Source organism: Aeromonas bestiarum (genome assembly GCF_028751155.1).
GTDB classification, from domain to species: Bacteria; Pseudomonadota; Gammaproteobacteria; order Enterobacterales; family Aeromonadaceae; genus Aeromonas; species Aeromonas bestiarum.
Genome location: NZ_CP064746.1, coordinates 90001 through 137500, shown reverse-complemented (window position 1 = coordinate 137500; position 47500 = coordinate 90001). Strand labels below are relative to the sequence as shown.

Genomic DNA, 47500 nt, shown 5'->3' with positions numbered 1-47500 from the left:
CGGCTACCCGCTGTTGATCGGGGAAGATGTCACCGTCGGCCACAAGGCCATGCTGCACGGCTGCACCATAGGCAATCGGGTGCTGGTCGGCATGGGGGCCATCATTCTGGATGGAGTGGTAGTAGAAGATGACGTGATGATAGGTGCCGGCAGTCTGGTGCCGCCGGGCAAGCGACTCGAAGCCGGCTTCCTCTATATGGGCAACCCGGTCAAACAGGCCCGGGCGCTCAAGCCTGCCGAGATCGCGTTTCTCAAGACCTCGGCCGACAACTATGTCCTGCTCAAGGACGAGTATCTGCAAGAGGCCTGATACACACTCTGTAAACAAGAAGCCCGGCGTGATGCCGGGCTTCTCTTCTTATTATAGCTATCCATACAGCAACTGAGTGCGGAGCGTTAGTGGGCCTGATCCCAGTTATCGCCGGTTCCCGCCTCGACCAGCAGGGGCACATGCAGCTCGGCCGCCGCCGACATCTTCTCCTTGATGATGGCGACGTACTCCTCCAGCTTCTCTTCGCGGATCTCGAACACCAGTTCATCGTGTACCTGCATCAGCATGCGGATCGACTCATCCTCGATGCCGCGGATCCAGCCATCCACGTTGATCATGGCGCGCTTGATGATGTCGGCGGCCGTCCCCTGCATGGGGGCGTTGATCGCGGCCCGCTCGGCGGCCTTGCGCAGACCGGCGTTACGGGATTTGATATCCGGCAGATAGAGACGACGGCCAAACAGGGTCTCGACATAGCCCTGCGCTTCCGCCTGCTGACGGGTGCGCTCCATGTATTCCAGCACGCCCGGGTAGCGTTCGAAGTAGAGATCCATGTACTTCTGCGCCTCGGCGCGACCTATCCCCAGCTGTTTGGCCAGACCGAAGGCGCTCATGCCATAGATGAGGCCGAAGTTGATCGCCTTGGCGCTGCGGCGCATGTCGGTGGTGACCGCATCGAGCGCCACCCCGAATACCTCGGCAGCGGTTGCCTTGTGGATGTCCTTGCCCTCGGCAAACGCGGTCAGCAGCCCCTTGTCACCGGAGAGGTGCGCCATGATGCGCAGCTCGATCTGGGAGTAGTCAGCCGCCACCAGCTTGTAACCAGCGCTCGGAATGAAGGCCTGGCGGATCCGGCGCCCCTGCTCGTTGCGCACCGGGATGTTCTGCAAGTTGGGATCTGACGAAGACAAACGGCCGGTGGCCGCCACCGCCTGATGATAGGAGGTGTGTACCCGCCCGGTCTGGGGCTTGATCATCAGCGGCAGCTTGTCGGTATAGGTGGACTTGAGCTTGGCCAGCGTGCGGTGCTCCATCAGCAGGCGCGGCAGCTCGTAGGTCTCGGCCAGTTCGGCCAGCACCTCTTCCGCGGTGGACGGCGCTCCCTTGGGGGTCTTCTTGATGATCGGCAGCCCCAGCTTGGTGAAGAGGATCTCCCCCAGCTGCTTGGGTGAGGAGAGGTTGAACTCCTGCCCGGCCAGCTCGTGGGCCTGACGCTCCAGTTCGGCCAGGCGCAGCTCTATCTCCTGGCTCTGCTGATGCAGCAACTTGGGATCTATGGTGGTCCCGAGCAGCTCCATCCGCGCCAGTACCGGCAGCAACGGCAGCTCGATGTCGCTGAATACCTGGCACAGGCCAGGCACGGCTTCCAGCTGTCCCCATAGAGTCTGGTGCAGACGCAGGGTGATATCGGCATCTTCCGCCGCATAGGGGGCGGCCTGCTCCAGCTCGATCTGGTTGAAGGTGAGCTGCTTGACCCCTTTGCCCGCGATATCTTCAAACGAGGTGGTCTCGACCCCGAGATAGCGTTTGGCCAGCGAATCCATGTCGTGACGGCTGGCGGTGGAGTTGAGCACATAGGACTCGAGCATGGTGTCGTAGGCGATGCCCTGCAGGTCGATGTCGTGGTTGAGCAGCACGTTGCGATCGTACTTGAGATTCTGCCCCACCTTGAGACGGGTCGGATCTTCCAGCAGCGGTTTGAGCTTGCCCAGCACCACGGCTTCGGTCAACTGCACCGGTGCCCCCAGATAGTCGTGACCAAAGGGCACATAGGCGGCCCTGCCCGCTTCGACGGCGAAGGAGACCCCGACGATGCGTGCCTCCATATAGTCGAGGCTGGTAGTTTCGGTATCGAAGGCGAACAGCGGCGCCGCCTGCAACTGCGCCAGCCAGTCGTCAAACTCGGCCTCGTCCAGGATGCAGCGGTAGTCGGTTTCGATGGCGACAACGGGGGCAGCAGTGTCATCGCTCCCCTCTTCCGGACCGGCACCCTCTTCACCACCTGACTCCAGCTCCTTGATCAGGTTGCGCAGCTCATATTCGCGATAGACGGCCAGCAGGGACTCCCTGTCGACCGGCTTGAGCAACAGCTGTTCCAGACTCTGTTCCAGCTCGACATCGGTTTTGATGGTCGCCAGGAGATAAGAGAGGCGCACCTGCTCCTCCTGCTCGCGGAACTTGTCGGCGAACGCCTTGGAACCGCGGAAGCCGAGGGCCGCCACCTTGTCCAGATTGGCGGCGATCTCGTCTATGCTGCCGATCCCCTGCAACAGGGCCAGCGCCGTCTTCTCGCCGACGCCTGTCATGCCGGGAATGTTGTCTACCTTGTCACCCATCAGGGCCAGATAGTCGATGATGAGCTCCGGCGGCACGCCAAACTTCTCGATCACCCCTTCCCTGTCTGTCTTAACATCTTTCATGGTGTCGATCAGGGTGACGTGGTCTGAGACCAGCTGCGCCATGTCCTTGTCACCCGTACTGATCAGTACGGGCAGCTGCTTCTCGGTTGCCTGGCGGGCGAGCGTGCCGATCACGTCGTCGGCCTCGACGCCTTCGACCATCAAGAAGGGGAAGCCCATCGCCTTGATCATCTGGTGGATGGGGGCGACCTGGCTGCGCAGATCGTCCGGCATGCTGGCACGGGTCGCCTTGTACTCGGGATAGATGTCGTCGCGGAAGGTCTTGCCCTTGGCGTCAAACACCACGGCCACATGGCAGTCAGGGTATTGCTTACGCAGGCTGCGCATCATGTTGGCCATGACACGGACGGCGCCGCTCGGCAAACCGGTCGAAGTGCGCAGATCGGCCTGCTGGGAGGCGAAGAAGGCGCGGTAAAGATAAGAAGAGCCGTCGACCAGAATAAGGGGGTTGCTAGGGGCCATGAAATCGTCCTGCCAGAGATAAACAGCCGCTAGGATGCCACAGGGCCCCCCTCACACCAAGGGGTGCAGCAGCACCCTAAGCGGGCAGCCAAAGGGACTCAAGCTGTGGATAAGTCTGTGTTCAAAAATGGGGCGCAGTATGAGCCACAGTGATAAAACTGTGCACAAAAAATATAAAATCCATATAAAACAATGCATTGAGATCGTAAAAACCGATCGCGAGACTGTTAGAATGATCTCGATCAATGTGGAAAAAGATTTAAGGGAGTAGGTACGGCAGGATCCAAAACGAAACAATCCTAGCACAGCGAGATGACTTGACCAGCGGATGGCGAGCGATAACCATACAAAAGTACAACAATCTATCCTGGCTCACATTTTCAACAACGAGGAGTTTGCCATGAAAAAAGTGGCCGTGATTTTGAGTGGCTGTGGCGTCTTCGACGGCGCCGAAATACATGAAGCCGTCATCAGCCTGCTGGCGCTGGCCCGCCATGGCGCCACCACCCAATGCTTCGCCCCGAACGTGGCGCAGCTCCATGTGGTCAACCACCTGACGGGTGACGTCAGCGAGGGGGAGAGCCGCAACGTGCTGGTCGAGGCGGCGCGCATCTGCCGCGGCCAGATCCGGGATGTGGCCGAACTGGATGCGGCCGATTATGACGCCCTGCTGGTGCCAGGTGGCTTTGGGGCGGCCAAGAACCTGTGCGACTTCGCCACCAAGGGCGCCGGGTGCCAGATCCAGCCGGATGTGCTGAAAGCGTGTCAAAGCTTTGCCAATGCCCGCAAGCCGGCAGCCTACATCTGCATCGCGCCGGCCATGATCCCGCTCATCTACGGCGCCGGCACCCTGGCCACCATAGGCCATGACGAAGGCACAGCCAACGCCATAGAGGCCATGGGCGGCAGCCACCTCAACTGCCCGGTCAACGAGTTCGTGGTGGATCAGGAGCGCAAGGTGATCTCCACCCCCGCCTACATGCTGGCCAACAACATAGTCGAAGCGGCAGACGGCATCGAGAAGACGGTCAAACAGCTGCTGACCCTCTGATCCCCGACCCGCCACAAACAAACGGGCCGCTCATGGAGCGGCCCGTTTTCAATGTTGCCAACCGGCAGCGGACTAGATGGTTTCGCCCATCTGATCCATCTTGCCCAGCAGGGCGCGCAGACGTTCCTGCCAGGCAACGTGTTCGTTGCGCAGTTGATGGTTTTCGTCTTGCAGCTTGCCGTTTTGCTCTTTCAGCTCGTCCAGCTCCATCTTCAGCAGAGAGATGTTGTCGACGGCGGATTGTACTTTGGATTCGAGTTGCTCAAGGACTTCTAGTGACATATGCATACCTGTATGTTCAATTGCGATGCCCCACAGAGGGCGATTCAAGCGCGTGGAGCCAGCATACCCTGAGGGCATCGGCACAAACAAGCCAGTGCGCTGTAAAATGCGCCTTCCATAGATGTATTGCCTAAATATGCGTCTGTTTTTCTCGCATCCTGCGCCCGGACCGCGACAAGACCCTGACAACCGACAGACAACCCTTCGTCGAGGCAGTGACCACGGGCATGTCATCGAACCCGGTTTCCAGATTATCCCGTCAGCCGCACAGCATGATTCAAGCCCCCGGCAACAGGCATCCAATCTCGAATCCATACCGCGCCGCCAGATTACCCCGTCAGCTGTGCAGCGTGATATAAGCCCCCAGCAACAGGCAGGCGACCCCGTACATCAACAGGCCATAGAGCAGGTTCCAGCGCAGGATCAAGCCGGCACTCAGGTTGTAGCGGGACGCCAGCGCCAGGTTGGAGCCGGAGAGCGGACTGGTGCCGGTCGCCAGCCCCCACCCCAGCAGGAAACACATGCCGAGCAGGCTGGGATCCGGCGCCAGCGGCCAGAGCAGCGGCGCCAGCCCGGAGATGCTGATGAGCGGATGCACGCCGACGATGGCCACCAGCAGGATCAGCAGCAGGGTCAGGGATGACTCCAGCCAGCCGAAATGGTTGAACAGCGGCAGCCCATGTTCGCCCCCGAGTTCGAGCACCGACAGCGCACTGTTGATGCCGGCGGCCAGCAAACCGGCTCCCAGAAACAGCACCAGCTGACCGCCGATGGCGGGGAAACGCTCCACCACCTGCCGCTTGAGGGCGGCGCCTCGCCCGGCTCTGGGCATGAACAGCAGCGCCAGCAGCGGTGCCACCAGGGCGATCACCGCCAGAATGCCGAGCGCTGGCCAGATCTGCTTGATCAGCAGCACCAGCAGCGCCAAGGCCACCGGCAGCCCCAGGGTCTGCAACCGCAGCGGGTAGCCGGCAAAGTCCTCTACCCCGAGTCGCTCCACCTGCCAGGCGGTCAGTCCCATCGCCAGCAGCGCGGCGACCACGCCAAACGGCAAGATGCTCGACAGTTGCAGACCTGGGGCATAGGTGAGCGCCACCGCCATGGCGACGAAGAAGGGGGACCAGAAGGCCGCGGCACAGAAGATCCGGCTCAGCACCATCACCTGACGCCGCTCCAGGGTGCCGCCCCGCTCCAGCCGATCGCCGATGATGAACAGCACGGAGAGGTTGATGACGGCACCCAGCAGGTTGAGGCTGGCCATGGTGCTCCACAGCCCCTTGCGGCCGGACCAGGAGGCAGTCCCGGTCAGCAGGCCTGACGTCGCCAGGTTGAGGGTGCTCACGGCAGCAAACATGGTGAGCATGTTGATGTTGGGCAGCAGCCAGTCGCCCGGGTTGAGGCTGGCGCCCCGCCACCAGGAGAAGATCAGCAGCGCAAGCGCGGCCCCGTACAGGGCCAGTGCCTGCCGTTTGGCCGCCCCCACCAGCCAGGGCCAGGTGAGCAGGGAGGCGGCCCAGGCGGCGATGGCCGCAGGCCAGGGGGAGAATCCCAGATAGAGGTGCAGCAGGTTGAGCAGCCACATCCCCAGGATCAAATAACCTGACCAGCGCTTGGCCATCGAATCGTCTCGGTCAGGGGATCAGAGGCACTGATCCATATCCAGCGAAGGCTTGTCGCACTCCGGGCGGCCCACTATCTTGGCCGGTACGCCAGCCACTGTGGTGTGCGGCGGCACCGGGTTGATCACCACGCTGCCGGCACCTATCTTGGCGCCCATCCCCACTTCGATATTGCCGAGCACCTTGGCGCCCGCCCCTATCATGACCCCTTCGCGGATCTTGGGGTGGCGATCGCCGCTCTCCTTGCCGGTACCGCCCAGGGTCACGCTCTGCAGTATGGAGACATCGTCCTCGATCACCGCCGTCTCGCCGACCACTATGCCGGTGGCATGGTCAAACATGATGCCCTTGCCGATCCGCGCCGCCGGGTGCACATCGACCCCGAACACCACCGAAATCTGGTTTTGCAGGTAGAGCGCCAGCGAGCGACGCCCCTGGCGCCACAGCCAGTTGGCGACCCGATAGCCTTGCAGGGCATGAAAGCCCTTGAGGTAGAGCAGCGGGGTGGAGAAGAGATCGACCGCAGGGTCACGCTCCTGCACGGCGCAGATGTCGGCCGCCACTGCCGCCAGCAACTCGGGCTCGCTGCGCAGGGCCAGCTCGATCACCTCGCGCAGGGCGATGGCAGGCATGGTGGCGCTGTCGAGCTTGTTGGCCAGCTGGAAGCTGAGGGCCGAGCGCAGGTTCTTGTGATTGAGAATGGTGGAATGAAAGAAGCTGGCCAGCATGGGCTCTTCGGTCACCATGCATGCCGCTTCTCGCTCAATTTTTTGCCAGGTTTTGGCAACCAGATCATCCATGTTGCAGCCTACTGTTGTTCTGATGGAGTGCCTTGCTGTTCCTTGTGCACCACAGAGATGGGGTCCATATGAATGATGACATCCATGCGCTCAAATTCCTGACGCACCGCCAGTTCGGCTTCATCGGCGATCTGATGGGCCTTGACCAGAGGGAGCTGATCATCCAGCTCCAGATGCAACTGCACGAAGCGGGTCGGACCGGATTGACGGGTACGCAGATCATGCACCCCGTGGACACCTTCGACGTCACAGCAGAGAGCCATTATTCTCGCTTGTTCTTCGGCTGGCAACTGACGATCGAGCAGCGCCTGCACCGACTCATAGCCGATATGGATGGCGCCCCACAGCAGGAACAGGCCGATCAGGATGGCAAACAGGCCATCGGCCCAGAACCAGCCCCGCCCCGCCAGCACCAGCGCCAGCAGGACGCCGCCGTTGAGCAGCAGGTCAGAACGGTAGTGCAGCATGTCGGCCTTGATGGCCACGCTGTTGGTCTTGCGGATGACAAAGCCCTGGAAACTGACCAGCAGCAGGGTCAGCACTATGGAGCCGCCGCTGACCCAGAGACCCGCTTCGAGCCGCAGTATTGGCGCCTGGTTGAGCAGGGAGGAGATGCCGTGCATCACCAGCAGCAGGGCCGAGCCCGAAATAAACGCGGACTGGATGAGGCCCGCCAGCGACTCCGCCTTGCCGTGGCCGAAGCGGTGCTCGTCATCGGCCGGCGCCAGCGCATAGCGAATGGCCAGCAGGTTGATGATGGAGGCGCTGACATCCATGAAGGAGTCGGTGAGCGACGCCAGCAGACTCGATGAATCCGTCATGAGCCAGGCGATCAGCTTGCCGGTGATCAGCAGGGTAGCCGTGGTGACGGCGGCCATGCTGGCCAGCGTCACCCAGCGGGAATATTGTTGATGGCTCAAAACCGGCTTTCCTCTTGCGGTTAAAAATCTATTATACCCTGACCCCTGCGCCGGCTTGGCGCGAAAAATCAGCGGAATGACTTCAGATGCACAAAATACTCCTGGTCGACGACGATCTCGAGCTGACCCAGCTGCTCACCGAAATTCTGACTCTGGAAGGCTTCCAGGTCACAGTCGCCGAGGATGGCGAAGAGGGGTTGCTGCGACTGGCCGAGCAAGACTTCAACCTGGTGCTGCTGGACGTGATGATGCCCAGGCTCAACGGCTTCGCCATGCTGACCCGACTGCGCAAGACCCATGACACCCCGGTGCTGATGCTGACTGCCCGTGGCGACAGCCAGGACAGGGTCAACGGGCTGGAAGCCGGTGCCGACGACTATCTCGCCAAACCATTTGATGACAGGGAGCTGCTGGCCCGGGTGCGCGCCATACTGCGCCGGACCCAGAGTGCCCAGCCCCAGCGCGGCGGTACCTCCGAAGAGCTTCGCTTCATGGATCTGGTGCTGCAACCCGGCCTGCAACAGGCCAGCAGCGGCGATCAGCTGCTGGAGCTCACCGCCACCGAATTCGGGCTGCTGGAGTGCCTGCTGCGCAACCCAGGCCAGATCATCAGCAAGAGCCATCTCTCCGAGCAGGTGCTCGGCAAGAAGCTGGAACCCTTCGATCGCGCCATCGACATGCACCTGAGCAACCTGCGCAAGAAGCTGCCGGAGCGCACCGATGGCCAGCCCCGTTTCAAGACGGTGCGCGGCCGCGGCTATCTGTGGCTGGAACAGGCATGAGCACGGCCCGCACCTTCAATGGCCTCTCCACCCAGATCTTCCTCTGGTTCTGGCTCATGCTGCTGGTGGTGCTGGCGGCCGTGGTGATACTGCCGACCCTGGATCCCCGCAACATCATCCCCTTGCCGGCGCACGAGATGACCCGGATGAACAACAACCTGAAGGCGTTGCAGAAGGGGGCGAATCCCGATCATGACTTCGATCTGGTGCAGGCCATAGATGCGGCGGGCCTGCTGCCGGTGGACAACATCTATCTGCGCGATGAGAAAGGCCAGATGCAGTCCACCACTCGCCTGAGCAAGTTCGTGGTCCGCTTCATGCTCGATTCGGACAACCCGGCCAAGCCCATGCTGGGCAGCGAGCACAAGCGGGCCATCGCCGGCCCCTTCCAGATGGAGCATCGCGGCCAGATCTATCACGTCTACTTCGGCCTCAATGTCGAAAACTCCTATCTGTTCCTGTTCATCCAGATCCTGGATCACCCGATCCAGATCCTGGGCATCGCCATGCTGGTCAGCACCCCGCTCTGCCTGCTGCTGGCCTGGCGCCTGACCCGCCCCATACTGCAGTTGCAGCGGTCTGTCTCCCAGCTGGCGGAGGGCAACCTGGAGATGCAGATCCCCAACCTGGGGCGGCGCGACGAGATCGGCCAGCTGGCGGATCACGTCAGCCACATGGTCGATACCCTCAAGAACATGATCCAGAAGCAGAAGCAGCTGTTGTCCGACATCTCCCACGAGCTGCGCAGCCCGCTTACCCGCATCCAGCTGGCGCAGGCGCTGATCCGGCGCAAGCAGGGGGACAGCAGCGAGCTGGCACGGATAGAGTCAGAGATAGGCCGGCTCGACAAGCTGATCGGCGACCTGCTCGACCTGTCACGGGTGCAGCAACACGTGGAGGCGCCCGTGGTGATGCCGCTGGCGGATCTGCTGGAGCCCATGCTGGACGACGCCATGTTCGAGGCAAACCAGAGCGGCAAGCAGTTGCGGCTGCCGCCCCTGCCGACCGAGTCGATCCGGATGTGGCCCGAGCTGCTGGCGCGGGCGCTGGAGAATCCGCTGCGCAACGCGCTCAAGTACGCCCGCGAGTTCATCAAGGTGGACTGGTATCGGGAGGGACGGGAGTGGGTGATGACCATACGCGACGATGGCCCCGGCGTGCCTGTGGAGCAGCAGGCCCAGCTGTTCCTGCCCTTCTTCCGGGTGGATGATGCCCGCAACGCCAAGACAGGCGGCACCGGGCTGGGGCTGGCCATCGCCTCGGAGGCGATCCAGCGCCACGGTGGCACCATACGCGCCAGCAGCAACCAGCCAGCCGGGCTGACCATAACCATCCGCCTGCCCATCGGCTGAGTCGCCTCTTTTCATCCACCCGGGCGCTGGGTATGCTGGCGCCCCTTTCGCCCCAATCTCGGCCCCCATCAGGATCCCGCCATGCTCGACATAGTGCTCTACCAACCGGAAATCCCGCCCAATACCGGCAACATCATCCGTCTCTGCGCCAACACCGGCTACCGGCTGCACCTGATAGAGCCGCTGGGTTTCGAGTGGGATGACAAGCGAGTAAAGCGGGCCGGGCTCGATTATCACGAGTTTGCCGAGGTGAAGCGCTGGCCTGACTATGACGCCTTTCTGGCCGAGGTGGCGCCCAGGCGGGTATTCGCCTGCACCACCAAGGGAAGAACCGCCCATTCGGCCGTGCAGTTTGCCGTAGGCGACGCCATGCTGTTCGGCCCCGAGAGCCGTGGCCTGCCTGCGGATCTCATCGAGAGTCTGCCGTTCGAGCAGCGGCTGCGCATCCCCATGCTGCCCCAGAGCCGCAGCATGAACCTCGCCAATGCGGTGGCGGTATTCGTGTATGAGAGCTGGCGCCAGCTGGGCTATGAGGGATCCCTCTAGGCTCTTGGCCGCCACCGGGTGATGCCGTCCCTGTGATGGGCCAGCCCTCACAACAGGATCATGCCAGCCAGGCTATGACGGCTCGCCCTCGGCCTGTTCCATGCCGTGGGGTGAGTGCAGCAGGCGACCATCGCGCTCCAGTTGCCAGCACAGCCACCCCAGCGTCAGACCCCGCCCCGCCATCAGCGCCCCCATGGCGGCCCACAAGGCGGCCACACCCCAGCCCTGACAGAGCCACCAGATGGGGAAGAAGCCGCACAGTACCGCCACCAGCATGCTGTTGCGCATCTCGCGGGCCCGGGTCGCGCCTATAAAGACCCCATCCAGCAGGAAACACCAGACCGCCAGCAAGGGCATGACGATCAGCCAGGGCAGCTGGCGATTCGCCTCGGCGATCACCGCCGGAATGTCGGTGATATGGGCGATGAGCCGACTGCCACCTGCCGCAAACAGCAGACTGAAACCCATTGCTATGAATAACGCCCACCCCAGGTTCAGCACTATGGCCTCGCGCAGCCCCTGCCGATCCCGCCGGCCTATGGCGCGGCCCACCATGGCCTCCACCGCGTAGGCAAAGCCATCCAGCCCGTAGGAGATGAGCATCAGGAAGTTGAGCAGCACCGCATTGGCGGCCACCGCCACGTCGCCCAGCCGCGCCCCCTGCAAGGTCATGAAGGCGAAACAGAGCTGCAGACAGAGGGAGCGGACGAAGATGTCCCGGTTCAGACTGAGCAGTCTCAGCAAGGCCGGCCACTGGCGCCAGCGCTGCCAGGCCCCCTGCCACACCGCGGGCGACAGGCGGCGCAGATGGCGGCTCACCAGCCAGAGTCCGACCCCCAGGGCACTGTAATCTGCCAGCAGCGAGGCGGCGGCCACTCCTTTCACCTGCCAGCCCAGCCCCAGCACGAACCAGGTATCCAGCGCCATGTTGACCAGGTTGGTGAAGATCAACAGCAGCATGGGGCTGCGGGCATCCTGCATGCCCAGCAGCCAGCCCATGATCACCAGATTGCAGAGTGCCGCCGGCGCGCTCCAGATCCGTACCGACACATATTCACCGGCATAGCCCTGCACCTCGGCAGAGCCGCCACCGAGTGCAATGAGCGAAGGCAGGAAGGGCAGCAACAGCAGTAGCAGGGCCAGCCCCAGTCCGACGGCGAGGCCGAGCGCCCGTGCCAGGGTGTCGAGCTGGCTGTGCGGGCTGCCGGCGCCATGGGCCTGGGCGGTCAACCCTGTGGTGGACATGCGCAGGAAACCCAGCAGCCAGAAGATGAGATTGATGAGGGTAGCCCCGACCGAGACGCCGCCGAGGAACCAGGCCTGGCCGAGATGACCGATCACCCAGGTATCCACCAGCCCCAGCAAGGGGGTGGTGATATTGGAGAGCACCATGGGCAAGGCCAGGGCAAATACGGCGCCATGGCGCCGGCCATCTTTCAACCAGGGCGGGATCAGCATGGCAACCGACGCTCGTCCGGCATCACTCGCCTTCCAGTCGCACGATTCTGGCGAAATCGGAGACCAGGGTCGCCATGACCACGTGGGGCACCTGCCCCTCGCTCATCTGGGGACGGAATACGGCCTCCAGCTTGCCTTCCGGGTTGATCAGCACTATGGAGGCGGAATGGTCTATCAGGTACTCCTTCTCCCCCTGATCGGCGATGGAGTAGATGAGGCCCAGATTGCGTACAAACGGGAACAGCTTGTCATGGGAGCCGGTTGCCGCCTTGAACTCGGGGTGAAAGAAGGCGGTATAGGTCTTGAGGCGGGCCACGTCATCCCGCTGCGGATCCGCCGAGATGAACACCACCTGGCTCTCGGGTGCGATCTTCTTCAGCGCCGGGTAGACGGAGCGCAGATCCGCCAGCGTGGTCGGGCAGATATCCGGGCAGAAGGTATAACCGACAAACAGGAAGGTCCAGTGCCCCACCAGACTGGCCGGGACGAAGGGCTGACCGTCCTCGTCGGTGAAGGCAAACGGGTTGATGTCCCGCCCCGCCGGGTAGTAGTCGGCCTGCTCGGGCAGGGAGGGCTGGTTCCAGTAGAATGCGGCCATCATGCCCCCGACCAGCAGCAGAAACAGCAAGGGGTAACGCGGTTTAACCATAACAACAGACCCTTTCACTTCGACATGCCCGCAGACCGGGCCCGAATGGATGACCCATTGTAACCCAGCCAATCCCGGACCGGACCATCCCATCTACCGGATGCCGATTCGGCATCCAACTTCGGTCAGGGGATGACGCTATGGGCAGGCCGCCGGGCGAACAAGGCCAGAAAACAGCAGCCCCACCGTCAGGGTGGGGCTGTCAGCAGCACGCGGGGCTATCAGGGTTGCAGCCTGCGCCGCTCATGGGGGCGACGGGTCAGGGCGCGGAGTGGTATGACGGGGGCCGTCCAGGGAGCCTCCGCCTGTCCCCTGTCGTGATGGCTGTGAAACAGACGAACCAGACGGACTATCTTGTCCTTGGGACAGCCCAGCCAGATGGTCCAGCAGGCGCCCTTGTGATGCACCCAGAGCGCATAGAAACGGGTCATCCGGTTGCCCTTGATGAAACGTGTGATGGAAGAAACGGGCGATGCCAGACCCGGATCCCATGGCGAGCTTGAAGCCATACCTGTCCTCCTTGACCAAGAGGTCACGCCGACCGGCATCGTCTGCTACCGCTAGGTGGCCAGATCCTGTGACTGCCGCATGTCGACTGCGCGAGTGTGCCCTCATTACCCGGACGGTCGTTGCCGTCGGCGCCATGCTGGCCACTCTCCCTTCTTATCCCGCGATATCGCCTCTCTCTGTGGTGAGCCGGCCAAATGCCATTGCTGTCCAGCTCACATGAGGCTGTTGTCATGCATCCCTGCTGCCCCTGGGTTCCTGCGACGTGGGTAAAGAGCGTCTTGTCGAGCATCGGGGGACAGTGCAACGAGTCCACTGCCTTACCAAATGATATATCTGAAATGAGTCACCTGCGGCCGTTCGCCACAGACAAAATGGCGGGTATCAGGATCTGATTGAAATCATGGGGAAAGGAACACAGAAACGACACGGCCTCCCGCAGGAGGCCGTGTCATGGCGAGGGTGATTACATCCAGTCGGCGTTGCGGATCACGCCGACGGCCAGCCCTTCTATGGTGAGCTGCTGGCTGGAGAGATCCACCGCTATGGGCTCCAGATCCTCGTTTTCCGGCAGCAGCCACACCTGGCTGCCCTTGCGCTGGAAGCGCTTGACGGTGACATCCTCATCGAGGCGCGCCACCACCACCTGGCCGTTGCGCACCTCCTGGGTCTTGTGGACCGCCAGCAGGTCGCCATCCAGGATGCCGATGTTCTTCATGCTCATACCCTGCACCCGCAGCAAAAAATCCGCCCGGGGGTGGAACAGGGCAGGATCCACCTGGTAGTGGCTCTCGATGTGCTCCTGCGCCAGGATAGGTTCACCGGCCGCGACCTTGCCGATCAGGGGCAGGCCTGTCTCTTCCAGCACCTCTTCCTCTTCGATCAGCAGACGGATGCCGCGGGAAGTCCCCGGCATGATCTCGATGACCCCTTTCTTGGCCAGGGCCTTCAGATGTTCCTCGGCCGCATTGGCCGACTTGAAACCAAGCTTCTGGGCAATCTCGGCGCGAGTCGGCGGCATGCCGGTCTCACTCATGTTCACCTTGATCAGCTCCAGCACTTCGGCCTGGCGGGGGGTAAGGGGTTTCATAACATTGGCACCTGTCTTTTTATACAGCACACTGGCAGTATATACAGTGCTGTGGCCAAGGCAAGGCGCAGCTAACATTTGTCATGGCCTGGCGCTCATTTACTCTTGTTTTGATCCTGCGCAGCCGACTCATCGTACCTCTCGGCGACAAGGCGCCGGTGATTTGCTATGCTCACGCCGCATTTTTTCGGAGAGCAGACGCACATGTCCCTTGGACAGAAGATTTCCAGAGCCATCTTGCAATGGCCGGTCAGTGGCTTGGTCAATCACAAGAGCCTGCCGGAAAATCCCATCACAGAGCTCAAGCTGGATCCGGCCAGACCCATAGTCTATGCCCTGAAAACCAGCTCGATCACCGACCTGATGACGCTGCAACAGTGCTGCGAGGATCTCGGCCTGCCCGGCCCCTTCACGCCGCTGGAGCTGAACGGCCAGTTGCTGCCGCGCTACGTCTGTCTGGACCGTCCGCCTCCCCTGTTTGGCAAGCGCAGCAAGCCGCTGCCCTTCCTGCAGGAGTTCCACCAGCTGCTGGATCTGCACAAACAGGATCCGGCGCTGGATATCCAGGTGGTGCCCGTCACCCTGTTCTGGGGCCGCGCCCCCGGCCGGGAAGGCGAGGAAGCCTCCGGCTGGAACATCATCAGCAGCCTGGCACCGAACCGCCTCAAGAAGGCGCTGATCGTGATCCTTAAGGGTCGCGAGAATCTGGTGCGCTTCTCCCCGCCGCTCTCCCTGCGTCACATGGCCGACAAGCACGGCACCGACGAGGCGATCGCCCACAAGCTGGCGCGGGTGGCACGCACCCACTTCAGTCGCCAGCAGCTGGCTGCCACCGGCCCCAAACTGCCGAACCGCAACCTGCTGTTCAGGCAGCTGCTGGATTCGAGCGTGATCCAGCAGGCGATCGAGAAAGAGGCGCAGCGCGACGGCATCAGCCTGGAAAAAGCGCAAAAGCGCGCCCACGGCTACATGGACGAGATTGCCTCCGACTTCTCCTACCGGCTGATCCGGCTCGGCGAGAGCTTCCTCGGCTGGCTGTGGAACAAGCTCTACCGTGGCCTCTCGGTCAACGGCGCCGAGAAGGTGCGTCAGCTGGCCCAGGAAGGGCACGAGATCGTCTATGTACCCTGCCATCGCAGCCACATGGACTACCTGCTGCTCTCCTACGTCATCTACCACCAGGGCATGGTGCCGCCCCATATAGCGGCGGGCATCAACCTCAACTTCTGGCCAGCGGGCCCGCTCTTTCGTCACGGCGGCGCCTTCTTCATCCGCCGCACCTTCAAGGGCAATCCGCTCTACAGCACCGTCTTTCGTGAATACCTGAACCTGCTGTTTGCCAAGGGCTACTCGGTGGAGTTCTTCACCGAAGGGGGCCGCTCCCGTACCGGCCGCCTGCTGCCACCCAAGACCGGCATGCTGGCCATGACACTGCAGGCTATGATGCGCGGGCTGGACAGACCGGTGACCCTGGTGCCCGTCTATCTGGGTTACGAGCACGTGATGGAGGTGAACACCTACCACAACGAGCTCAAGGGCAGCCGCAAGGAGAAGGAGAGCTTCCTGCAGGTGCTCGGCATACTGCGCAAGCTGCGCAACTATGGCCGGGGCTTCGTCAACTTCGGCGAGCCGCTGACCCTCAACAGCTACCTCAATGAACATGTGCCGGCCTGGAAGGCCGACATAGGCCAGGAGGAGCGCCCCGAGTGGATGGCGCCCACCGTCAACCAGCTGGCCGAGCTGCTGATGACCCGCATCAACGGGGCCGCCGCCGTCAACGGTCTGACCCTGAGCGCCCTGGCGCTGCTGGCCGCCGAGCGCCACGCCCTGACCCGGGACGAGCTGCAGGCCCAGCTCAACACCTATCTGGATCTGCTCAAGCAGGTGCCCTACAGCCCGCAGAGCACAATCCCGGATGAGGATGCCAAGACACTGCTGGATCAGGCGATGGAGCTCAACAAGTTCGAGGTGAGCGAGGACAAGCTGGGCCAGATCATCAGCCTGGACCGCTATCAGGCGATCCTGCTGACCTACTACCGCAACAACATACTCCATCTGTTCGCCCTGCCCTCCCTGGTGGCGGCGCTGATCGAGCGTTGCGAGGGGATCTCCCGCGGCGAGATAGTCGCCCGTTGCGTCGACATCTACCCGCTGCTCAAGACGGAACTGTTCCTGCGCTACGAAGAGGATGAGCTGCCGGAGCTGGTCGATGCCCTGCTGGCCGAGCTGCAACGCCAGCAACTGGTCGAGGCGCGCGATGGCGGCCATTGGGTCAATCCGGGCAACCAGATGCGCCTGCTGCTGCTGGCCGAGAGCATTCAGGAGACGCTGCAACGCTACGCCATAGTGCTGACCCGGGTGCTGGCCCAGCCCCATGTCGAGGCGGAACAGCTGGAGGCGGACGGCCTGATGATGGCGGAGCGCCTCGGCACCCTGCACGGCATCAACGCCCCCGAGTTCTTCGACCAGAAGCTGTTCAGCACACTGATCCACACCCTGCGCAAGGAGGGCTACCTCTCCCCCGAGTGCAAACCGGATCTGGGCCGCTTCCAGGCGCTGGCCGACAACATAGTGCCGCTGCTGAGCAACAAGATCCGGCGCACCATACAGGCGGGCAACCGGCTCTGACCTCAAGAAGAGCCAGATACAGAGCAATAAAAAGGCCGCAGCATGCGGCCTTTTTCATGGAAGCAGGGTGACCCCCGCCTCTCGAATAGTGAGCGTCCCGGACAGCCCGCGTCAGCGCGGCTGGCTCACAGGTAGTTGAGCGCGACCCCGGCAAACACCAGGGCCCCCACATAGTTGTTGTTGAGGAAGGCCTGGAAGCAGGCCTCCCGCTGCCGCTCCCGGATCAGCCGCTGCTGGTAGACAAACAGCGCCGCCGCCGCCAGCAGCGACCAGTAATAGCTGGAGCCCAGCCCGCTCAGTTGACCCACAGCCAGCAGGATCAGCAGGGTGGCCAGTTGCAGCATACCGATGATCCGCTTGTCGTGGCGACCGAACAGGATGGCGCTGGACTTGAGGCCGAGCCTGAGGTCATCGTCCCTGTCTACCATGGCGTACTGGGTGTCATAGGCGATGGTCCACAGCAGGTTGGCGAGAAATACCAGCCAGGCCACCAGTGGCAAGGCGTTGGCCTGGGCCGCATAGGCCATGGGAATGGACCAGGAGAAGGCCATGCCGAGCACCAGCTGCGGGATCGGAATGTAGCGCTTCATGAAGGGGTAGCAGACCGCCAGCAGCAGGGCCGCAAACGACAGGCCTATGGTGAGCGGGTTCATGGTCAGCACCAGACCGAACGAGATGAGCGCCAGCACGGCGAACAGCGTCAGCACCTCACGCGGCCTGACCTTGCCCATGGGCAGGGGTCGACCGGCGGTGCGCTTCACATGGCCATCGAAGTTGCGATCCGCGTAGTCGTTGATGACACAGCCGGCGGAGCGCATCAGAAATACCCCCACCACGAACACCAGCAGGGTCCAGAGATCCGGCAGGCCATCGGCCGCCAGCCAGAGTGCCCACAGGGTCGGCCACAGCAGCAGCAGGGTGCCGATGGGCTTGTCGATGCGGGCCAACTGCACATAGGCCAGTCCCCGCTCCTTGGTTAACAGCTTCACTCCGGCTCCTTATTCGATGACAGCGAGGGCAAGAAGAGTTCATGGACCAGCAGTGGCCATTGCCCCAGAAACAGACGGGAACGGCGTCCCCAGACGGTGGCGGCCGGGCACCAGGGATTGCTCGCAATCTCGAAACAGGCCAGTTGCAGGTGATCGCGCCGGGCGGGCTCGTCACCGAAGATACGCTCGCCCAAAGGCTGTTCACCCAGCTCGCGCAGCCCGCTCTCTTGCAGGGCGGCTTCGGCAAACAGGGTCCAGCCCAGCACAGCCGGCCCCCCATCGCCGTGCAGTATCACCTCGCGGCACAGGCCCTGGGGCTGCTCGGCGGCCACCAGCCGCTGCTCGTCGGCGCCAAGGGCAACGCTGCGATTGCCGAGCAGTTGCAGCGAGAAGTGGCGATTGTGGCGACGCAGGCGCTGGGTCATGGAGTCGGCCTCCAGCAACCAGGGCCGCAGTGCCTCTGGCGGCTCGCACTCTGCGGGAGCCCGCCACGGGACGAGCTGGACGAGGGGAACAGTCAACTCGGACTTCACAGCTTCACCATCCGGAGATTTCCGTTATCAGGTTAAAATCCGGTTTATTATCCGTAAATCAATCGAGAATTGTAAGAACATCCGTGCTTGACGGCCCCGATGGCAACATCAAAAATGGGGTATCTGCCGCTGATGAGCCATCTATATGAAGATCTTCAAAATTCTGCTGGTGTTGTTACTGAGCTGTGGCGCCCTGCACGCGCAGGCTTCGTCCGGGGAGGAGCCGCCCGCCGAAGGGGCCGAAGCCGCCAAGCCGGGTTTCCTCTATCACCTGCTGGATCCCGACATCATCACCAACTACCTGAGCGATGGCAAAACCCTCGGCTATATCCGGGTCACTGTGGAGCTGATGGCCGAGAACGAGGCCGATCTCAAGCTGCTGGAGCAGCACGACGCGCTGATCCGCGACGCCATCATACGCCTGATGGGCAGCAAGACCGGCGAACAGATCAAGTCGCTGGTGAACCGTGAGGAGCTGCGCAAGGAGTGCCAGACCCGGGCCAACGAGCTGCTGGTGAAGGAAACCGGCAAGAAGGCGGTGCGCGAGCTTATCTTCACCAAGTTCCTCTACCAGTAACCGACACAGGCAAGCAATACGGCCACCCAGGGGTGGCCGTATTGCTGTGTTCGAAATGAAAATTGATTACACTAGGCCCCACTGAGCTGTCGAGGTAGTCGGTATGGGCAACAAGACCCTGTGTGAATGGCGTCGCAGCGAGATCCCGGCCGATCTCAAGACCCTGCGCAAGATAGTGCGCAAACCCAAGTTCGTCTGCGGCAAGTGTGCCCGCAGCGCCAATGACAAGAGCTATCTGTGTCAGCCGCTGCGGTTGAAAGAAGAGTAAGGCAGGTCATCCGCGCGGCTGGCTATTGATCGGTCCAGCCCTGGCGCCCCTGTTCGAACAGTCTGCGCGCCTGCGTGTCGTTGGGACAGACGCCGCGATATTCGCCGCCGGATCGGCCCGCCAGATAGAGGTGCTCCGGCCGGCAATACCAGGCCAGCCCTTTCTGGTGCCCCTGCTTCCACAACTCGGCATCCACCTTCTTGCCGCACTGGGTCTGGTGAAATTCGACCCGCTCAGTGGTGAAGCCCAGCTTGCCATCCGCCTCCCCCACCTCGCTCCACACCTTCTCGCACGGATCATCCGAGTGGGAGGCACAGCCCCCCAGCAGGGCGGCAAACACTATGACAGAGAGTCGCATAATCATCCTTGAGTGTCGTTTGGGCAGTTCATTCTAGCCAGCCTGATGCCGCCGACCAAGCGCTCGTCCCCATTCCTGTGAGCCGCACAAAAAAACAGGCGGGCCCCAAGGCCCGCCTGTGTGCTCAATGTGTGGACTACTGGTCGTCGAGAGGGTCATCGTCCTGCCAGCTCTCGTCTTCCCATTCATCCAGCTCTTCTTCCCAGGATTCCGGTTCCCATTCATCATCGAGATCGTAATCCGGCTTGTGTCCACCCATGCTCATTCTCCTTGGATAGTGCACCCGCACTCAAAGTCTATCCAGAAAAATGGGGCTCGCCAGTCAAGGCAGGATCAAAGTTTGACCAGGGTGCGCCCCGCGATCCGGCCTTGCGTGATGGCTTCGGCGGCTTCCACCACCTGCTCCAGCCCTATCTCGGTCACCGCCTGTGCGAAGAAACTGGCGGGCAGATCCCGCGCCAGCCGCTGCCACGCCAATTGACGGCGCGCCAGCGGGCACATCACCGAATCGACCCCCTGCAACCGCACGTTGCGCAGTATGAAGGGCATCACGCTGGTCGGCAGATCGAAGCCGCTCGCCAGCCCGCAGGCGGCCACGGTGCCGCCGTAGTTCATCTGGGCCAGCAACTTGGCCAGCACCTGGCTGCCGACTGTGTCGATCGCCCCGGCCCACAGCTGCTTCTCCAGCGGCTTGGCGGGCTCCAGCAGCTCGCTGCGCGGTACTATGCGCCTGGCCCCGAGGGCGGTCAGCATGGCTCCCTGCTCCTCGGGACGGCCGGTCAGGGCCGCGACCTGATAACCCAGCGCGGCCAGCAGGGCCACGGCGGTGGAGCCCACCCCGCCCGCGGCGCCCGTCACCAGGATCTCGCCGCTCTGCGGGGTGACGCCCGCTTCTTCCAGCGCCAGCACGCAGAGCATGGCGGTGAGGCCGGCGGTGCCGATGCACATGGCCTGACGTTCATCCAGCCCGGCCGGCAGCGGCACCAGCCAGTCGGCCTTGACCCGCGCCTGCTCGGCCATGCCGCCCCAGTGGCCTTCCCCCACACCCCAGCCGGTCAGCAACACCTTGTCGCCGATCTGATAGCGGCTATCGGTCGATTCCAGCACGGTGCCGGCGAAGTCGATGCCGGGCACCAGCGGCCACTGACGCACTATCTTGCCCTTGCCGGTGATGGCCAGCCCGTCCTTGTAGTTGATGGAGCTGTGGCTCACCGCCACTCGCACTTCCCCTGCCGGCAGCTGACTCTCGGCCAGCTGGGTCAGGGTCGCAGTGGTCTTGCCGTCTTGGTTTTCCAGTAACAGAGCCTTGAACATGGTTGCCTCTTTGATGAGTGTGAAACGGGATCAGCTGCTTTGACGCTTCTGCAGTTGAAAATCCAGGGTCAGGGCCGTGCCCATGACAGGGTCGCCAGCCAGCTGGCGCAAGACAAGCTCGGCCGCCTCCTGCCCCATTTGGCGATAGGGGATCCGGACCGAGGTGAGCGCCGGATAGCAGGCGCGCGCCACGTCCAGATCGTCGAAGCCGGCGATGGCGAGCTTGCCAGGCACGCTCAGGTGGCGACGCTGACATTCGAACAACACCCCGGCCGCCAGCTCGTCGTTGACGCACACCAGCGCATCCAGCTCGGGCCAGCGCAGCAAAAACTCCCCCAGCATGGCCGCGCCCGTGCTGAAACTCGGCAGCTCAGAGGTGTTGATGATGGCATCGGGGGAGAGGTAGTTGTCCAGCAGCGCCTTCTGCCAGCCCTGCATGCGCTGTTGCAGCATCCACTGCTCCTGACGGGCGCAGAGAAAACCTATGTTGCGGTAGCCGCGCTCTATGAGGTGACGGGTCAGCTGATAGCCGGCATCGAAGTTGGAGACGCCGACATTCATATCGATGGGCTGGCGCGCCATGGCCCCCACCTCCACCACCGGCAGGCGGGCCGCCTGCAGCCGGGTGCGAATGGTCTCGCCGGGATCGCCGCCAAACAGCACCACGGCAGCCGGGTTGTGCTGCAAGAAGCTGGTCAGCAGGCTCTCCTCCTGCAGCTTCAGATGCTGGGCATCCCCCAGCATTATCTGGTAGCCCTCATCGAGCAGGGTCTGCTGCAGCCCGGCGATCATGTCGCCGCAACCGCGCTCGGTCAGGCTGGGCACTATCACCACTATGGTCTGGGAGGTGGCGGAGGCGAGCGCACCCGCGGCCCGGTTGGGAATGTAGCCGAGTTCATCCACGGCGGCGTCGATGCGTTCGCGCATCTTGTCTGACACCAGCTCGGGGGTGCGCAGAGCACGGGACACCGTCATGGCCCCCACTCCGGCCAGCTGGGCCACATCGTTGAGGGTCACCCGACCCGTGCTACGGCGCTTCTTCGCTTCTGACATCCCTTCCCTTCCTCGACATACGGGTGCTCACTTTAAGGCAAAAGTGCGGCACTGACTATTTGCTCAAGCCGGATTTTACCCCCTTTGAGCGAGTGACGGGGCAAGATGAATCCCTCCCATGATAGAAATGATAGCGCTATCACAGTTCGATGTTAGCGCTATCTGGTAGCGCTAACTTTCGAGATCGCGCTCACAGTTATCGCGGGACAAGATCGCTAGATTGGCGCCATCTCATCCAGCCGGATCATTGCCATGCTGACTCAATTGCTGACCGAAGAGGTCATTTCCATCGAAGCGGGTGCCCGCGACTGGCGTCATGCCATCGAGCTCGCCACCGCCCCCCTGCTGGCCAACGGCACCATAGAGCCCTCCTATGTGGCGGCGCTGTTTCGCTCACACGAAGAGCTCGGCCCCTACTACGTGCTGGGCCCGGGCCTGGCCATGCCCCACGCTCGCCCGGAAGACGGGGTCAACCGCCTCGGCCTGGGGCTGACAGTGCTGAAAACCGGGGTCAACTTCGGCTCCGAGGGCAATGATCCGGTCCGGCTGCTGGTAACCCTTGCCGCCAGCGACAGCAACTCCCACGTGGAGACAATCGCCCAGCTGGCCGAGCTGTTCATGAACGAAGAGGACGTGGCGGCCATCATGGCGGCCGACACCAAAAACGATATTTTGCGCATCCTGGCGCGTTACTGAGCGGCGCCCTGCGCCCGACAGAGGAAGAGACAATGAAAATTCTGGTTGTATGCGGACACGGCCTGGGCACCAGCCTGATGATGGAGATGAGCATCAAGAGCATCCTCAAGGAGCTGAATGTAACCGCCGAGGTGGATCACAGGGATCTCGCCTCCGCCGGCAGTGAAACCGCCGAGATGTTCGTGGCCACCCGCGACATCGCCGAGCAGCTCGTCAGCATGGGGGTCAACGGCCGCTTGGTGTCGCTGGACAACATGGTCGACAAGGCCGCCATGAAAGAGAAGCTCTCCGCCGCCCTGCGCGAACTGGGCGCACTCTAAGGATCCACCATGCGGCCTGCGGGCCGCCTCTTCCATCTGCTTGGAGCTGACCATGGAATTTTTCAATTTTCTGATGTTTGACGTGCTGTCGGAGCCGGCCGTGCTGGTCGGCCTGATCGCCCTTATCGGTTTGATCGCCCAGAAGAAACCCGTGACCGAGTGCATCAAGGGCACGGTCAAGACTATCATGGGCTTCGTCATCCTGGGGGCCGGTGCCACCCTGGTGGTGAACTCGCTGGGCGACTTCGCCACCATCTTCCAGCACGCCTTCGGCATCAAGGGGGTGGTTCCCAACAACGAGGCCATCGTCTCCATCGCCCAGCAGTCGTTCGGCAAGGAGATGGCGATGATCATGTTCTTCGCCATGCTGGTGAACATATTGATTGCCCGCCTCACCCCGTGGAAATTCATCTTCCTGACCGGTCATCACACCCTCTTCATGTCCATGATGGTGGCGGCCATCCTCTCCGCCGGCGGCATGAGCGGCATTCCCCTGATCGCGGTCGGCAGCCTGGTGGTCGGCGTGACCATGGTGCTGTTCCCGGCCCTCGCTCACCCCTACATGAAGCAGATCACCGGCTCCGACGAGGTGGCACTCGGCCACTTCTCCACCATCTCCTACGTGCTGGCCGGCTGGATCGGCGCCAAGTTCGGCAACAAGGCCCACAGCAGTGAAGAGGTGCAGGTGCCCAAGAGCCTGCTGTTCCTGCGCGATACCCCGGTGGCCATCTCCTTCACCATGGGCATCATCTTCCTCATCACCTCCGCCTTCGCCGGCCCCGAGTTCGTCACCAGCGTCGCCAAGGGCAAGCACTGGTTCATGTTCTCCCTGATGCAATCCATCACCTTCGCCGCCGGGGTCTACGTGATCTTGCAGGGGGTGCGCATGGTCATCGCCGAGATAGTACCGGCCTTCAAGGGGATCTCCGACAAGCTGGTGCCGAACGCCAAGCCGGCGCTCGACTGCCCCATCGTCTTCCCCTACGCCCCCAATGCGGTGCTGATCGGCTTCCTGTCGAGCTTCACCGCCGGTCTGGCTGGCATGGTGCTGCTCTACCTGCTGGGACTGACCGTCATCATCCCGGGCGTGGTGCCGCACTTCTTCGTCGGTGCGGCGGCCGGGGTGTTCGGCAACGCCACCGGCGGTCGTCGCGGTGCCCTGCTCGGCGCCTTCGCCAACGGCCTGCTGATCACCTTCCTGCCGGTGTTCCTGTTGCCGGTGCTGGGGGATCTCGGCTTTGCCAACACCACCTTCAGCGATGCCGACTTCGGCGTGGTGGGCATACTGCTTGGCCTGATAGTGCGCTGACCCGAAACCCCGCCAAAACAAAAACGGAGCGCCATGCGCTCCGTTTTTTTATGTCCATCCGCCCGGATTCAGTCGTTTTCCAGGCTGGCGAGGCAGTGGGACAGGGTGCGTGCCAGCGCCCCCTGATTGCGCAGCACCACGGCGCGCGCCTGTTCGCCCATCTGGCGGCGCTCGCCCTCGTCGGCCAGCAGCTCGCTCACCTTCTCCCCCAGCGCGGCGGCATCGGCCACCAGGGCAGCACCACCCTGAGCCACCAGCTGGCGGGTGATGTCGCTGAAGTTGAAGTAGGCAGGGCCAGTCAGGCAGGGCTTGCCCAGCGCCGCCGGTTCCAGCAGGTTGTGACCACCCACCTTCACCAGACTACCGCCGACGAAGGCCACATCGGCCGCCGCCAGCATCAGCGGCAGCTCGCCCATGGTATCGCCGAGATAGACCTTGTCCGTCTCGCGGATCGGGGCGTCGCCAGTGCGGCGCACACAGCCATAAGGGGCGCACAGCTCGGCCACCCGATCGAAGCGCTCGGGGTGGCGCGGCACCAGGATCAGCAGGGCCTGCGGGTGGCTGTGCAGCACCCGGTCAAACGCCGCCAATACCTGCTCGTCCTCCCCCTGATGGGTGCTGGCGGCGATCCAGACAGGCCTGTCCTGTCCCAGCTGCTGGCGCAGGGCACGGCCTCTGGCCTGCACCTCGTCCCCCAGCTGGATGTCGAACTTGATGGAACCGGTCACCGCCAGTCGCTCGCGACCTATGCCAAGTCGATGGAACCGGTCGGCGTCGTCCTGATGCTGGCAGAGCAGATGGGTCAGTGGCCGGCTCAAGGCATCGAACGCCCCCTGGAAGCGGGCATAGCGCTGGCAGGATCGCTCCGAGAGGCGGGCATTGATGATGGCCACCGGCAGGTGGCGCGCCTCGCAGGCCGCCAGCCAGTTCGGCCACAGCTCTGTCTCCATCACCCAGAGGGCACGCGGCTTGATGCGCTTGAGGAAGGTGGCCACCGCCCAGGGGTAGTCGAGCGGCGCGTAGCGATGTACCACCAGATCGCCGAGTCTGGCCGCCTGTTCGGCGCCGGTGCGGGTGGTGGTGGTGAGCAGGATCGGCAGGTCCGGCCGCTCGGCCTTGAGGGCGCGAATGAAGGGACTGATGGCCAGTGTCTCGCCGACACTCACCGCATGGATCCAGAGCGGCGCCTCCTGCCCGCTGGCGGGCGTCCGTCCCAGATGCTCGGCCCAGCGTGCACCGAAGCCGGGCTTGCCCTTCTTCGGCTTGTAGAGCGCCAGCAGTGCCAGCGGCAAGCCCAGGTGGATCAGCAGGTTGTAGAGCAGCCGATAGCCCATGCTATTTTGGCTCCGATCGCTTGCCCGGGTCGGAGACGAAGCGCGGTGGCTCGCCCACTTGCGGCACGATCGGCTGAGCCGGCGACTCGCCGCACTCCAGTCGCCTGCCCGCCTCTATCACCTGCTCCGGCATCAGCTCGATCAGGCACTTGAGGTGACCGAACTTGCAGGTGCGCTTGAAGCAGGGGCGGCACTCTATGTCGGTGTGGACGATCTCGACCCTGTCCGCCAGCGGCGGCGTGTAGAGCGGCGAAGTGGAGCCATAGACCCCGATCAGCGGCCGGTTGAGGGCGGCGGCTATGTGCATCAGGCCGGAATCGTTGGAGATGACCCGCCCGGCCAGCGCCATCAGGTCGATCGCCTCATACAGGCTGGTCTTGCCCGCCAGTACGTGGCAATTGGGGCGCGACAGGGGATTGATCCGGTCGCGAATGGTGTTGGCCACGGGCACATCCTTGCCGGAGCCGAAGATCCACACCTGCCAGCCCTCATCCAGGTGCTTCTGCGCCACCACGGCGTAGTGCCCTTCCGGCCAGCGCTTGGCCGGGCCGAACTCGGCCCCCGGGCAGAGCACCAGCACGGGGCGGGCGCGATCCAGACCGAGCCGGTCCAGCGCCTTGCCCTGATTGATGAGATCGACATTGAGCGACGGATGGGGAATGACGGGAATGTCGGCCCGGCTCTTCATCTGCGCCTTGGGATAGGCCAGCGCCAGGTAGGCTTCCACCATCAGCGGGAAAGCGGACTTGTTGCTGCGCATGTCGTTGAGCAGGCCGAAGCGGTGCTCCCCCTTCCAGCCGGTGCGTACCGGGATCCTGGCAAACCAGGGGATCAGCGCCGACTTCATGGAGTTCGGCTGTATGATGGCCTGATCGTACTTCTCCGCCGCCAGCTGCTTGCCGAGCCGACGACGGGCGCTCAGCTTGAAGTCGCCGTGGCCAAGCGGCATGGGGATGGCTTTGTCCACCTCGGGCATCCGCTCCAGCAGGGCGCCACACCAGGCGGGCGCCATCACATGCAGCTCGCTGTCGGGGTGATTGGCCTTGATCGCCTTGTAGAGGCTCTGGGACATCACCATGTCGCCGACCCAGGAGGGGCCGATCACCAATATCTTCATCTCACGCGTCTCTTGGGGCCAAGCCCTGCGGTTAATCGTTGCTGGCCGAGATTATGCCCCAAGAATGGCCCGAGAAATAACAGAAGATCCCCGCACCACCCGCTCTCATGCCAAAAAAGAAGCCATTTGAAACTGACGCACCATAGGCGCCGGAACCATGCTCCGCCTGCCGTTTTAGGCTAGAATGGGCGCCAATTCGAGCATGGCCCGCCAGCCGGGCGCCAACAAGAGCCCTTAATCCGTGAAAAAACCGACCCTGGCGGCCGTCCTGATCGTCAAGAATGAAGCCGAAAACCTGAGAGCCTGCCTCGCCTCCCTCGATGGCCTGGTGGACGAGATCGTCATCATGGACTCAGGCAGCCAGGACGAAACCCCTGCCATCGCCGCCGAATTCGGCGCCCGCTTCTTCGTCAACCCGGTATGGCCGGGCTTCGGTCGCCAGCGCCGCCTCGCCCAGTCCCACGTCCAGTCAGAGTGGGTGCTGTGGCTGGATGCCGACGAGCGGCTCACTCCCGAGCTGAAAGCGGCCATCGCCACCATCATGGCCAACCCGGCCAGCGATACCATCTACTCGATCCCGCGCCTCTCCTGGGTGTTTGGCCGCTTCATCCGTCACAGCGGCTGGTATCCGGATCGGGTGCTGCGCCTCTACCCCAAAGCGCTCACCAGCTACAACGAGGTGCTGGTGCACGAGAAGGTGGAGGTGCGTGCCAACATGAAGATCGTCAATATCCATGGCGACCTGCTCCACTTCACCTATCGGGATCTGGAGCACTATCTGGTGAAGTCCGCCGGCTATGCCAGGGCCTGGGCCGATCAGCGTACCGCCCGTGGCAAGAAGGGCTCCCTCAGCCAGGGGCTGGTGCATGCGCTGGGCTGCTTCCTCAAGATGTACCTGCTCAAGGCGGGCTTCCTCGATGGCAAGCAGGGGCTTTTGCTGGCCATACTGTCGGCCCACTCCACCTTCGTGAAGTACGCCGACCTCTGGATCCGCCAGCAGCCGCAGGCGCCGGATCAGGCTGACAAGTAAGCCGCCAGCAGTCCCCCATACAAACAGGGCCCGAAAGGGCCCTGTTTGTATCGATCAGCTCTCTGTCCGCCAGAAAGGTGGTGCCCAGCGGGCGATCGCCGCCGCCATTGTCTTGGGATCGAGCTGGCTCATGTCTTCCGGGTGATCGCTGTCTTCCGGCGGACTGAACGCCAGGTGGCGCCCCTCGCTGTTGAGCGGACGCCAGCGCAACGGCGTCGCGGAGCGGTGCGCCGGGAAGAAGCCTATGGTGGGCACGTCCAGCGCCGCCGCTATGTGCAGCGGGCCCGTGCTGCCCGCCACGAACAGGGCGGCATTGGCCATCACCTGACAGAACTTGGGCAGCCCCTCGTCGGAGCGGTAGATCCAGCCGTTGCCGCCGTGGGCCAGCAGCTCGGCCGCCAGCTGTTCGGCGATCTTCTCCTCCCCCGGCCCCGCCGTCAGTATGCACTGCAGCTCGGGACAGGCCTGGTTGAGCTTGATGATGAGGCGGGCGTACTGCTCGATGGAGAGGTTGTTGGCCGAGCCGCCGCTGCCGGCATGCACCATCAGCCAAGGGCGGCTGGCATCCAGCTTCAAGCGGGTGGCAACCTGCTCGCGCACCTGCTGCAGGCTCTGGGGATCGAAGCTGAGGTAAGGCGCCTGTGGCGTGACCACGCTCACCTGCTGGTCGGCGAGGAAGCGGCGCACCAGATCCAGGTTGTATTCGTACTCCGGCTTCTGGGAGCGGGAGCGACGCTGGATCAGCCGCTGGTTGTAGAGCACCTGGGCCAGCTTGGTGGCAGGGGCCAGCCGGTAAGGGATGTGCGCCTTCCACACCAGCATGGCATTGCGAGAGTTGGAGAAGAGGCAGATGGAGGCATCGAAGGCGGCCGCCTTGATGCGCGCTTGCAAGGCACGTTGCTGTTCCTTGTCGGCCCGTGAACCCGGATCCAGGATGATCTCGTCGATCCAGGGACAGAGGCGGGCCAACGGCGCCGTGTAGGCAGGAACCAGGGCAGTCACATGACACTCCATGGAGCGCTTGAGCATGGCAAAGCTCGGCCAGGCCAGCATGAAGTCACCAATCTTGTCATTGCGTACTACCAGAATACGTTTCATAAAAAATCCCTTTGCTCCCTGTCACCAATGCAAGGAGGCTTGATGCGCGGTGCGGGTATTCTTGCCTGATGCAGGGCTATTCTCAAGCGAAGACGCCAGGCGACAGCGATTTGAACGACCAAACTTAGCGCCTCGCCCCGGCACTCACCCCATCCCGGTCGCGACAAAACGCCAACAGACCCTATAATGCGACCAAATTCCCAGGTTGCAGGAATCAACAACATGACCAACAAGGTAATTTATCCCGGCACCTTCGACCCCATCACCAATGGCCACACCGACCTCATTGGCCGGGCCGCCAGACTGTTTGATGAAGTGGTGGTCGGCGTCGCCAACAGCCCGAGCAAGCGCCCGCTGTTCGATCTGGCAGAACGCGTCCTGCTTGCCCAGCAAGTGACCGCCCACCTGCCCAACGTCAAGGTGGTGGGCTTCTCCGGCCTGCTGGTGGATTTCGCCAAAGAGCAGCAGGCCAACGTGCTGATCCGCGGCCTGCGCGCCGTCTCCGACTTCGAGTACGAGTTCCAGCTGGCCAACATGAACCGCCGCCTGATGCCGGAGCTGGAGAGCGTCTTCCTCACCCCGGCGGAGGAGAACTCCTTCATCTCCTCGACCCTGGTGAAAGAGGTCGCCCTGCACGGTGGCGATATCCGCCAGTTTGTAGACCCGATCGTCGCCAAGGCAATTGCCGCCAAGCAAGGCAAGTGATCAAAAACAGGCTACCCGAGGGTAGCCTGTTTGCCACTGCAGCTTGTGCATCTCAACCTGCCAGACGCGGGCCCAGCTGTTGCTGACTCGCCAGGGTCAGCTGGTCAAGCCACTCGTAGCGGCGCCGGTACATGGCCCGCTTCTTGGAAGCTATCTCCTCCAGCGGCTTGCGCTGGGCGGGCTGCAACCGCACGAAGTTGTCATCCAGATCGATGGCGCCAAACTCCTGCCACAGCTCGTCATAATCCGCCTGCAGACAGGCTTTCTTCTTCTTGCTGTAGCGCCTGGCCTGATAAATGTGCGCCTTCATCCGCACCGCCGAGATATGCTCGGCCTCCATCGCCTCGGCCAGCTGCATCACCAGCATAACCACCAGCGACTTGGGTCTCAGACCGTGGCCCTCCTTGGTCAGCGCACGCACCTTGTCCTGCGCCTGCTCGATGCAGGGCTCCGGGCCTTGTACCGAGCCGATCACCACGGCCAGCCGCTTGGGTGTACCGGCCAACGAGAAGGCACAGCTGTAAAGCCGCTTGCCCTGCGGATCGACGATGGAGAGGGCCAGCTCGGCCTCGCGGCGAAAGGTACCGTCGTGACGCAATATGATGCGGCAGCCGCTCTCGGGATAGCGGCCGAGCTCGATGCCATCGCCCAGATAGAGCGGGTAGATCAGATCCGGGTAGCGGGCCAGCATCAGCCGATAGTGGTTCTCCAGCATCTCGGCCCGCTCGGTCGCGGTGGAGCCGGCAAAGCGGTAGGGCCGCATCGGCTTGTCGAGCAGCTCGGGATAGTGGGCAGGCAGGGCCTTGAGGGGTTCGGCCTGAAACAGCTCGAATACCCGGCTCAGCTGCTGCCGATAGAGCAGGCTGCGCAGCACGAACTTGGCGCGATTGAAGGTCTTGCGGGCGCTGTCATCGGGATAGAGGAAACGGGCCATTTTTTGGGCACAATAGTGCCCCTGCCGGGATAAATGATCCCAGTCTATTGATTTAGCTGTCATTTTATTTTCTCAAACTGCCTGAACGGTCGAGATACTAGTGACGGGCGCGCAAATATTCAACAGACTGGAAATACTCTCTTACAACTTGGCCGTTTTTGGCCAAAATAACGACCATTCAGCGCTGGCAGTGGGAGCAAAACACCGTGGTTCTCTGCCCCAGCCGGATTTCACTGAGCAGGGTGTGACAATGAAAACAGGGCTGGCCACCTCGCCCATAGACCTGCAACTGCTGCACGAAATAGCCAGGTTTGCCATCGGCGCTGGTGAAATCCTTGAGGGTGGTGCCGCCCTGCTTGATAGCCTCGGCCAGCACCCGCTTGATCTCGGCCACCAGGGTTGCCAGTCGCTCGGCACTGATGTTGCCCGCCGCCCGCTTGGGATGAATGCCAGCGGCATAGAGCGCCTCGTTGGCGTAGATGTTGCCCACCCCGACCACCACATGGTTATCCATCAGGAAGGTCTTGATGGCGGTGCTGCGCCCCTTGGCGCGCCCCTGCAGGTAGTCGGCGCTGAAGGCATCGGTCAGCGGTTCCGGTCCCAGCTTCGCCAGCAGGGCGTGCGCCTCGGCCGGTTCACGGGTCCACAGCAGGGCACCGAAGCGGCGCGGATCGTTGAGCCGCAGCAGCTTGCCGTTGGCGAGCTCTATATCCACGTGGTCGTGTTTCTCGGCCGGGGTGCCGATATCCAGCACCCGTAGACTGCCAGACATGCCCAGATGCAGGATGGCGGTGCCGAAGTCGGTCTCCAGCAGCAGATACTTGGCGCGGCGGCTGACCCTGTGGATGACGAGATCCACCAGCTCCTGGATTTCGCCCGGCACCGGCCAGCGCAGCCGGCCATCCCGCACCACGACGCGAGTGACCTTGATGCCGGTGAGCCAGGGAGAGATGCCCTGGCGGCTGACTTCGACTTCCGGTAATTCAGGCATGGGGTCCTCTCGCTCGAAAATGGATTAGGGGGTGGGACGCAGCAGGCTGCGATACTGCTCCTGACTCAGGCTGAGCCAGGTCGAGGGCGGCAGCAGGGCAGCAAACTTGCCGCTGTCCTGATAGAGCCCCACTTCAAGCGGATCGCTCTGACCAGCGACCCAGATCTTGAGGGTGACCGGCGTACCCCGCACGGCACTACCCGGTGACAACAACCAGCCCTGCCAGCCTTCGATGTGGGCGGCCAGCTGGGCACTGCTGAGCCCCAGATCCGGCCCGCTGCGCCAGCCCTGACCGATGCGCTCGATCTGCCAGCTCGGTCCCTGCCAGGTGAGCACGACGGCGCTGTCCGGCAACAGGGGACGGGCGCGCTGGGCGCTGTTCTCCTGCTGGGCTATCTCCAGCCGGTGCAGCAGGGTGATCACCGCCAGCACGGCCACTATGATCACGTTATTCCAGCCTTTGCGGCTCAATCTGAACATGGAAAGCCTCCCTTCGAACCGGCAGTGTACTGAATTCCAGCCATAAAAAAACCCGGCACAAGGCCGGGTTTTTTGGGAATGCAGCATCAAGTAATTACTTGATTTTGCCTTCCTTGTAGATCACATGCTGACGAACAACGGGATCAAACTTTTTGATCTCCATTTTTTCGGGCATGGTGCGCTTGTTCTTGGTAGTGGTATAGAAGTGACCAGTACCGGCGCTGGAGTTCAGACGAATTTTCTCGCGAATACCTTTAGCCATGATCTAATTCCTTATACCTTAACACCGCTGGCGCGCAGTTCAGCCAGAACCACTTCAACGCCACGCTTGTCGATGATACGCATGCCTTTTGCGGATACGCGCAGACTTACGAAGCGTTTTTCACCCTCAACCCAAAAACGGTGAGTGTGCAGGTTCGGCAGGAAACGACGCTTGGTAGCGTTGTTAGCGTGCGAACGGTTGTTACCAACTGCCGGGCGCTTGCCGGTTACTTGGCATACTCTAGACATGTCAGTCTCTCCAAATCTTACTTCATTGCTCGAGCAAATATCTGCCCCGCTGGCCTTCGATTGCGGGGCAAACAGAAGGCGGCATTTTATACAGCATCCGTGATCAAAGATCAACTAATACAGTGCCAGAGCCAGTTACAACCAACCACGCTCTGCAAAAGAAACCGTGATGCCATCACCGATCACCAAGTGATCCAGCACTCTGATATCGATCAGGGCCAAGGCGGCCAAGATCCGATCCGTGATCTGGCGGTCGGCCCGACTGGGCTCGGCCACGCCGGACGGGTGATTATGCGCCAGAATCACGGCGGCTGCATTATGTTTGAGCGCGATCTGCACGATTTCTCTGGGCCAGACGCTCGCCGAGTCGAGGGTTCCGTAAAAAAGTTCAACGAATTGAATCACTCTGTGCTGGTTGTCCAGGAGCAACAAGGCGAACACTTCTCGCGGCCGATCCCGCAACTGGGCCTGCAGATAATCCCGGGTCAACTGGGGCGAGGTGAGGGCATCGCCCCGCTGCAACTGCTCGGCCAGATGACGCTTGCCCATCTCCAGCACCGCCTGCAACTGGGCGTATTTGGCCGGCCCCAGCCCATGAGCATCACAGAAGGCCGACTGCTCGGCGCCGAGCAGTGCTCGCAAGGATCCGAACTGCTGCAACAGCTGGCGTGAGAGATCCACCGCGCTCAGCCCGTTGACACCGGTGCGCAGGAAGATGGCCAGCAACTCGGCATCGGACAAGGCGCCGGGCCCCTGGCGCAACAGCTTCTCTCGGGGACGCTCATCCTCTGGCCACTCCTTGATGCTCATTTGTCTCTCCCTCATGCCTATTGAGAGAAAACATAGCAAAAAATCGCGGGAGCCCGACCACAAGTCCCCCATGTCAGCCTCTGTCGTCATCCCTTGCCTGTGGTATCTTAGCCGACCAGTCAGAGTGAGCCGGAAGAGAAGCAGCAGATGAGATTGGCCGATAAACGCATCCTGTTGGGTGTCAGTGGCGGGATCGCCGCCTACAAGAGTGCCGAACTGGTACGCCGCCTGAAAGATCAGGGAGCCGAGGTGCGGGTGGTGATGACCCGCTCCGCCAAGGAGTTCATCACCCCGCTGACCCTGCAGGCCGTCTCCGGCCATCCGGTGGCAGACAGCCTGCTGGATCCCGCCGCCGAGGCGGGCATGGGCCACATCGAACTGGCCAAGTGGGCGGATCTGGTGCTGATCGCCCCGGCCAGCGCCAATCTGATGGCCCGCATGGCCGCCGGCATGGCCGACGAACTGCTGACTACCCTCTGTCTGGCGACACCGGCACCGGTGGCACTGACCCCGGCCATGAACCAGCAGATGTATCTCAACGCCGCCACCCAGGCCAACCTCAAGACCCTGGCCGGTCGCGGCATCCTGCTGTGGGGGCCGGATTCAGGCAGCCAGGCCTGCGGCGACGTAGGCCCGGGCCGGATGCTGGATCCCCTCGAACTGGTTGAGCGCTGCTGCCAGCAACTGGCCGCCGAGCCGCTGCTGGCGGGCGTCAGACTGCTGCTCACCGCAGGGCCGACCCGCGAGCCGCTGGATCCGGTGCGCTATATCAGCAACCACAGCTCCGGCAAGATGGGTTACGCCATCGCCCGCGCCGCCTGTGAGGCGGGTGCCGAGGTGACGCTGGTGAGCGGCCCGGTCGCCCTGCCGACACCGGGCGGGGTAGTACGAGTCGATGTGGAGAGCGCAGAGCAGATGCATCAGGCGGTGATGAGCCGGGTGGCCGACTGCGATCTCTTCATTGGCTGCGCCGCCGTGGCCGACTATAGGCCCGAGCAGGTCGCCAGCCAGAAGATCAAGAAGACCGGCGACAACGACCAGATGGTGGTGAAGCTGGTCAAGAATCCCGACATCATAGCCGCCGTGGGAGCGCTGTCAGACAAGCCCTTCACCGTCGGATTTGCCGCCGAAACCGTGGATGTGGAACAATACGCCCTCGACAAACTGCAGCGTAAGCGGCTGGACATGATCGCCGCCAACGACGTGTCCCGCGCGGGCCAGGGCTTCAACGCCGACGACAACGCCCTGACCGTGTTCTGGCAAGGGGGTCAAGCCCCTCTGCCGCTGGCCGATAAGCTGACGCTGGCCCGTCACCTCATCGCCCTGATTGCGCGTCACTACCGGGGCTAGCACCCGGCCCGTCTGCCGGTACGCCCGGCAGGCGAACGATTCACGACGACACAGACTGCACTGGCCATGCTGGGCGTCCACACAAGCACTCATTGAAAAACGAACTATCCATGACAACACAAATTGAATTGAAGATTCTGGATGCCCGCATCGGCACCGACTACCCGCTGCCCGCCTATGCCACACCGGGCTCTGCCGGTATGGATCTGCGCGCCCTGCTGGATGTGCCCATCACGCTGGCACCGGGCGATACCACACTGGTACCGACCGGTCTGGCCATCCACATCCAGGATCCCGGCCTGTGTGCCACCATCCTGCCTCGCTCCGGTCTCGGCCATAAACACGGCATAGTGCTGGGCAACCTGGTGGGCCTCATCGATTCCGATTACCAGGGCCAGCTGATGGTCTCGGTCTGGAACCGTGGCAACGACAGCTTCACCATGCAGCCCGGCGAACGCATCGCCCAGCTGGTGATCATGCCGGTGGTTCAGGCCAGCTTCCAACTGGTCGATGAGTTCAATCAGAGTGAACGGGGTGAAGGCGGTTTTGGTTCTTCTGGTCGCCAATAACAGACCACACGGGCCCTTGGGCCTGTGCCTAATAATAGAATCAAGCCATTGTTTTTTTAGGGGAATCCATGGCAAGCAGTAATCAGAAACAGAGTCGGCGCGATCAGATCCTGCAAGCACTCGCCCATATGCTGGAAACCAGTCCTGGCCAGCGTATCACCACGGCACGTCTGGCGGCCGAGGTGGGTGTCTCTGAGGCAGCCCTCTATCGACATTTTCCCAGCAAGGCGCGGATGTTCGAGGGGCTGATCGACTTTATCGAGGATTCCCTGCTGTCACGGGTCAACCTGATCATGGCGGAAGAGAAGGACACCATGGCCCGCTGCCATCACATCCTTCAGCTGCTGCTGGTGTTCGCCGAGCGCAACCCCGGCATCACCCGCATCCTCAACGGCGACGCCCTGCTGGGCGAACACGATCGGCTGCGGGATCGCATCAGCATTCTGTTCGACAAGCTGGAGACCCAGATCAAGCAGGTACTGCGGGAAAAGCGGCTGCGGGAAGGCCAGGGCTTCCAGCTCGACGAAACCATGCTGGCCAATCTGCTGCTGGCCTATACCGAGGGGCGGATAAGCCAGTTTGTCCGCTCCGAGTTCAAACTCAAGCCCACCGCCGGCTTCGAGGATCAATGGCTGTTCATCCGCAGCCAGTTGCTGCAAAGCTGACCACTCAGCCCAGCGGCTATTCAGCCGCAATCATCAGCAACAACGCTGGTCCAGACGGGTTGGTGCAAACAGGGAGGCCTTGGCCTCCCTTGTTTTTTGTGGCAAAAAAGAGGGGATGAGCACCAGATGCGACCCGGATTGTCGCATTCCAGTGTTAGATTCATGCGTCATAAACCTTTACTGCCTGACAGGACATCCTATGGAACCCGAAATCATTACCGAAGCGCAGACCTGGCTGGTCAATAACCAGGGCCTGCTGATCGAGTATGCCGTCAACATCGCGGCCTCCCTGATCACCCTGCTGATCGGTTACATCGCCGCCAACCTCCTCAGCAGCGCAGTGGTCAAGGTAATGCAGGCCCGCAAGCTGGACATCACAGTCACCCATTTCGTCGGCAGCATCCTCAAGTACACCATTTTGGTGTTCGTGGTGATCGCCGCCCTGGGTCGGGTCGGGGTACAGACCGCCTCCTTCGTCGCCATCATAGGTGCCGCCGGTCTGGCCATTGGTCTGGCGCTGCAAGGCTCGCTCTCCAACTTCGCCGCCGGCTTCCTGCTGATCATCTTCCGCCCCATCAAGGCGGGCGAGTTCATCGAAGTGGCGGGTACCGCGGGTGTGGTGCAGTCCGTTCAGCTGTTTACCACCACCCTCACCTCGGGTGACAACAAGATGGTGGTGGTACCCAACTCCGCCATCCTCAACGGCACCATAGTCAACTACTCGCGCATGGATACCCGTCGCGTCGACATGACCTTCGGCATCGGCTACGGCTCTGACCTGCGCAAGGCCAAGCAGATCCTGGAGCGCCTGGTGAATGAAGAGCCGCGCATCCTGAAGGATCCGGCCGCCACTATAGCCGTCGCCGCCCTGGCCGACTCCTCGGTCAACATAGTGGTACGCCCCTGGGTCAAGACCGCCGATTACTGGGGTGTCTGGTTCGACTTTCACGAGAAGGTGAAGCTGACGTTCGACGCCGAAGGTGTCGAGATCCCCTTCCCGCAGATGGTCATGCACATGCAAAAACCCCAGGCCTGAACCCGGACCTGAGTGCCACCATGCCAGCCTTAGTGCTGGCATGGTCGTTTCTGGGCCTCATGGGCACGCCACAGGCATAAAAAATCCGGCCACCGGGGCCGGAATTTGCTCAGCTGTCATCCTGGACCGGCACGCCCATCCATACAGGCGGCGGAACCCCTTACCCCAGCCGACGAGCGACCCGGTTGAGCAACGGCTGCACCAGCACATAGCCCCCCAGGACGGCGCCGATCACGGCCAGCACCCGAATCTCCAGGGTTGGCGCCGCACTGGTCAGCACCATGGTCAACAGGCCGATGAGGCCGGTGGCAATCAGGCTCAGGGCAAACAGGGATAAAACGTGTTTCATATCGATCTCCTCATTCCAGACAGTGGCCATCCCTGGGAGATCTCGTCCATTCGGTTCATATGCTAGCCAAGGCCTCATCCCGACAATTTGCGTTTGCTCATAAAATGAGCCGAAAGGCGGCTGTCAGATACCCCTTTGGCTGTAACACGAACTTGCCAGGCAGCAAGCCGCGGCCAGCCATAGATGAAAGCCCTTTCAACCCGCGCAAGCCGGGTGAAGTATGAGCAAACTCAAGATCCCCTGACCATGAGTGACTCATAATCGCAGCGTTTTGGTTGTAAACTCCTTTGATGGCAGACAATTGGTAAAGCTCTGTTACACGGGCCGCGCAATGAGCCCGGTATAATGGGCCCGATAGAGTGCTCGAATAATAAGGTTTGGCGGGAGCCTTGCCTGCAAGGTTCAAACACAACTTGGAAGATCGGTAATCCTATGAAAAATATCAATCCAACCCAGACCCAGGCCTGGCAGGCGCTGGAAGCCCATTTTGCAGCTAACAAAGAGACTCGACTCAAGGATCTGTTCGCGCAGGATCCGAAGCGCTTCGACAAGTTCTCCCTCACCTTTGGCGGCGACATTCTGGTCGACTACTCCAAGAACCTGATCACCGAGGAAACCCTCAAGTTGCTGGTTGATCTGGCCAAAGAGACCGATCTTCGCAGCGCGATCGATGCCATGTTCAACGGCGACAAGATCAACATGACCGAGGGTCGCTCCGTACTGCACGTGGCCCTGCGCAACCGCTCCGACCGTCCCATCGAGTGCGACGGCAAGGACGTGATGCCGGAAGTGAACGCCGTGCTGGCCAAGATGAAGGGCTTCTGCGAGAAGATCATCTCCGGCGAGTGGAAAGGCTACACCGGCAAGGCGATCCAGCACGTGGTCAACATAGGTATCGGTGGCTCGGATCTCGGCCCCGTGATGATCACAGAGGCGCTGCGCCCCTACAAAAACCACCTGCAGATGCACTTCGTCTCCAACGTCGATGGCACCCACATCGCCGAAACCCTGAAGAAGATCGATCCGGAAACCACCCTGTTCCTGGTGGCCTCCAAGACCTTCACCACCCAGGAGACCATGACCAACGCCCTGACCGCCCGCGACTGGTTCATCAAGATCGCCGGTGACAAGGCCCATGTTGCCAAGCACTTCGCTGCGCTCTCCACCAATGGCAAGGCCGTGGCCGAGTTCGGCATCGACACCAACAACATGTTCGAGTTCTGGGACTGGGTTGGCGGCCGCTACTCCTCCTGGTCTGCCATCGGCATGCCCATTGCCCTGTCCGTCGGTTTCGAGCACTTCGAAGCCCTGCTGCAAGGCGCCTTCGAGATGGACATGCACTTCGCCACTGCCTCCTATGAGCAGAACCTGCCTGTGCTGCTGGCGCTGATTGGCCTGTGGTACAACAACTTCCACGGTGCCGAGTCCGAAGCCATTCTGCCGTACGATCAGTACATGCACCGCTTCCCTGCCTATTTCCAGCAGGGCAACATGGAATCCAACGGCAAGCAGGTGGATCGTAACGGCAAGCCGGTTGACTACCAGACTGGCCCCATTATCTGGGGTGAGCCGGGCACCAACGGCCAGCACGCCTTCTACCAGCTGATCCACCAGGGCACCAAGCTGATCCCCTGTGACTTCCTGGCGCCGGCCATCAGCCACAACCCGATCGGCGATCACCATCCGAAACTGCTGGCCAACTTCTTCGCCCAGACCGAGGCCCTGGCCTTCGGCAAGAGCAAGGAACAGGTCGAAGCCGAGTTCCTGGCTGCCGGCAAAACCCTGGAGCAGGTCAAGGATCTGGTGCCGTTCAAGGTGTTCGAAGGCAACCGCCCGACCAACAGCATACTGTTCAAGAGCCTGACCCCGAAGACGCTGGGTTCCCTGATCGCCATGTACGAGCACAAGATCTTCGTGCAGGGCGCCATCCTGAACATCTTCAGCTTCGATCAGTGGGGCGTGGAACTGGGCAAACAGCTGGCCAACAAGATACTGCCGGAGCTCAACACCGATGCGGCCGTCACCAGCCACGACGGCTCCACCAACGGCCTCATCAACACCTGGAAAGCGTGGAAAGCCTGATTTATCCGGCCTTTCTGAATGCAAAAGCCCCGCTCGATGAGCGGGGCTTTTTTATGGCGGGTCGGGCTGGTTTTTCTGGCTGACCGGTCGGGTGTCCAGCCCGACCGGCGACGGGGATCGTCATCCCCGCCCCTTCATCATCCTGCCCGATGCAGGCTTACCCGCCAACGGCGATGCGCTTCATGTCCTTCATGTAGCCGCGCAGTACCTGACCGATCGCTTCGATGGGGTGGTTGCGAGTCGCCTCGTTGGCCGCCAGCAACGCCAGGTTGTCGACGCTCTGCCCTTCCGCCTTGCTGGCACCCAGATCGCCGGCCTTCAGAGTCGGCATGAAGTGCTCGCGCAGTAACGGCACGGCGGCGTTGGCGAACAGGTAGTTGCCGTACTCGGCGGTGTCGGAGATGACCACGTTCATCTCGTACAGACGCTTGCGGGCAACGGTATTGGCGATCAGCGGCAGCTCGTGCAGGGATTCGTAGTAAGCAGACTCTTCATAGATGCCGGAGGCCACCATGGTTTCGAACGCCAGCTCGACACCCGCCTTGACCATGGCCACCATCACAACGCCATTGTCGAAGTACTCCTGCTCGGCAATCTTGCCCGCGAACGCCGGCGCGTTTTCGAAGGCGGATTTGCCGGTCTCTTCGCGCCAGCCGAACAGCTTGGCATCGTCTTCGGCCCAGTCGGCCATCATGCCACGGGAGAACTCACCGGCGATGATGTCGTCCATGTGCTTCTCGAACAGTGGGCGCATCAGGGTCTTGAGCTGCTCGGAGAGCTCGAAGGCGCGCAGCTTGGCCGGGTTGGAGAGCCTGTCCATCATCAGGCTGATGCCACCCTGCTTCAGGGCTTCGGTGATGGTCTCCCAGCCGAACTGGATCAGCTTGCCGGCGTAGGCCGGGTCTGTCCCTTCGGCAACCAGCTTGTCGTAGCAGAGCAGAGAACCGGCCTGCAGCATGCCGCAGAGGATGGTCTGCTCGCCCATCAGGTCAGATTTAACTTCCGCCACGAAGGAGGATTCCAGTACGCCGGCACGGTCGCCACCGGTGGCAGAAGCCCAGGCCTTGGCGATGGCCATGCCTTCACCCTTGGGATCGTTCTCCGGGTGTACCGCCAGCAGGGTCGGCACACCGAAACCACGCTTGTACTCTTCACGCACCTCGGTACCCGGGCATTTGGGCGCTACCATGACAACAGTGATGTCGGCGCGGATCTGCTGACCCTCTTCCACCACGTTGAAGCCGTGGGAGTAGCCCAGGGCGGCGCCTTGCTTCATCAGCGGCATCACGGTTTTCACCACATCGGAGTGTTGCTTGTCCGGGGTCAGGTTCAGCACCAGATCGGCGCTCGGGATCAGCTCTTCATAGGTGCCGACCGCGAAGCCGTTGTCGGTGGCCTTCTGCCAGGAGGCACGCTTCTCGGTGATGGCGGCCTTGCGCAGGGCATAGGAGATATCCAGCCCGGAGTCGCGCATGTTCAGACCCTGGTTCAGACCCTGGGCACCACAGCCCACAATCACCACCTTCTTGCCCTTCAGCACGTCGCAACCGTCGGCGAATTCCGCCCGCTGCATGAAACGACACTTGCCCAGCTGGGCCAACTGCTGACGCAGGTTCAAGGTGTTGAAATAGTTAGCCATGGTGATTGCTCCGTTAGATTGATTCCATGCCGGATGACGGCGTTGTCTGAACCACTATAGCGCGGGACACTTATTGCCTGAACTGATATATTCGAAACAGTATGTTGCAAGAATTGAAAGATGATTCTTGGCAATCTCACCCAGTGTCATCCCAGGTCGGCAAGCGCGCCGCGGCAGGAATTGAAAGATGGACCTTCGCAATCTCGAGCTGTTTCTCCACCTCGCCGACTCACTCCACTTCGGCAAGAGCGCCGATGCCATGGCGGTCAGCCCCTCCACCCTGAGCCGTGCCATCCAGCGACTGGAGCAGGAGACCGGCTGCGTGCTGTTCGATCGGGACAACCGCTCGGTGCGCTTAACCCCCGCTGGCGAGAAGCTGCGGGAGTTCGGCGGCGGCCTGTTGCAGGAGTGGCGTCAGCTCAAGCAGGAGCTCAAACGCAGCGACGAACCGCTGCAAGGGCGGCTGCGGGTGTTCTGCTCGGTCACCGCCAGCTACTTTCTGCTGCCCGAGGTGCTGGAGCGCTTTCGTCGCCGCTATCCCCAGCTGGAGATCAAGCTGGAGACCGGCGACCCGGCGCTGGCGGTGGACAAGATCCTGGCGGACGAGGCCGATCTCGCCATAGCCGCGCGGCCGGATGCGCTCTCGTCCAAGCTGGAGTTTGCCAGCCTGCAACAGGTGCCGTTGGTGTTCATCGCCCCACGCAACCCGCCTCAACCCAACCAGTGGTTCTTGCAGGGAGAGCCCGACTGGGAGCGGCTGCCGCTGATCCTCTCCGAGCAGGGGCTGGCGCGAAAGCGCTGTGACCAGTGGTTTCGCAACAAGGGCATAGCCCCCAACATCTATGCCGAGGTGGCGGGCAACGAGGGCATAGTCGCCATGGTAGCGCTCGGTTTTGGCGTCGGGCTGGTACCTGCCGCCGTGATCGACCACAGCCCCATGGGGGAGAAGGTGCGCATCGTCGAACCCAGACCGGCGCTCAAACCATTCGATGTCGGCATCGCCGTGCTCAAGAAGCGGCTGGAAGAGCCGCTGATCCGCGCCTTCTGGGATACTGCACGCGGCCAGGGATCACTGCGCTAACGGGCTGACAGCGACCGGTGCATAGATGAGGGTCGGGTCGGCCATCATGGCGCGGCTGCTGGCGGGCAGATCCGGGTTATCCAACTCCAGCATGACCCGCTCATCCAGCTTCAACCGACGAATGGTACTGCCGAACCCCTCCTCAAAGACCCGATCGAAGGCACTCGACTGGCGCGCCCGCTGCAATCCCAGCTCGATGCGTTGTGCCAGCTCGGGATATTTTGGCGAGACAAAAAACAGCAGCGCCAACGGATAACGAAACACCAGATGAGGCTCTATGGCCAAATCCGGATGTGACTTGAGCTCATCTTCTATTTCGATGACGGAGCGCAGGAAGCAGTCGAAACGCTGCTTGCGCAGCATGTTGAACAAGGCCTCATACAGGCTGCCGACCACGACCCTGAGACCATTCGTCTTGAGCAGACGGGTATCGGGCCAGGATCTGTGCTGGCCTATGGTGAGCCCGGAGTGATGCCAGTCAGCCAAGGAGTAGATCCTGGCAAACCGCCCCTCATCCCCCTGCCGGATGAGGCAGACCCGCCAGCCCAGCAACCCCTTCGCCAGCGGAATATGGATAGGAAGCAGGGTACGTTCCCGCTCCTCATCGGGCGCGAATACCCCGATCTGCACCAGCTCGCCACCCTGCAACTCCTTGACGGCTCGTCCCTGCTCCATCGGCGGGCTGGCACTCAGGCGGTAGGGACCGTATTCGGGCACGGTCAGATCGAGCGACAGCCGCAGCAAGCCTGCCACGGCCGGATTGGGATGATCCAGCAGCAGGTTCCAGGCCCGAATGTGCGACTCGGCAGCCAGAGCACTCCCCGAAAAGAGTGCGATGCACCACAGCCAGACTCTGATCATTTACCTCGCCCCTCAGCGTTTCATGCACTCACTATAATGCGTGCGGGCCCGGTACTGAGCCCGGCCCCGCAGATGTGTGAGCCGCTTCGTGTCAAATCTGACAATGGTCATAACGAGATGGCAGTCACAGACTAGACTCTACGTTCAGCCTGAATGGAAGGAGCCTCGCCATGATGCGTCATCTGATCGAAATCAACAGCTCACAGCTGTTTGAAGAGTACCTGCAGAGTCTGGGCGTACCACAGACCCCGCTGGATCGGGAGCAGGATATCTATCTGCAGGAACGCCATCTGGCGGCGGTGCGCCAGATCCAGGGCAAGATGAAGTTTTATCTGCGAGTCAGCGCCCTCACCAAACAGTGATCCGCAACCGGTCACAGAACAGGCAGTCAAAGCGTATTAAACTGGCACCATCCGCCACCCACGGGAGTGCCCATGAAACCAAGCGGCCTGGATCGGCTCTTCAAACCCCAGTCAATCGCCGTCATCGGTGCCTCGACCAACCCGCAGAAAGCGGGTCATGTGGTGATCAGGCACCTGCTCGCGGGCCAGTTCAAGGGCCCCATACTGCCGGTCAGCCCGCACAACAAGGCCATCGCCGGCGTACTGGCCTATTCCGATATCAGCAGCCTGCCGCTCTCCCCCGATCTCGCCATCATATGTACCAAACGCGAACGTGTACTGCCACTCATCGAAGAGTTGGGCAAGAAAGGCACCGGGGCTGCCATCATACTGGCTGCCGACTTCTCCATGCAGGAGAGAGCGCAGCTCCAACAGCTGAGCCGCCAATACGGCATTCGCCTGCTCGGCCCCAACAGCATGGGCATGCTGTTGCCGGGTCAGGGCATCAACGCCAGCTTTTCCCCCATCGCGGCCAAACCGGGCCAGGTGGCGTTTCTCTCCCAGTCAGCCGCCGTCAGCACCACCATCCTGGATTGGGCCAAGCAACATGAGCTGGGTTTCTCCGCCTTCATCTCCCTCGGCGATCACTGTGACATCGACTTCGGCCAGTTGCTGGATCAGCTCTCCCGCGATGGCACCACCCGCGCCATCCTGCTCTATATGGACAAGCTGCACGACGCCCGCCACTTCCTCTCGGCAGCACGGGCGGCCTCACGCAACAAGCCCATTCTGGTGCTCAAGAGCGGCCGCCACGATCCGGCCAATGGTCTCGACAACGTCTACGATGCCGCCATTCGGCGGGCAGGCATGCTGCGGGTGCGAGATACCCACGAGCTGTTTGCTGCGGTCGAGACCCTGAGCCACTCCCTGACCCTCAAGGGGGAAAGATTGGCCATCATCTCCAATGGCCGTGGACTGGCCAACATGGCGGTCGACGTGCTGCTGGAGCGGGGTGGCAAACTGGCCATGCCACCGCGGGACATCGGCAGTGATGCCGATATTGCCGCCTATCGGCAGGCGCTGGAGACCTTGCTGCAAGGGGATGAAGCCGACGCCATCCTGCTCATTCACGCCCCCTCCCTCACGGCGCGCGGAGCCGAGCTGGCCCGCAGTCTGATCGACTACGTCAAACAACATCCCAGGGCCAGGCGCTTCAATATCCTGACCAACTGGGCCGGAGAATACTCGGCGCAAGAGGGGCGCCGTCTGTTCAGCGAGGCCGGATTTCCGACCTATCGCACTCCGGAAAGCGCCGTCGCCGCCTTCATGCACATGGTGGAATACCGCCGCAACCAGAAGCAGCTGATGGAGACCCCCGCCTCCCTGCAGGGCGACAAGCTCAACATCGAGCTGTGTCAGCAGTTGATCCGCCAAGCGCTGGAGCGCAAACAGCTCACGCTCGATACCCACCTGGTGCACCCCATACTGCAAGCGGCCGGGCTATCTACTTTGCCGACCTGGATCGTCTCCGATGCCATCGAGGCCACCCTGACCGCAGAGCAGATCGGCTATCCGGTCGCGGTCAAACTGCGCTCACCGGATATTGCCCACAAGTCTGCGGTGCACGGCGTCATGCTGAACCTGCGCACCTCGGCCGAAGTCGCCCAGGCAGCGGATGCCATTCTCGACAGGGTGAGGCAACACGACCCGGGAGCACGGATCGAGGGGTTGCTGGTACAACGGATGGCGCGCCGCAGCGGCGGGCTGGAGCTGAGGATCCGCCTGCAACAGGATCCTGTCTTCGGTCCCGTCATCCTGCTCGGCGAATCGGGGGCCGAGCCGCAAGAGATGGTGGCCGCACTTCCGCCGTTGAACCAGGCGCTGGCACGCTACCAGATCATAGGAGCCCTCAAGAGTCGCAAGATCCGCGAGCAGGCCACCCCCGAAAAACTCGATATCGATGCTCTGGGTCAGGTGCTGTGCCAGCTGTCGGAGCTGCTGCTGGCCTTCCCCGAGATCCAGGAGCTGGACCTGCATCCGCTGCAGGCATGCGGGGCCGAGATGGTCATCCTGGATGCCAGCCTGACGCTGATGCCTGTGGTGCAGGGACGCAATACACTGGCCATACGCCCCTATCCCACCGAACTGGAAGAGGGGGCCTGGCTCAAGGATCAGAGTCATGTTCTGCTGCGGCCGATCCGGCCGGAGGATGAACCCGCCCACAAGCAGTTTGTACTCAAGGTATCGGATGAAGACAGGTACAAACGCTTCTTCGCTGACGTAGGGGAGCTGGGTCATGAAGAGCTGGCCCGCATGACCCAAATTGACTACGACCGGGAGATGGCTTTCGTGGCCGTCGGGCAGGACGGGGCCTTCAGTCAGCAGATCCTGGGGGTGGTGCGAGCCATTTCCAACCCGGATCAATCCGATGCGGAGTTTGCCATTCTGGTACGTTCCGATCTGAAAGGACTCGGGCTCGGCAAGCTGATGATGGAGAAGATAGTGCGCTACGCCAGAGAGCGGGGCATTGGCCAGCTATCGGGCATGACCATGCCCAGCAATCGCGGCATGATCAATCTGGCCAAGCGGCTTGGCTTCAAGATCGACATCCAGCTGGAAGATGGGGTGGTCAACATGGAGCTACCCTGTGCCAATCAGGGCCAATGAAGAAGAGGATCAGCTGTTTATCGCTTATAAATGGCTGATTTCAGGCAATAAAAAAGCCCGCTCAAATGAGCGGGCTTTCAATGTTGGGTGCCTGGCAGTGTCCTACTCTCGCATGGCGAATGCCACACTACCATCGGCGCTACCGCGTTTCACTTCTGAGTTCGGCATGGGATCAGGTGGTTCCACGGCGCTATGGCCGCCAGGCAAATAACTTCAATCTCGGAAAGCTGACGTGAGTAACGACTGATTGGCTATTGCCTGGTCGTTATCACTGAATTAGGTAAGTAGTCTCGCACTTGCTACAAGTCTCAGAACACTTCTTGGGTGTTGTATGGTTAAGCCTCACGGGTAATTAGTATGGGTTAGCTCAACACGTCGCCGCGCTTACACACCCCACCTATCAACGTTGTGGTCTCCAACGGCCCTTTAGGACCCTCAAGGGGTCAGGGATGACTCATCTCAGGGCTCGCTTCCCGCTTAGATGCTTTCAGCGGTTATCGATTCCGAACTTAGCTACCGGGCAGTGCCACTGGCGTGACAACCCGAACACCAGAGGTTCGTTCACTCCGGTCCTCTCGTACTAGGAGCAACTCCCTTCAATCATCCAACGCCCACGGCAGATAGGGACCGAACTGTCTCACGACGTTCTGAACCCAGCTCGCGTACCACTTTAAATGGCGAACAGCCATACCCTTGGGACCGACTTCAGCCCCAGGATGTGATGAGCCGACATCGAGGTGCCAAACACCGCCGTCGATATGAACTCTTGGGCGGTATCAGCCTGTTATCCCCGGAGTACCTTTTATCCGTTGAGCGATGGCCCTTCCATTCAGAACCACCGGATCACTATGACCTACTTTCGTACCTGCTCGACCTGTCCGTCTCGCAGTTAAGCTGGCTTATGCCATTGCACTAACCTCCTGATGTCCGACCAGGATTAGCCAACCTTCGTGCTCCTCCGTTACTCTTTGGGAGGAGACCGCCCCAGTCAAACTACCCACCAGGCACTGTCCGCGATCCCGATTCAGGGACCTGCGTTAGAACATCAAACATACAAGGGTGGTATTTCAAGGACGGCTCCAGCGCAACTGGCGTCACGCCTTCAAAGCCTCCCACCTATCCTACACATGTAGGTTCAATGTTCAGTGCCAAGCTGTAGTAAAGGTTCACGGGGTCTTTCCGTCTAGCCGCGGGTACACCGCATCTTCACGGCGAATTCGATTTCACTGAGTCTCGGGTGGAGACAGCATGGCCATGGTTACACCATTCGTGCAGGTCGGAACTTACCCGACAAGGAATTTCGCTACCTTAGGACCGTTATAGTTACGGCCGCCGTTTACCGGGGCTTCGATCAAGAGCTTCGCTTGCGCTAACCCCATCAATTAACCTTCCGGCACCGGGCAGGTGTCACACCCTATACGTCCACTTTCGTGTTTGCAGAGTGCTGTGTTTTTGATAAACAGTCCCAGCCATCTGGTCACTGCGACTCCCAACTGCTCCATCCGCAAGGGACTTCACTGTCAAGAGCGAACCTTCTCCCGAAGTTACGGTTCTATTTTGCCTAGTTCCTTCACCCGAGTTCTCTCAAGCGCCTTGG

48 protein-coding genes and 2 rRNA genes (2 of these 50 running past the window's edge) are annotated in these 47500 nt (G+C 61.8%); 21 read left to right on the top strand and 29 right to left on the bottom strand.

The genetic code is table 11. The features are described from left to right. Positions 1 to 310, top strand: the 3' portion of a protein-coding gene (locus tag IU367_RS00630) for a gamma carbonic anhydrase family protein (RefSeq protein ID WP_103473010.1). 230 nt of this gene lie to the left of the window's left edge; 310 of the gene's 540 nt are visible here — the last part of the coding sequence; its start codon lies beyond the left edge, outside the window; its stop codon occupies positions 308 to 310. An 86-nt stretch (positions 311 to 396) separates the two neighbouring features. On the opposite strand, the gene polA is transcribed toward IU367_RS00630, so the two are convergent. Further along, positions 397 to 3153, bottom strand: a complete 2757-nt coding sequence (polA, locus tag IU367_RS00625) for a DNA polymerase I (protein ID WP_274453177.1) — start codon at positions 3151 to 3153, stop codon at positions 397 to 399. Between the two features lie 400 nt (positions 3154 to 3553). Between polA and elbB the strand changes: the two genes are divergently transcribed. After that, complete coding sequence (gene elbB / locus IU367_RS00620) at positions 3554 to 4204, top strand: isoprenoid biosynthesis glyoxalase ElbB (RefSeq protein WP_043139533.1); 651 nt, start codon at positions 3554 to 3556, stop codon at positions 4202 to 4204. 72 nt (positions 4205 to 4276) lie between these two features. On the opposite strand, the gene IU367_RS00615 is transcribed toward elbB, so the two are convergent. From IU367_RS00615 to fieF, 4 genes are all read right to left on the bottom strand, one after another. Beyond that, on the bottom strand, positions 4277 to 4486 hold the full coding sequence (locus IU367_RS00615; RefSeq protein WP_042037447.1) for a cell division protein ZapB: 210 nt from the start codon (positions 4484 to 4486) through the stop codon (positions 4277 to 4279). Between the two features lie 337 nt (positions 4487 to 4823). Further along, on the bottom strand, positions 4824 to 6104 hold the full coding sequence (locus tag IU367_RS00610) for a hypothetical protein (protein ID WP_043555937.1): 1281 nt from the start codon (positions 6102 to 6104) through the stop codon (positions 4824 to 4826). A 21-nt stretch (positions 6105 to 6125) separates the two neighbouring features. Next, positions 6126 to 6905 carry a serine O-acetyltransferase gene (cysE, locus tag IU367_RS00605; protein WP_042868480.1) on the bottom strand — a complete coding sequence of 260 codons (780 nt, stop codon included), beginning with the start codon at positions 6903 to 6905 and terminating at the stop codon, positions 6126 to 6128. 8 nt (positions 6906 to 6913) lie between these two features. Then, positions 6914 to 7825 carry a cation efflux pump FieF gene (gene fieF, locus IU367_RS00600; protein ID WP_043139544.1) on the bottom strand — a complete coding sequence of 304 codons (912 nt, stop codon included), beginning with the start codon at positions 7823 to 7825 and terminating at the stop codon, positions 6914 to 6916. An 86-nt stretch (positions 7826 to 7911) separates the two neighbouring features. Here fieF and IU367_RS00595 point away from each other — a divergent pair, with 86 nt between their 5' ends. From IU367_RS00595 to trmL, 3 genes are all read left to right on the top strand, one after another. Continuing rightward, positions 7912 to 8607, top strand: a complete 696-nt coding sequence (locus IU367_RS00595) for a response regulator (RefSeq protein ID WP_043139547.1) — start codon at positions 7912 to 7914, stop codon at positions 8605 to 8607. Continuing rightward, positions 8604 to 9959 carry an ATP-binding protein gene (locus IU367_RS00590; protein ID WP_274453175.1) on the top strand — a complete coding sequence of 452 codons (1356 nt, stop codon included), beginning with the start codon at positions 8604 to 8606 and terminating at the stop codon, positions 9957 to 9959. Before IU367_RS00595 ends, IU367_RS00590 begins: the two co-directional genes overlap by 4 nt. Before the next feature lie 81 nt (positions 9960 to 10040). Next, the gene (trmL, locus tag IU367_RS00585) at positions 10041 to 10505 is read left to right on the top strand and encodes a tRNA (uridine(34)/cytosine(34)/5-carboxymethylaminomethyluridine(34)-2'-O)-methyltransferase TrmL (RefSeq protein WP_274453174.1); all 465 of its coding nucleotides are present in this window, start codon (positions 10041 to 10043) and stop codon (positions 10503 to 10505) included. A gap of 72 nt (positions 10506 to 10577) precedes the next feature. Here the strand turns inward: trmL and IU367_RS00580 are convergent, their stop codons facing one another. From IU367_RS00580 to lexA, 4 genes are all read right to left on the bottom strand, one after another. Continuing rightward, positions 10578 to 11963: an MATE family efflux transporter gene (locus IU367_RS00580; protein WP_274453173.1), complete on the bottom strand. Its 1386-nt coding sequence runs from the start codon at positions 11961 to 11963 to the stop codon at positions 10578 to 10580. A 22-nt stretch (positions 11964 to 11985) separates the two neighbouring features. Continuing rightward, on the bottom strand, positions 11986 to 12612 hold the full coding sequence (locus tag IU367_RS00575; RefSeq protein WP_043139555.1) for an SCO family protein: 627 nt from the start codon (positions 12610 to 12612) through the stop codon (positions 11986 to 11988). A 221-nt stretch (positions 12613 to 12833) separates the two neighbouring features. Next, positions 12834 to 13121, bottom strand: a complete 288-nt coding sequence (locus tag IU367_RS00570; protein ID WP_241326742.1) for a hypothetical protein — start codon at positions 13119 to 13121, stop codon at positions 12834 to 12836. 464 nt (positions 13122 to 13585) lie between these two features. Further along, positions 13586 to 14209 carry a transcriptional repressor LexA gene (gene lexA, locus IU367_RS00565; RefSeq protein WP_042873420.1) on the bottom strand — a complete coding sequence of 208 codons (624 nt, stop codon included), beginning with the start codon at positions 14207 to 14209 and terminating at the stop codon, positions 13586 to 13588. Between the two features lie 204 nt (positions 14210 to 14413). On the opposite strand from lexA, the gene plsB reads away from it, so the two are divergent. After that, the gene (plsB, locus tag IU367_RS00560; protein WP_274453172.1) at positions 14414 to 16837 is read left to right on the top strand and encodes a glycerol-3-phosphate 1-O-acyltransferase PlsB; all 2424 of its coding nucleotides are present in this window, start codon (positions 14414 to 14416) and stop codon (positions 16835 to 16837) included. Positions 16838 to 16962: 125 nt separating this feature from the next. On the opposite strand, the gene ubiA is transcribed toward plsB, so the two are convergent. Continuing rightward, positions 16963 to 17826, bottom strand: a complete 864-nt coding sequence (gene ubiA, locus IU367_RS00555; RefSeq protein WP_098981086.1) for a 4-hydroxybenzoate octaprenyltransferase — start codon at positions 17824 to 17826, stop codon at positions 16963 to 16965. Then, positions 17823 to 18359: a chorismate--pyruvate lyase family protein gene (locus tag IU367_RS00550; protein ID WP_274453171.1), complete on the bottom strand. Its 537-nt coding sequence runs from the start codon at positions 18357 to 18359 to the stop codon at positions 17823 to 17825. Before IU367_RS00550 ends, ubiA begins: the two co-directional genes overlap by 4 nt. Before the next feature lie 145 nt (positions 18360 to 18504). On the opposite strand from IU367_RS00550, the gene IU367_RS00545 reads away from it, so the two are divergent. Next, positions 18505 to 18936 carry a flagellar basal body-associated FliL family protein gene (locus IU367_RS00545; RefSeq protein ID WP_274453170.1) on the top strand — a complete coding sequence of 144 codons (432 nt, stop codon included), beginning with the start codon at positions 18505 to 18507 and terminating at the stop codon, positions 18934 to 18936. A 103-nt stretch (positions 18937 to 19039) separates the two neighbouring features. Then, the gene (locus IU367_RS00540; protein ID WP_021140706.1) at positions 19040 to 19204 is read left to right on the top strand and encodes a hypothetical protein; all 165 of its coding nucleotides are present in this window, start codon (positions 19040 to 19042) and stop codon (positions 19202 to 19204) included. A gap of 22 nt (positions 19205 to 19226) precedes the next feature. On the opposite strand, the gene IU367_RS00535 is transcribed toward IU367_RS00540, so the two are convergent. The 4 genes from IU367_RS00535 to IU367_RS00520 form a co-directional block, all read right to left on the bottom strand. Next, positions 19227 to 19562, bottom strand: coding sequence for a DUF2799 domain-containing protein (locus IU367_RS00535; protein ID WP_042873408.1), 336 nt, complete (start codon positions 19560 to 19562; stop codon positions 19227 to 19229). A 136-nt stretch (positions 19563 to 19698) separates the two neighbouring features. Continuing rightward, positions 19699 to 19821 (bottom strand): hypothetical protein, encoded by a 123-nt coding sequence (locus IU367_RS00530; protein ID WP_111589670.1) that lies wholly within the window; start codon positions 19819 to 19821, stop codon positions 19699 to 19701. Between the two features lie 74 nt (positions 19822 to 19895). Continuing rightward, positions 19896 to 20876: an acrylyl-CoA reductase (NADPH) gene (gene acuI, locus IU367_RS00525; protein ID WP_274453169.1), complete on the bottom strand. Its 981-nt coding sequence runs from the start codon at positions 20874 to 20876 to the stop codon at positions 19896 to 19898. Between the two features lie 30 nt (positions 20877 to 20906). Continuing rightward, positions 20907 to 21929: a LacI family DNA-binding transcriptional regulator gene (locus IU367_RS00520; RefSeq protein ID WP_274453168.1), complete on the bottom strand. Its 1023-nt coding sequence runs from the start codon at positions 21927 to 21929 to the stop codon at positions 20907 to 20909. A gap of 252 nt (positions 21930 to 22181) precedes the next feature. Between IU367_RS00520 and IU367_RS00515 the strand changes: the two genes are divergently transcribed. From IU367_RS00515 to IU367_RS00505, 3 genes are read left to right on the top strand one after another with little or no spacing between them, the layout of a single operon-like run. Beyond that, entirely contained in the window at positions 22182 to 22625 is a 444-nt protein-coding gene (locus tag IU367_RS00515) for a PTS sugar transporter subunit IIA (RefSeq protein WP_043139594.1), read from the top strand. Positions 22626 to 22657: 32 nt separating this feature from the next. Continuing rightward, complete coding sequence (locus IU367_RS00510; RefSeq protein ID WP_274453167.1) at positions 22658 to 22945, top strand: PTS sugar transporter subunit IIB; 288 nt, start codon at positions 22658 to 22660, stop codon at positions 22943 to 22945. Positions 22946 to 22997: 52 nt separating this feature from the next. Further along, entirely contained in the window at positions 22998 to 24254 is a 1257-nt protein-coding gene (locus IU367_RS00505) for a PTS ascorbate transporter subunit IIC (RefSeq protein WP_274453166.1), read from the top strand. A gap of 68 nt (positions 24255 to 24322) precedes the next feature. Here the strand turns inward: IU367_RS00505 and waaA are convergent, their stop codons facing one another. Both waaA and waaF read right to left on the bottom strand, forming a co-directional pair. Next, a complete protein-coding gene (gene waaA / locus IU367_RS00500) occupies positions 24323 to 25588 on the bottom strand; it encodes a lipid IV(A) 3-deoxy-D-manno-octulosonic acid transferase (protein ID WP_274453165.1) in 1266 nt (421 codons plus the stop codon). 1 nt (position 25589) lies between these two features. Beyond that, a complete protein-coding gene (gene waaF / locus IU367_RS00495) occupies positions 25590 to 26705 on the bottom strand; it encodes a lipopolysaccharide heptosyltransferase II (RefSeq protein WP_274453164.1) in 1116 nt (371 codons plus the stop codon). Positions 26706 to 26946: 241 nt separating this feature from the next. On the opposite strand from waaF, the gene IU367_RS00490 reads away from it, so the two are divergent. Beyond that, positions 26947 to 27735: a glycosyltransferase family 2 protein gene (locus IU367_RS00490; RefSeq protein ID WP_274453163.1), complete on the top strand. Its 789-nt coding sequence runs from the start codon at positions 26947 to 26949 to the stop codon at positions 27733 to 27735. Positions 27736 to 27789: 54 nt separating this feature from the next. Here IU367_RS00490 and IU367_RS00485 read toward each other — a convergent pair whose 3' ends face one another. Then, positions 27790 to 28833 carry a glycosyltransferase family 9 protein gene (locus IU367_RS00485; RefSeq protein WP_098981097.1) on the bottom strand — a complete coding sequence of 348 codons (1044 nt, stop codon included), beginning with the start codon at positions 28831 to 28833 and terminating at the stop codon, positions 27790 to 27792. A gap of 222 nt (positions 28834 to 29055) precedes the next feature. On the opposite strand from IU367_RS00485, the gene coaD reads away from it, so the two are divergent. Next, complete coding sequence (gene coaD / locus IU367_RS00480; protein WP_043555919.1) at positions 29056 to 29538, top strand: pantetheine-phosphate adenylyltransferase; 483 nt, start codon at positions 29056 to 29058, stop codon at positions 29536 to 29538. Between the two features lie 52 nt (positions 29539 to 29590). On the opposite strand, the gene IU367_RS00475 is transcribed toward coaD, so the two are convergent. The 6 genes from IU367_RS00475 to radC all read right to left on the bottom strand — a co-directional run bounded on the left by IU367_RS00475 (position 29591) and on the right by radC (position 33263). Next, positions 29591 to 30472: a VirK/YbjX family protein gene (locus IU367_RS00475; protein ID WP_274453161.1), complete on the bottom strand. Its 882-nt coding sequence runs from the start codon at positions 30470 to 30472 to the stop codon at positions 29591 to 29593. 178 nt (positions 30473 to 30650) lie between these two features. Further along, positions 30651 to 31463, bottom strand: a complete 813-nt coding sequence (gene mutM, locus IU367_RS00470; protein WP_274453160.1) for a bifunctional DNA-formamidopyrimidine glycosylase/DNA-(apurinic or apyrimidinic site) lyase — start codon at positions 31461 to 31463, stop codon at positions 30651 to 30653. A 24-nt stretch (positions 31464 to 31487) separates the two neighbouring features. Then, positions 31488 to 31943 (bottom strand): hypothetical protein, encoded by a 456-nt coding sequence (locus tag IU367_RS00465; RefSeq protein ID WP_274453158.1) that lies wholly within the window; start codon positions 31941 to 31943, stop codon positions 31488 to 31490. A gap of 94 nt (positions 31944 to 32037) precedes the next feature. Then, a complete protein-coding gene (gene rpmG / locus IU367_RS00460; protein WP_005307500.1) occupies positions 32038 to 32205 on the bottom strand; it encodes a 50S ribosomal protein L33 in 168 nt (55 codons plus the stop codon). Positions 32206 to 32216: 11 nt separating this feature from the next. Further along, positions 32217 to 32453, bottom strand: a complete 237-nt coding sequence (rpmB, locus tag IU367_RS00455) for a 50S ribosomal protein L28 (RefSeq protein WP_005321271.1) — start codon at positions 32451 to 32453, stop codon at positions 32217 to 32219. Positions 32454 to 32588: 135 nt separating this feature from the next. Beyond that, complete coding sequence (gene radC, locus IU367_RS00450) at positions 32589 to 33263, bottom strand: RadC family protein (protein WP_043139626.1); 675 nt, start codon at positions 33261 to 33263, stop codon at positions 32589 to 32591. Between the two features lie 147 nt (positions 33264 to 33410). Between radC and coaBC the strand changes: the two genes are divergently transcribed. The 4 genes from coaBC (at position 33411) to IU367_RS00430 (ending at position 36883) form a co-directional block, all read left to right on the top strand. Next, positions 33411 to 34613, top strand: a complete 1203-nt coding sequence (gene coaBC, locus IU367_RS00445; protein ID WP_274453157.1) for a bifunctional phosphopantothenoylcysteine decarboxylase/phosphopantothenate--cysteine ligase CoaBC — start codon at positions 33411 to 33413, stop codon at positions 34611 to 34613. 110 nt (positions 34614 to 34723) lie between these two features. Continuing rightward, complete coding sequence (gene dut, locus IU367_RS00440) at positions 34724 to 35182, top strand: dUTP diphosphatase (protein ID WP_274453155.1); 459 nt, start codon at positions 34724 to 34726, stop codon at positions 35180 to 35182. A gap of 68 nt (positions 35183 to 35250) precedes the next feature. Then, positions 35251 to 35847 carry a nucleoid occlusion factor SlmA gene (gene slmA, locus IU367_RS00435; protein WP_005321293.1) on the top strand — a complete coding sequence of 199 codons (597 nt, stop codon included), beginning with the start codon at positions 35251 to 35253 and terminating at the stop codon, positions 35845 to 35847. Positions 35848 to 36046: 199 nt separating this feature from the next. Beyond that, entirely contained in the window at positions 36047 to 36883 is an 837-nt protein-coding gene (locus tag IU367_RS00430) for a mechanosensitive ion channel domain-containing protein (protein ID WP_042873341.1), read from the top strand. Positions 36884 to 37043: 160 nt separating this feature from the next. On the opposite strand, the gene IU367_RS00425 is transcribed toward IU367_RS00430, so the two are convergent. Beyond that, positions 37044 to 37232 carry a hypothetical protein gene (locus IU367_RS00425; protein WP_043139637.1) on the bottom strand — a complete coding sequence of 63 codons (189 nt, stop codon included), beginning with the start codon at positions 37230 to 37232 and terminating at the stop codon, positions 37044 to 37046. A gap of 432 nt (positions 37233 to 37664) precedes the next feature. Here IU367_RS00425 and pgi point away from each other — a divergent pair, with 432 nt between their 5' ends. Further along, the gene (gene pgi / locus IU367_RS00420) at positions 37665 to 39314 is read left to right on the top strand and encodes a glucose-6-phosphate isomerase (protein ID WP_098981100.1); all 1650 of its coding nucleotides are present in this window, start codon (positions 37665 to 37667) and stop codon (positions 39312 to 39314) included. 157 nt (positions 39315 to 39471) lie between these two features. Here the strand turns inward: pgi and ilvC are convergent, their stop codons facing one another. Continuing rightward, positions 39472 to 40953 carry a ketol-acid reductoisomerase gene (ilvC, locus tag IU367_RS00415; protein ID WP_274453154.1) on the bottom strand — a complete coding sequence of 494 codons (1482 nt, stop codon included), beginning with the start codon at positions 40951 to 40953 and terminating at the stop codon, positions 39472 to 39474. Positions 40954 to 41140: 187 nt separating this feature from the next. On the opposite strand from ilvC, the gene ilvY reads away from it, so the two are divergent. Further along, positions 41141 to 42034 (top strand): HTH-type transcriptional activator IlvY, encoded by an 894-nt coding sequence (ilvY, locus tag IU367_RS00410; RefSeq protein ID WP_098981102.1) that lies wholly within the window; start codon positions 41141 to 41143, stop codon positions 42032 to 42034. On the opposite strand, the gene IU367_RS00405 is transcribed toward ilvY, so the two are convergent. Beyond that, complete coding sequence (locus IU367_RS00405) at positions 42023 to 42895, bottom strand: type 2 periplasmic-binding domain-containing protein (protein ID WP_098981104.1); 873 nt, start codon at positions 42893 to 42895, stop codon at positions 42023 to 42025. The genes ilvY and IU367_RS00405 overlap by 12 nt on opposite strands. Positions 42896 to 43065: 170 nt before the next feature. Here IU367_RS00405 and IU367_RS00400 point away from each other — a divergent pair, with 170 nt between their 5' ends. Together IU367_RS00400 and IU367_RS00395 are read left to right on the top strand one after the other, a co-directional pair. Continuing rightward, the gene (locus IU367_RS00400) at positions 43066 to 43257 is read left to right on the top strand and encodes a hypothetical protein (protein ID WP_098981107.1); all 192 of its coding nucleotides are present in this window, start codon (positions 43066 to 43068) and stop codon (positions 43255 to 43257) included. Positions 43258 to 43329: 72 nt separating this feature from the next. After that, positions 43330 to 45903 (top strand): bifunctional acetate--CoA ligase family protein/GNAT family N-acetyltransferase, encoded by a 2574-nt coding sequence (locus tag IU367_RS00395; protein ID WP_274453153.1) that lies wholly within the window; start codon positions 43330 to 43332, stop codon positions 45901 to 45903. Positions 45904 to 45992: 89 nt separating this feature from the next. Here IU367_RS00395 and rrf read toward each other — a convergent pair. Together rrf and IU367_RS00385 are read right to left on the bottom strand one after the other, a co-directional pair. Beyond that, a 5S ribosomal RNA gene (rrf, locus tag IU367_RS00390) occupies positions 45993 to 46107 on the bottom strand. Positions 46108 to 46234: 127 nt separating this feature from the next. After that, positions 46235 to 47500, bottom strand: a 23S ribosomal RNA gene (locus tag IU367_RS00385); it runs 1624 nt beyond the window's last position.

Coding starts and splice junctions, on each gene's coding strand:
- polA (WP_274453177.1), bottom strand. CDS start 3,153: ATGGCCCCTAGCAACCCCCTTATTCTGGTCGACGGCTCTTCTTATCTT.
- elbB (WP_043139533.1), top strand. CDS start 3,554: ATGAAAAAAGTGGCCGTGATTTTGAGTGGCTGTGGCGTCTTCGACGGC.
- IU367_RS00615 (WP_042037447.1), bottom strand. CDS start 4,486: ATGTCACTAGAAGTCCTTGAGCAACTCGAATCCAAAGTACAATCCGCC.
- IU367_RS00610 (WP_043555937.1), bottom strand. CDS start 6,104: ATGGCCAAGCGCTGGTCAGGTTATTTGATCCTGGGGATGTGGCTGCTC.
- cysE (WP_042868480.1), bottom strand. CDS start 6,905: ATGGATGATCTGGTTGCCAAAACCTGGCAAAAAATTGAGCGAGAAGCG.
- IU367_RS00595 (WP_043139547.1), top strand. CDS start 7,912: ATGCACAAAATACTCCTGGTCGACGACGATCTCGAGCTGACCCAGCTG.
- IU367_RS00590 (WP_274453175.1), top strand. CDS start 8,604: ATGAGCACGGCCCGCACCTTCAATGGCCTCTCCACCCAGATCTTCCTC.
- trmL (WP_274453174.1), top strand. CDS start 10,041: ATGCTCGACATAGTGCTCTACCAACCGGAAATCCCGCCCAATACCGGC.
- IU367_RS00580 (WP_274453173.1), bottom strand. CDS start 11,963: ATGCTGATCCCGCCCTGGTTGAAAGATGGCCGGCGCCATGGCGCCGTA.
- IU367_RS00575 (WP_043139555.1), bottom strand. CDS start 12,612: ATGGTTAAACCGCGTTACCCCTTGCTGTTTCTGCTGCTGGTCGGGGGC.
- IU367_RS00570 (WP_241326742.1), bottom strand. CDS start 13,121: ATGGCTTCAAGCTCGCCATGGGATCCGGGTCTGGCATCGCCCGTTTCT.
- lexA (WP_042873420.1), bottom strand. CDS start 14,209: ATGAAACCCCTTACCCCCCGCCAGGCCGAAGTGCTGGAGCTGATCAAG.
- plsB (WP_274453172.1), top strand. CDS start 14,414: ATGTCCCTTGGACAGAAGATTTCCAGAGCCATCTTGCAATGGCCGGTC.
- IU367_RS00545 (WP_274453170.1), top strand. CDS start 18,505: ATGAAGATCTTCAAAATTCTGCTGGTGTTGTTACTGAGCTGTGGCGCC.
- IU367_RS00540 (WP_021140706.1), top strand. CDS start 19,040: ATGGGCAACAAGACCCTGTGTGAATGGCGTCGCAGCGAGATCCCGGCC.
- IU367_RS00535 (WP_042873408.1), bottom strand. CDS start 19,562: ATGCGACTCTCTGTCATAGTGTTTGCCGCCCTGCTGGGGGGCTGTGCC.
- IU367_RS00530 (WP_111589670.1), bottom strand. CDS start 19,821: ATGGGTGGACACAAGCCGGATTACGATCTCGATGATGAATGGGAACCG.
- acuI (WP_274453169.1), bottom strand. CDS start 20,876: ATGTTCAAGGCTCTGTTACTGGAAAACCAAGACGGCAAGACCACTGCG.
- IU367_RS00520 (WP_274453168.1), bottom strand. CDS start 21,929: ATGTCAGAAGCGAAGAAGCGCCGTAGCACGGGTCGGGTGACCCTCAAC.
- IU367_RS00515 (WP_043139594.1), top strand. CDS start 22,182: ATGCTGACTCAATTGCTGACCGAAGAGGTCATTTCCATCGAAGCGGGT.
- IU367_RS00510 (WP_274453167.1), top strand. CDS start 22,658: ATGAAAATTCTGGTTGTATGCGGACACGGCCTGGGCACCAGCCTGATG.
- IU367_RS00505 (WP_274453166.1), top strand. CDS start 22,998: ATGGAATTTTTCAATTTTCTGATGTTTGACGTGCTGTCGGAGCCGGCC.
- waaA (WP_274453165.1), bottom strand. CDS start 25,588: ATGGGCTATCGGCTGCTCTACAACCTGCTGATCCACCTGGGCTTGCCG.
- waaF (WP_274453164.1), bottom strand. CDS start 26,705: ATGAAGATATTGGTGATCGGCCCCTCCTGGGTCGGCGACATGGTGATG.
- IU367_RS00485 (WP_098981097.1), bottom strand. CDS start 28,833: ATGAAACGTATTCTGGTAGTACGCAATGACAAGATTGGTGACTTCATG.
- coaD (WP_043555919.1), top strand. CDS start 29,056: ATGACCAACAAGGTAATTTATCCCGGCACCTTCGACCCCATCACCAAT.
- IU367_RS00475 (WP_274453161.1), bottom strand. CDS start 30,472: ATGGCCCGTTTCCTCTATCCCGATGACAGCGCCCGCAAGACCTTCAAT.
- mutM (WP_274453160.1), bottom strand. CDS start 31,463: ATGCCTGAATTACCGGAAGTCGAAGTCAGCCGCCAGGGCATCTCTCCC.
- IU367_RS00465 (WP_274453158.1), bottom strand. CDS start 31,943: ATGTTCAGATTGAGCCGCAAAGGCTGGAATAACGTGATCATAGTGGCC.
- rpmG (WP_005307500.1), bottom strand. CDS start 32,205: ATGGCTAAAGGTATTCGCGAGAAAATTCGTCTGAACTCCAGCGCCGGT.
- rpmB (WP_005321271.1), bottom strand. CDS start 32,453: ATGTCTAGAGTATGCCAAGTAACCGGCAAGCGCCCGGCAGTTGGTAAC.
- radC (WP_043139626.1), bottom strand. CDS start 33,263: ATGAGCATCAAGGAGTGGCCAGAGGATGAGCGTCCCCGAGAGAAGCTG.
- coaBC (WP_274453157.1), top strand. CDS start 33,411: ATGAGATTGGCCGATAAACGCATCCTGTTGGGTGTCAGTGGCGGGATC.
- dut (WP_274453155.1), top strand. CDS start 34,724: ATGACAACACAAATTGAATTGAAGATTCTGGATGCCCGCATCGGCACC.
- slmA (WP_005321293.1), top strand. CDS start 35,251: ATGGCAAGCAGTAATCAGAAACAGAGTCGGCGCGATCAGATCCTGCAA.
- IU367_RS00430 (WP_042873341.1), top strand. CDS start 36,047: ATGGAACCCGAAATCATTACCGAAGCGCAGACCTGGCTGGTCAATAAC.
- IU367_RS00425 (WP_043139637.1), bottom strand. CDS start 37,232: ATGAAACACGTTTTATCCCTGTTTGCCCTGAGCCTGATTGCCACCGGC.
- pgi (WP_098981100.1), top strand. CDS start 37,665: ATGAAAAATATCAATCCAACCCAGACCCAGGCCTGGCAGGCGCTGGAA.
- ilvC (WP_274453154.1), bottom strand. CDS start 40,953: ATGGCTAACTATTTCAACACCTTGAACCTGCGTCAGCAGTTGGCCCAG.
- ilvY (WP_098981102.1), top strand. CDS start 41,141: ATGGACCTTCGCAATCTCGAGCTGTTTCTCCACCTCGCCGACTCACTC.
- IU367_RS00405 (WP_098981104.1), bottom strand. CDS start 42,895: ATGATCAGAGTCTGGCTGTGGTGCATCGCACTCTTTTCGGGGAGTGCT.
- IU367_RS00400 (WP_098981107.1), top strand. CDS start 43,066: ATGATGCGTCATCTGATCGAAATCAACAGCTCACAGCTGTTTGAAGAG.
- IU367_RS00395 (WP_274453153.1), top strand. CDS start 43,330: ATGAAACCAAGCGGCCTGGATCGGCTCTTCAAACCCCAGTCAATCGCC.